We start from the raw sequence: 55709 nt of genomic DNA, 5'->3' as shown, positions 1-55709 counted from the left end.
TCCGACTTAGGTGTGTTTTGAACTGCCTCCTATTTCTCGTGTCCAAGAAATGGGAGGCAGTTCAAAGTTGGCACACGCGATATGCAAAATCTTTTAGACATTGATTCGCACGTATTTTTCGGTGTGCGGTAGAATATTATTCGCAAGCGTTTTGTCTTGCACCTGTATGTAAAGTATTGCCAAAAACTTGGTGTTTACCACGTATGGTGCACAAAGTTTGACGCGTAGAAAGGAAGCCTAATGGCTGAAGATCAGTACATGCACCTTGTTATTGTTCGCCACGGTGAGTCTGAGTGGAACAAGCTCAACCTGTTCACTGGTTGGACTGACGTTGACCTTACCGAGACTGGTCACGAGGAGGCAGCAGCTGGTGGTCGTGCTCTTAAAGAGGCTGGCTATGACTTTGATGTTTGCTACACTTCTCTGCTCAAGCGTGCTATTCACACTCTGAATCATGTTCTTGATGAGCTTGACCGTAACTGGCTTCCTGTTCATAAGACCTGGCGTCTGAACGAGCGCCACTATGGTGCACTTCAGGGCCTCAACAAGGCTGATGCAGCTGCCGAGCACGGCGAGGAGCAGGTAAAGATTTGGCGTCGTTCCTTTGATGTTCAGCCACCAGCTCTTGAGCCAGGCGACGAGCGCGATCCTCACGTTCAGGAAATGTTCCGCGATGTTCCAGCAGAGGATCTTCCTTACACTGAGTGCCTGAAGGACACCATTGCACGCGCATGGCCTTACTTTGAGCAGGAGATCAAGCCACAGCTTGAGGCAGGTAAGCGTGTTCTTATTGCTGCACACGGCAACAGCCTTCGCGCTCTTGTTATGCAGTTTGAGCACCTCACTCCAGAAGAGATTCTTGAGGTTAATATCCCAACTGGCATTCCTTGCGCATACACCTTTGACAAGGACTGGAACATTGTAGACAAGCACTATATTGGCGATCCAGCCGTCATAGAGGCAAAGATTAACGCTGTTGCTAACCAGGGCAAAGCTAAATAAGCTGTTTGCCAACACGCTATATTGTTAAGCAGAACGGGGTGGTTTAATACCACCCCGTTCTTTTTTGCCTACTTATAGAACCATGATGAATACGCCCGCAGTAATAAAACCCACATTGAATAGTGTTACGATGTACCGCCGAGAAAAGAAGGGATTAAATGTTTAAAAGAGAGCTCAACGCAAAACTTGTTCTTTCTGTAATTGCAACAGGAATTATGTCCTTCTCGGGAGTTGTCGTAGAAACTGCCATGAACGTGACGTTTCCAACGTTAATGGAGGAATTCTCCATTGGCACCTCAACAGTGCAATGGATGACTACTTCGTACCTTTTGATTCTTGCCATAATCATGCCTATGTCGTCGTATTTAAACAGACGATTCAAGACAAAAAGTATCTTTACCGTAGCCATGATCTTCTACATCAGTGGCATTCTCTGCGGATTTGCTGCTCCAACGTTTATGTTATTGCTGCTCGGCCGTATTTTAGAAGGTATTGGCACCGGTCTAGCGCTACCACTAATGTTCAACATCATCACCGAACAGGCCCCACTTAAAAACATGGGTGTCATGATGGGCATTGGTATGCTAGTTACCGCCGTTGCACCTGCAGTAGGACCTTCGGCTGGTGGTTGGATCGCAGAGCATCTTGGCTGGCGAATGATCTTTGCCGGTCTTCTCCCCTTCTTGATTGTGGCATTTGTACTGGGAATTAGTTCAATCCAACAGAGCCATGAAACTGAGGTTATCTCTTTTGATGTCTTTGGCTGGCTGCTGCTTACCGTAAGTTTTATTGCGCTCATCTTTGTCATTGACGAATCCAGCGCGTTTGGTCTTCTTAGCATTCCTGTTTTGCTTGCAATGGTGATTTTTGTGGGCTCGCTTGCGCTTTTTGTGCGTCACGAGAACTCCTTTAAATACCAGGAGCAATCGGATAAATCTCCAAAAATTCCTATCATTAATCTTGAGGTATTTAGCGAGAAGGGCTTTGTGCTCTCGCTCTTTGCTATTGTTGCTCTGCAATTTATTATTCTTGGTCAGTCATATCTTCTGCCTAACTTCTCCCAGCTAGTACTGGGTGCAGGTGCTACCGCAGCAGGAGCTCAGATGCTTCCAGGATGTGCTATTGGCGCAATTATGGCACCAATTTCTGGTCAGATTTTAGACAAGCTAGGAGCTAAAAAGCCTATTGTTACAGGCATTCTTTGCTGCCTTACCAGCATGCTCCTTTTGCTGCTCTTTGTTCACGTGCTTACCGTAGAAATGATCACGTATATTTTTGCCATCTTCGCCATTGGTCAGGCGCTTCAGATGGGAAACAACTTTACGGTAGCTTTGGGACACTTACCGGAAGACCGCAAAGCAGATGGAAATGCTGTTATTAACACAATGCAGCAGCTCTTTGGCGCTATGGGCACCAGCGTTATTTCTGGCGTTGTAGCGACTTCTCAGCTTGAAGCTACAGACTTAGCTACAAGCACTCTTGCAGGAGCTCAGAATGCACTCTTTGTACTTGTATGCGTAGCTTGTATTCCTCTTGTTACCATGGGAATCGTGCTCTTTGTACTGCCAAAGATGACAAAATAAAAAACGCGGCAACTACAATCGAAGGAAGCAAATTAAAAAGCTAGGTATCCAAAAGAAGGATATCTAGCTTTTAATTTAGACAATCGAATAATCAAGCTACGACACAACAGCTGATAATTTCAATCCAATAAACACGGCAACCAGGCACGTTATAACATTGATCGCAATATTCACACCTGCGGCAGTCCAATTACCTGCTTGAATAAAGGTCAACGTTTCATTTGAGAAGGTCGAGAAGGTCGAAAGTCCTCCGCAAAGACCCACGGCTAAGAATAGCTTTACCTGTGGCTGAAGTGGACTTGCAAGATCAAGCCCTGTTACAAAACCAATAATCAAACCTGCAACTACATTTGCAGCAAACGTACCAACTGGCAGGTTAGGAATCCACTGCTTAAAGAGGACCCCCAACTGCCAGCGACCTAAACTACCAAGTGCTCCACCAAGGGCAACAGCTAAAGCTTCAATCACAATAAACGCCCCTACTCTAGCTCTCGCGAGCCCGTATACAGCTGATAATACTCTCCATGCTTTGCAATAAGCTCATCGTGAGTACCGCGCTCAATAATGCGGCCATGCTCCAGAACCATGATGGCATCAGAGTTACGAACTGTAGACAACCTGTGAGCAATCACAAAGACAGTACGGCCCGCCATTAGGGCATCCATGCCCTTCTCGATAAGTGCCTCAGTACGCGTATCAATACTGGAAGTTGCCTCGTCCAAGATAAGCACGGGAGGATCGGCAATAGCAGCACGCGCAATTGCCAGAAGCTGCCTCTGACCTTGGGAAAGGTTAGCGCCATCTGAGGTAAGTACGGTGTTGTAGCCACGGGGCATACGGCGGATAAACTTATCTGCGTTTGCGATTTTTGCTGCAGCAATAACCTCGTCATCAGTAGCATTCAACTTACCAAAGCGAATATTGTCCGCAATGGTACCCGTGAACAGATGTGTGTCCTGCAAAACAATGCCCAGGGAGGACCTTAGTGCAGACTTCTTGATGTCATTGATTGGAATGCCGTCGTAGGTGATGGTTCCGCTACGAACATCGTAGAAGCGGTTAATGAGGTTGGTAATAGTTGTTTTACCAGCGCCGGTTGAGCCAACAAATGCAATCTTTTGACCAGGCTTTGCAAACAGGGTGAGGTTTGCAAGGACCGTCTGATCATCGTCGTATCCAAAAGTCACGTCATCAAAGCGAACGTCTCCAGCAAGAGGGGTTTTCTCGCCAGACGGTGTGACCCAAGCCCAGGACTCTTCTCCTAACTCGTAACCACTAACGCGAACCAGGTCAACCTTGCCCTCATCAACCTCGGGAGTCATCTCCATAACCGCAAAGATGCGCTCGGCACCGGCAAGAGCGGTAAGCAGGAAGTTGGAGAGCTGTGTGAACTGGTTGAACGGCATGGCTGCCTGGCGAACAAAGACCAGGTAGGATGCAAGACTTGCAACATCCGCGTGTCCGTTTACCGCAAGCAGTGCGCCAACCACGGTAACCACAGCGTAATTGATATACGTCAACGAAACCGTGATAGGAACCATGGTTGCTGCGTAACCCTGAGCACTTGTTCCAGAGTGCCGTAACTCCTCATTAACCTTTTGAAAATCAGTAAAGTTGGCATCCTCGTGGTTAAAAACTTTAACCACTTTAAGGCCAGAGATAGTTTCTTCTGCAAAACCGTTAAGAACACCAAGGCTCTTTTGCTGCACCGAATAATGCTTGGCAGAGCGCTTACTTGCATAGCGTGCATAAATCACAATCAAAACGTCAAAGAGAATAGTGATGAGCGTCAGCTGCCAGTTAAGGACAATGAGCAACACAAGCGTACCAACCATCTGAATAAACGCCAAAACAAGATTGGCAAAACTGTTATTAAGAGCTTCTGAGATGGTATCCACGTCGTTGGTAAAGAAACTCATGATATCGCCGCGGGTACGGCGGTCAAAGAACCTCAGCGGCAGCGATTCAATGTGCTCAAAGAGGTCTCGTCTGATGTCAAAAACAATCCTCTGAGCAGCACGAACCATAATTTGCGTGTAACCAACACTGGTAAGAGCGCCAATTGCATACACAACCGCAGTAAATACAATGAGGTTGGTAAATGCGTTTACGTCTCCCCTGCCCACTGCAGCAACAACAGGCTTAATCATATAGGTACCAAGGAGCGCTGCTAAACCGCTGATAGAAACAAGAAGTGCCACCAACATAAGACGCTTTTTGGCATGACCCAAATACGAGACAAACACTCTAATGGTATGTCCGATGTTTTGAGGACGTGCTCCTCCTGCGCGATTAGCCATGTGACACCTCCTTGCCAGCAGCGTCAATGTCCGATTGACTACCGCCAATCTGCGACTCATACAGCTCTCTATAGATAGGGCTCTTGGCGAGAAGTTCTGTGTGAGTGCCAGTCATATGAACCCTACCGTTATCAAGAACGACAATCTGATCTGAGTCCATAACGGAGTTCACGCGCTGGGCAATGATGATCTTTGTCATGTCAGCAAGCTCAGCAAGACCAGCACGAATCTTTGCATCGGTTGCTGTATCAACCGCACTGGTAGAGTCATCAAAAATGATAATTTTTGGCTTCTTCAAAAGCGCACGCGCAATGCAAAGGCGCTGCTTCTGGCCACCAGAAACATTGACGCCACCCTGACCAAGGTCTCCGTCCAAGCCGCCAATCCTGTCAAGAAACTCATCAACGCATGCAATAGAACACGCGTGAAGCAGTTCCTCATCAGTAGCGTTGGGATCTCCCCAGAGCAGGTTGTCGCGGACGGTGCCGCTGAACAGCACATTTTTCTGAAGGACAACAGACACCGCATCACGAAGTGAAACAAGATTGTAGGAGCGGACGTCATTCTCGCCAACAAACACGGTGCCTTCAGTAGCATCGTACAAGCGTGCAATCAGCTGGATAAGGGTAGTTTTTCCGGAGCCGGTGCCACCGAGAATGCCAACGGTAGAGCCTGGCGCAAACGAGAGATTAATATCTTCAAGAACGTCCTCTTCAGCGCTCTGGCTGTACTTGAAAGATACATTTTCAAAGCGTACTGCACCGTTCTTAACGTCAGTCAAACCGTGCTCTGGAGACTCAATAGCAGGCTCCTCGGAAAGAATCTCTCCGATTCGACGCACGCTAGTAATGGCGCGAGCAGTAAGCAAGAACACGCCAGAAATCATCATAAGAGAGTTCATGATAAGCAGTACGTAACTCATGAAGCCCGTGAGCTCACCAACGCCCAACCTACCAGCCATAATCATCTGGCCACCAAACCAAAGAATAGCCACGTTAGTGACGTACATTGATGCTTGGAAAATGGGCAGGTTTAAGACGGAAGTGCCAAAGGTCTTTGTAGCAGTCTGCGCGTACTGCGTATTGACTTTTTCAAAGCGATCAGAGACATATCCTTCTCGGACATACGCCTTAATAGCGCGCACGGCTGCAAAGTCTTCCTGCAGCGCCTCGTTAAGCTTATCCATTGCACTTTGCATAACGCGGTACAAAGGACCAACGCGCTTCACAATAAAGAAGAGTGCAATAGCCAAGAAAGGCAGCACGGCAAAATACACTACCGCCAGCTCTGGGCTCATAATAAATGCCATAACTAAGCCCATGACCAGCATAATTGGTCCACGCATAAACGGACGTGTGCCCATTGCAAAAGCATTCTGAATAATGGTAACGTCTGACGTCAGTCGCGTGACCAGAGAGGATGAATCGTACTTATCAAGATTTGCAAAAGCAAACTCTTCCATACGGCGATACTCATCTTGCCTGAGTTGAGCGCCCAGTCCCATGGCTGCTTTTGCTGAGTAGCGTGCATAGCCAATACCAGCAAACATGGCGAGAAGAGCAAAGACAACCATAACGGTACCGTTTACAAAAACAGTTTGAAGATTGCCTTGCAAAATACCCTGGTCAACAATTTGAGCCATGAGTACAGGAATCACTAATTCGAGTAGGGACTCTGCAAACACGCAGAGTCCCGACATAACAAAGTCCTTTTTATACGCGCCAAAATGGTCCAAGATTACCTTTAACTCAGCGCGAGCAGATGGAGCTTTTTCTTTTACAGAAGCGTCATTCATTACTAAAACACCACGTACCTTACTGTCTTGCGTTGCTTGGTTTGCTTATGCCTCTTTTGGAAGCGTTTGAAGCGAAACCTCTTTAAGCTGCTCATTAGAAACAGGCGAAGGAGCGCTCGACATCAAATCAGAGCCAGAAGTAGTCTTTGGGAATGCCATGACATCACGGATGGAATCGGCACCTGCAAGCAACATGCATACGCGGTCAAGACCAAGTGCAAAGCCGCCCATTGGAGGCGCACCAAACGTCAGAGCCTCCATCAAGAAGCCAAACTGAGCCTTTGCGCGCTCTTCAGTAAAGCCGAGTTTCTCCAGAATCTTAAGCTGCAGCTCAGCGTTATGGATACGCATTCCGCCGCCGCCAGCCTCAAAGCCGTCCATAACAAAGTCGTAGGTATACGAGCCCATAGCCAGAGGATTAGTATCCAGAAGGCCAAGCTCATCCTCACGAGGAAGGGTGAAGGGCTGGTGCTCAGAGGCATAAGACTGAGTCTCCTCATCCCAGTGGAACAGTGGGAAGTTAACAACCCAGAGGAAATCATGACCTTCTCGTGGTACATCCAAGACCTTTGCCATATGCAGGCGCATACCACCAAGAATCTCATCTGTCTCCAGACGGCCGCCCACAGCAAAGAGAATCAAGTCCCCTGCCTCAGCAGATATCTCTGCTCGCAGTGCCTCGAGCTCTTCTGACGAGAAGAACTTGGTAATAGGGCCTCCCACGGAGCCGTCCTCTTTGAAGGCGACCCATGCAAGTCCCTTGGCACCAAAGCCGGCAGCTACCTCGGCAAGCTTATCTACCTGAGAGCGCGGCCAGGTGCCTGCACCCTTAACGTTGATTGCCTTAACGTACTGGCCATCAGTTGTTGCGGCAGAGCTAAAGAGCTTAAAGCTGGACTGCTTGAAGACCTCAGAGACATCGTGGAGCTCCATACCAATGCGGGTATCAGGCTTATCGGAGCCGTAGGTATCCATTGCGTCCCAGTACTGAATCTTGCGCAGTGGAGCTGGGAACTCAATACCCATCTTTGCAAATGCATCACCCAGAATATCCTCAAGCTCAGCCATGACATCTTCCTCGCGGACAAATGCCATCTCCATATCAACCTGTGTAAACTCAGGCTGACGATCTGCACGAAGGTCCTCATCGCGGAAGCACTTAGTAATCTGATAGTAGCGCTCAATACCGCCAATCATCAGCAGCTGCTTCAGCAGCTGTGGAGACTGTGGCAGTGCGTAGAAGTTTCCGCCCTGCATTCTGGATGGAACCAGGAAGTCACGAGCGCCCTCAGGAGTAGATTTGAACAGTGCCGGAGTCTCTACCTCGGTAAAATCACGCTTATGGAATGCCTCACGAAGCGCAAATGCAAAATCAGAACGCATACGAAGATTCTGAGCCATCTGAGGACGACGCAGGTCAACATAGCGGTACCTCAAGCGAAGGTCCTCGTTAACGTCAATGTGGTTCTCAATCTGGAATGGTGGAACAGCGCTGGTGTTAAGAACCTCAATCTTTGAAGCAAGCACCTCTACCTCACCGGTAGCAAGAGCCTCATTGGTCTGACCTTCAGAGCGATGCTGAACCGTACCGGAAATCAGAACAGGCCACTCAGGACGAATAGTCTCTGCAGTTGCAAATGTTTCTGCATCAACATCTGGGTCAAACAGAATCTGGGTCAAACCCTCGCGGTCACGGAGGTCAACAAAGATTAGGCCACCAAAGTCACGACGACGCCAAACCCAACCAGTGAGCGTAACGGTCTGACCGATATGCTCTGCACGAAGCTCTCCGCAGGTATGCGTATGCATGCTGTGCAAATCAGCAGCTGCGTGAGCGGAATAATTCTGGGGGTTTTCTGAGGAACAATCCATTTTTATCCTTTCGTCTTTGCTTCCCTGTGCCAAATCGGAAAGCGCCTTCAAGACGGCAAAAACGTGTAGACGGCACGTCCTTGCTCATAGATTAAACATTGTACTCTCCAACGTTTAGTCGAATCCTCTCAATCTAAACTTAGTGGAGATTCACGAGGAATAAATAACTTACCGTCACACTTTTACGCTAGACTGAAATTGATACACATGAGCCCTCTCATAGGGCGAGAAGAACTTGGAGCTTTCATGGCCTATAAAGCCGCTGTATTTGATCTCGACGGAACACTTCTGAACACTATTGTTGATCTTGCTTGGGCAACCAATTACGCCCTTGAGCAGTTCAACATGCCCACCTATACCGTTGATGAAGTACGTCAGATGGTTGGAAATGGCGTTGCAAAGCTTATCCGTGACGCCGTGCCAGAGGGTACCGATGATGCAACATACCAGCGCGTGCTCGCATGCTTTAAGGAGCACTACGCTGACCATAGTTTGGATAACACTGCGCCCTACCCTGGTATCCTTGATGCGGTAGATACGCTCAGAGCAGCGGGTGTTAAGTGCGCTGTTGTTTCCAACAAGCCAGACTTTGCTATTGCCGATTTAATGACTAATTTCTTCCCAGGTAGATTTGACTTTGCTCTGGGTCAGCGAGATGACCTTAAAAGAAAGCCTGATGCCGAGCCTGTCCATTACGCCCTTGCTCAAATTGGCGTTGATCCTCAAGACGCTGTCTATATTGGAGACTCCGAGGTTGATGTTGCAACAGCACACAACAGTGGCATGCCTTGCATTAGCGTTACCTGGGGATTTAGAGATAAAGAAACGCTTCTAGCTGCAGGTGCTACCACGCTTTGCGATACCGCAGAAGCAATGGTGCAAGAAATTCTCAAATAGTAGCACTAATAATTACAACCATTCATCATTGCCGTTGAGCGAGAAAAAACGTCCGCTTGCCTATGCCTCTCAATTCATCTGAATAAGCGTATTCGGAGGGCGGTATAGTCAATAAAAGTGCGTCCATAATTTGCGCGCAAGCGACGTGGAAAGGATTGCATCATGGGCAAGAAAAGTTCTGAGGTTCTCCAGATTTCTTACGAAGACCTGGTAGAGTACCTGCACAGTAATCACTCTGTGTACATGCAAGTCGGACACCAGGTTTATTACCTCACTGATGTCAACTTTGAGGCATGGAGAGCTCAAGACACCAGCATCAGAAACTCAAAGAATCACTTTGTAGATTGTTCTGAATTAGTTCCTACGGTAGACGAATTTCTCGCGCTTCCTTTTATTAATGGAAAAACCATTAAAGACGTTTTTGCACATGCAACGTTCTATGCATCCATGAAAAACGAAAAATCTGAGTAATTCAAAGTAATCAGCATTTTGTTGACTACCTCTCAGCTAAAACTTAAAGGACCTGTTAACGCAGGTCCTTTTTTACCAGGTAAATTATCTTAATAATCTGCATCTCATATAAAAACGCCGATGCAGTGCACCGGCGTTTTACGTTTAATTTGAGAGAACCTGTCTACTCAACAGGCTTCTGAACCTCAAGAACCTCGGCAATCTCAACCTCAGCAGAGACCGTGCCAGCAAGCTCTGGAATAAGATCGTTGTACTTATTAGCAGAAGCCAGCTCGGAAGAAGCGGTCTTTGCGTAACGCTTAACTGCTGCGGCAGCACGGTTAACGGCACTCAGGGTGCCAGCGCCTCCGACACAGCCGCCAGGACAAGCCATGCCCTCAAGAAGGTAGCCTGGATATTTACCCTTAACAGCATCCTTAAGCATAGCTCGGCACTCAGCAAGGCCATCAACAGCCATGATAGGCACTTCTTTATCAGGGTACTTCTGGTGAATAACGTTAACTACGGCACCCGCAACGCCACCCGCAACGGCAAAGGCGCGACCGTCATGGGATGCGTTTTCAAAGTCGGAGTTGTCGTCATCAAGCTTGGTGTAGTCAATGCCCTTAGACTCCATCATTCCTGCAAGCTCCTCAAAAGTCAGAACAAAATCGACCTCGGACTTAACGGAGCGACGCAGAGCCTCGAGCTTCTTTGCAGTGCATGGTCCAATAAAGACAATCTTGGACTCTGGGTTTTGCTTTCTTACCAGACGAGCAGTCAAAACCATGGGGGTTAGGGCCATAGAGATTGCATCAGCGTGCTCTGGATGCTCTTTTTTAGCCATGGCAGACCAGGAAGGACAGCAACTTGTTCCCATAAAGGGAAGCTTTTCTGGGACTTCTTTGACAAAGTCTTCTGCTTCCTGAACAGTACAAAGGTCAGCGCCGGTTGCTACCTCTTCTACCTCGGCAAAGCCCATCTCTTTGAAGGCTTCGCGAAGACGGCCAACGCTACCCTTGCCAAACTGACCAACAAACGAAGGAGCCACAATTGGGACAACGGTGTAACCCTCATTGATGGCCTGAATTACCTGGAAAATCTGACTCTTATCAGCAATTGCACCAAAGGGGCAGTTGACCAGGCATTGACCACAAGATACGCACTTCTCGTAATCAATATCTGCGCGACCATGCTCATCGGAGCCAATAGCGTCCATACCACAAGCAGCAGCGCAAGGACGTACGTGGTGATGAATTGCCTGGTAAGGGCAAACCTTGAAGCACATGCCACACTGAATGCACTTCTCCTGGTCAATGTATGCCTTTTTGTCTACGAAGCTAATTGCCTCTTTAGGACAAATCTCTCGACAAGGGTGCGCAAGACAACCTTGGCACGCGTTGGTAACGCGATACACGTTGTCCTCGCAGGCGTTACACGCAAACTTAACGATGTTAATCAGCGGTGGCTGGTAATAAACCTCAGGTCGAGAGGCCTCTTCCAAGCCGTCAGAAATAAGCTCTGGTTGATCAACGCCCTGCATAGGCATGCCCATAGTCATGCGAATGCGCTCGCCAACAATAGCGCGCTCCAAGAAGACGCTCTCACGATACGTAGCAATATCACCAGGAATAATCTTGTACGGCAGCTCTTCCATCTGGTGAACAATTTCATCAACGCTCTTATCTGCTTTTTCATACGCAAGCGTTGAAACCTCTTTAAATACCTTCCTGCGGATTTCAGTCAGGTTGGTATAGACACCTCGCATTGTGCCAGGCATTTCTCCCCCTCCTCGTTCACTTTATGCACGTCTGGGTAACGTATCCGCACAAAATGAATGTATGTCTCTACCACAAAGTATGTACTATAAGTCCCCCTTGGTGACACTAAAATAAGAAAATCGCTCTGGAATATCCGTTTTAATCACAATTTTTGCGCCCGTGAGCGGATGAATAAATCCAACGCGATATGCATGGAGCATTAACGGCTGCGGCCTATGCTTCTTTTTTGAAGCGCGCTGCAGAGACGACGCACCTCCATACAGCATATCTCCTACCAGGGGAAATCCAAGTGACGAGAGATGCACTCTAATTTGATGCTTTCTTCCTGTCAGCAAATTGACCAGTAGTAAGCTTTGAGTTTGACCTTGTGCTGATGATGAAACCTTAATGAGGCTTACCTCCGTTTGAGAAGGCTTACCTGTGGCTGAGATTCTCATCTTCTGAGCGTCGTGCCGATCTTTTCCAATTGCCTTATCTATCAGCACTTTATTTGGTTCAAACGTTCCCTTAACGGCTGCCAGATACTCTTTGGAAAGCTCCTTAGAGGCAATAAGCTGGTCAAACTGTGGCTGCGTTTCTTTTTTGAGCGAGAAAAGCACAATGCCCGTAGTCTCTCTATCAAGGCGATTCAGAGCTTGGACCTGGGAAAGGTCTATCTGGCTTGGGCTCTCAAGTGCACGGAGTTTCTCGCAAACTAGCTCAGTTAACGAGGGTTCATGGGTACCGTCCGCATGAACGATAATTCCCGCCGGTTTATTCACGGCAAGTAGATAGTCATCCTGATACAAAACCTCAAGGTTGTTGTCAGACTGAAGAGCATCCACGCTACTCACCTCGCTTAACTACATAGCGCTGCTCAGAGAGAACCTGGGCAAATGACTCGATTGTGCTCCACACATGGTCGGTGCGTCGCCAGGCAACACTAACCGAGTACGACATCTCTTTTCCCAGCTCAATAATGTGAAGGCCAGACGTTTCAAAGTCGTAATTAGACGAAGCAACCAGCTCTGATGGCAAGAAGCACGCACCAACGCCTCTCATGGCAAGCGCCAAAAGCGTCTCGGAGTTTCTGGACATGACCTTGATAGTGGGAGAAATGCCCGATGCGGCAAACGCATGGCGAGCAAAACTACCAGCAATGTCTCGTTTACCTACCGTTAAGAAGGGGCAAGCTTCCAAGGCCGTGAGCTTTCCCGTCTTTTTGACTTGCGCGACAACCGAGTCAACCTTATCTGCATACAAAGACTCAAGAAGCGCTTGAGAGACAACCAGAACGATCTTCTCGTCAAACAGCTTTTTAACAACCAAGTCATACGACGACGAATTAACCGTTGCAACAATCAAGTCAAGCTGACCTTCGGACAGCCACTCAACAAGCTCGTCATTCTCGCCTTCATCAAGCTCAATGGAGATATTTGGATGCAATTTTTGGAAAGCAGCGATGGAGCGCGGCATGATGATGTGGCCTCGTGTTGCGGTAACACCAACACGCAGGCGACCTCGCTCGTTGCCCGCAATATCAAGAAACTCTTGATCCATAGCGCGACGCTGAGCCTGAAACCTACGGGCATAACGCAAGAACTCTTCTCCCGCAAACGTGAGCGACAACGGGACGGTGCGTTCCAACAGCTTAGAGCCAAGTTCTTTTTCTGCTGCCGCAATATTTGCCGAGAGCGTTTGCTGCGTTACGCTCAGGCGCTCAGCCGCCTTGGTGAAGCTCTTTTCTTCTGCAACGGCAACAAAATAATCCATAGTTTGAAAGTTCATTTTTGCTCCCACTGTATTACAAAAATTACTTGTAATTATAACCATTGAAAACAGTTGGACTTCAACTTTTTAGTTGCCTACTCTATTTACATAAGAAATTCGTTTGGAGTGGATGCATGGTAGAGCTAATAGTACTAAGTGCCTTTGCGGTGATGCTCATCGTAGGTACAGCCCTATCTTTCCCCCTTACATCTATCTTGACCATTGGTTTCTTCCTCTTTTTTGGTTACGGACTCTCTCGTAAAATCTCTGCAAAAAAGCTTCTTTTGGCAGCCTTTGAATCTGTTTGGGAAGTTAAAACAATTATTGCGCTGTTTGCTGTTGTTGGTGCTATGAGTGCGGCATGGCGTGCAGCTGGAACCATTCCAGAGATTGTCAGTATTTCTGCTTCTCTTATTTCTCCTTCTGTCTTTATTCTGGCTACCTTCTTACTCTGCACCATGATGTCCATGCTTTTGGGCACCGCATTTGGTACCGCTGCAACCATGGGTATCATCTGCATGTCTATTGGTAAGGCAATTGGAGCAAGTGAGTTCTTTATTGGTGGCGCTGTTCTTGCAGGTAGCTACTTTGGTGATCGTTGCTCCCCTATGTCTACCAGCGCAATCCTTGTTTCGCAGCTCACCGATACCAATCTATCCAAGAACATTAACCGCATGCTTCGTACCAGCGTGGTGCCTTTTATTGCTGCATGTGTTATCTACGTGGCCTGGGATTTCTTTATGGCAAACACGGGAACTATCCCCGATGTTACTGGTCTTCTGAGCCGTTCCTTTAGGCTTTCTTTGATTTCACTTACACCAGCACTTCTTGTAATTGTTTTCTCGCTTCTTAAGGTTGATGTCATTGTAACCATGGCATCCAGCCTGGTGCTTGCCTGCATTCTGTGTGTCACCGTCCAGCGAGTTCCTCTTGAGGACCTGCCTGTTATCCTGCTCTTTGGTCTTCGTGCTCCAGGAGCTACCGTTGCAAACATGGTTAATGGCGGCGGTGTCTTCTCCATGATGAACGTCTTGACAATCGTGACCATTTCCTCAAGCTACGCTGGTCTTTTCCAGACAACTGGCTTGCTTCGTCGTATGTGCCAGCTGGTAGCTGACCTCTCCGATAACTCCACGCCTTTCTTTGGCGTTCTGATTACCAGCATGTTTACCTCAATGGTTTCTTGCAATCAGACCTTGGCTATTATGCTGACAAACGATCTGTGCGAGAACGCAGAAAATTCTTCCAGCGCTCTTGCTTTGGATATCGAGAATAGCGCTGTAATTCTTGCTCCACTGGTTCCGTGGTCCATCTCAAACATCTCGGTACTCTCTGCAATTGGCGCACCTTCTATGAGCCTTCTGGCTGCAAGCTTCCTCTATTTGCTGCCTCTTTGGACTCTGGGAATTTCTCTGTGGCTCCATCGCCGCCCAGCTAAGATTGACGGCCATCGTGCTCGTTGGCTTGGTCTTACCTCTGACGATGTCCGTAGCTGCTCATGTCCTCGTGTGCAGGATGATGGGTCTGCAGACTCTACCGCAAGTCTTCCTGCTGTTAAAGTTGCCTAAGACCGCGCTGTTCAGCACTACTAATTCACATTGCTAAGATAGACGTGTTTTACGCCGTTAATACTTCTATTAATGCTTTGGTAATTCAATAATTCGATTGCAACGCTGGGCAATACCCATATCATGTGTAACCATAAGAAGCGTTTTATGGTTTGCATGAACGGAATCTAGCAAACTGTCTATAACAATAGTGGCCATAGCCTTATCAAGTGATCCGGTTGGTTCGTCAGCGAGGATTAAATTGCCTGGCTTTATCATTGCTCGAGCAATTGCTACTCTCTGCTTTTCTCCACCAGAAAGCTCATTTACAACCGCATCGAACTTCTCGCCAATCCCGTAGTTTTCCAAAGCAGCTCTAATAAGACGCTCTTGTTCCTGCTTTGAAAGCTTGGTGTATTGAAGCGCCAATAAGAGATTTTTGCTTACTTTCCAGTCATTAATGAGGGCAAAAGATTGGAATAGATAATTGATTTCAGTACGCCTCATAAGCGTTGCTTTTTTACTATTGATTGAAGGATATGCTCTTCCCTCAAGCTTGATTGTGCCTGAGTCTAGTGTCTCGAGAAGACCGATGATATTAAGAAGCGTTGATTTTCCACATCCAGAAGGGCCCACGAGAGCCACTGACTCTCCGCTTTCTATCTCAAATGAAATGTTATGAAGAACTGTGTTGCTTCCAAATGACTTATTGAGAGCATCTACCTGTAGAAATGTTTTCATAACTACTCCTTAGAGAGATTCTCTAGAACAATTCTCATAGTGCTTCTATGTGCAGAAATACTGATAGTCAAATTGGAAATCAATAACATCAAACAGCCCATTATTATTCCAAGAGTTGAACCTATGACAATCATGCAAAGTGTTCCAACAAGTGCAATGAGATTCACTATGAGGAAAATATTTATGTATTGCTTGTAAATGCCAAATCCCAGCATACATTCAACAGCAATTTTTCTCTCATGTAATCTCTGAACAATTGAAATCATGCTTATTTGAATAACTGTTATAGCTGCAAACATAAGCACAATTACAACACCGAATAAGAGGAAGAGCTCCTGCAGAGATTTTCTGTAGTCCTTTATAAAGCTCTCGATCGAACTAAACTGTGTTCCAAAACCGTCATCAGAGAGCTCTACAACACCACTGGAATCCAACAAATTTGCAGCGGCCTCAGGTGATAACTTTATGTAGCTATTATCAAGCCCCGTAGCAACTAAGCTCTCTGATTCTTTGGGAACCATGTTATTTGAGGTTACCACTTTGATTACAACATTTGTGCTTATAGAAGGGCTGTCTATATTTGTTGACCAGGTAAAAAATCCCTTGCTTGCATCATATTCAATAAATTCAGATGAAGGATTTTGCATATAGGATGTAACGATATCTGACTCAAATATTTTGTCGCTTCTAGCCACAAGTTCTCTCAACAAGGATTTTTGTTCTTCTGAGTACGAGCTTGGAACTAAATAAATCCTTGTTCCACTCTCTGCTTTTTTAACTTGATCATTAGTTAGCGACACCCCAATCTCTTTAAGATAAGAAGGGGAAGCAATCAGAACATCAAATGGCTTCAAAATTGCAGGATTTACTCCATAAGCATTTAGCGTTGGCTCACCTATTTGATTTACATGAGCAATATAGACACCTGTATCGTGCTCGTGGTCTTTATACCAATCGAATAATTCCTTACTTTTATCCATTGGCCTGCCGTTGAAGAAATTACCTTGAGAAACGTGATTTCGGACAATATACCAATCTTTATATACAGACCAATTTTCTTGAGTGGATAGTAGATTTGAGTACATGGTTATAGGAGCATCCATATACGTAGAACCAGCAAAAACTACTACACAACAAAGCGCATAAATTATCGCCGTTAGAACGTACAAACCCTTTTGTGACAGTCTTCCTAAAATTGCATCTACAGGTCGGATTGTTAGAAGCGGAGCCGCAGAAATTAGTACCGAAACCACAACTACAAGTATTGCTGGCATTGCCGTGGCACAGGTAAACAGTAAAAAACTGCCAGTAATATCAAATCCGGAGCAATTAACCATTGTCCACATAAGAGCTAATGGCAGTAAAACAGTCGCTAAAACGCAATAGAAAAAATAATGATGTACGACGTAATCGCTCTTACTCCAGCCAAGCATTACGTGGACACCGAGTTTCTTTAATTCTTGTAATGAGTTGTAATACGTCAGTAAACAAAACGATATGCTCAAGATTATAAAAGTTACCCCTGCAACGTAGTAGAACAGTCCAATTTCAACCGCTGATCCTGAATAATTAGTTATAAATTTTTCTTTATGTAGGCCAGTAGCTTCTGAAATCTGGCCAACTAATTCATCAAATTCTTCAGGAGAAAGGCCTAAAACAGCACAAGAATTTCCCAAATTATAGCCAGGAGTAATTTGATCTAATTTGAAATAAACTGACCCTAATACATACGGTAAGTCACTAACCTTATTGTTGGTATCCATTCCGTAGCCAAGATATGACTCTGGAGAATGTCCTAGAAGCTCATTAATCTTTTGTCTATTAATAACTTGGGTACCAAGAATATCAAAAGAATCAAAGCTGTTAGCTTCACTGCCTGGGGAAGACAGCACACCAACGGTCAATATCCTAGGACCTTCAGTAATAGATTCAGTTTTCTTAGTTATAAGAATCATCTTGTGAGTTTGAGCGTAAGACCTAACAACTGACACAAACGTTTCTTTTGTCTCATTAGACATCTGTGAAGTATAAAATTGCGGCTGATTAGAGAGCCAAGAATCGAATTTACGGGAAATAAAAATTTCCAAAAACCCTTTTCCCACCAAAAAAGAAGAAAGTGCAATTAAGACAACTATGATAGAAACAATGAAGCGGTACGCTCTTTTCATTTCTTCACCTACAATTTCTTGGAATTACAAATAAATGAAGGTGCTTATTAGTTATAAAGCTATAAATATGCTTCTACAGTATTAAGTATGAACTTAAACCGTTTACGTTTAATTGATCTCACTGATAACTATCGTAAACGGCTTCTATTATTCTACAAACGGTATTTACTACCTAAATAAAAACCTCTCATGCCTAGGACATGAACTGCCTCCCATTTCTTGGACATAAGAAATGGGAGGCAGTTCATGTGCGGGTGATTATGATTCTGCAGCTTGTTAGCGTTGGCTTTGAGGCTTGGCGTACAAAATAGCGCAGTTTTGGTAGGTTCTGCCGAATAATCGACATGTTCTTAATCAAGATAGCAGGCAGCTAGGCGGTCGCACTACCTGATATGCATCTCTATGCATAAACTTCATCTAATATGCTAGAAAATGAATAGCGTTATATAAAAGATTTAACTATAGGTAAATTTCGCACCTACGGAACACACCTAAGTCAGATATTCTGCTCAGATGAGGGCATTTTACACACCTAATAAAGATAATCTGCATGTTTGTGGTAATTTCTGCGTCATGTATACGTCTTTTTAACAGATTATCTTACTTAGATGTGTTTTGAACTGCCTCCCATTTCTCGTGTCCAAGAAATAGGAGGCAGTTCAGACATAAGAGGTTTCAGGAATAGAATCCGTTAGCCGTTACTGTCTGGCTTTTACCTCAGCAACAAGCTGGTCAGCAGGCACCTGTACCTGCTCGTGAGATTCCATGTCACGAAGAGTTACCGCGCCAGCTTCAACCTCATCTGGACCAATGACCACGCAAAGCGTTGCGCCCATCTTATCTGCCTGCTTAAACTGAGCCTTCAGCGAACGACCAGTGCGATCAGCCTCGCATCTAATACCAGCTTCACGCAATGACAACACGGTATCAAATACAACAGGAGCCTGCTCAGCACCTGCGCAAGCAACATACACACAGCTTGGAGCCGCTGGCTCAGCTGCAACACCAAGAGCTTCCAGCGCCAGCATAATGCGCTCAAAGCCAACAGCAAATCCAACGCCTGGGGTTGGCTTTCCGCCTTCAAGCTCAACAAGACCGTCATAACGTCCGCCGCCGCCGATAGCGCCAACGCCAGCGTTTGGAATCTCTACCTCAAAAACAGTACGCGTGTAGTAATCCAAACCGCGAACAAGCGTTGGATCCTCAACGTATGAAATACCAGCAGCGTCCAGATATGCCTTGACCTGCTCATAGTGAGCACGGCAGTCATCACACAGGTTGTCAGAAATGAGTGGTGCGTCCTTCATGACCGCGTGACAGCTCTCGTTTTTGCAGTCAAATGCACGAAGTGGATTAATCTCTGCGCGCTCAAGACAGTCCTCACACATCTCATCCTTGTGATCAAGAATGAACTGCTTGACCTTCTCGCGATATGCTGGGCGGCACTCCGCGTCACCCATGGAGTTAATCATGAGCTTCATATCAGCTGGCGAGAAACCCATCTGCTCGTAAAACTTTATCAACATGATGATGGACTCTGCATCAGCAGCTGGATCAGAGGCTCCAAGCCACTCAACACCTACCTGGTGGAACTGGCGCAGACGGCCTTTCTGAGGACGCTCTCCTCTGAACATTGACTCGGCGTACCAAAGCTTTGCAGGAGTTCCTCCCTGTGGCACAAAGTTGTGCTCAACGGCAGCACGGACCACGCCGGCAGTTCCCTCAGGACGCATAGCCATACGCTGACGAGGTTTAAGACCGGACTCATTGCCGGCAGCCAGCAAATCATCAAGTAGCGCGCCAGAAAAAACGCGAAACATCTCTTTGCGTACAACATCTGTTGACTCACCAATGCCGTGAACAAAAGTATCTACCTGCTCAAGTGCAGGAGTCTCAATGCGGTCAAAGCCATAAGTACCAAACAGATGGCGAGCAACATCCTGCATATGCTCCCAAGAGCGCATATAGCCGCCGTAAAGATCTTCGGTACCTTGAATTCTCTGACCCATGAATCCTCCTTGTTACAAACATAGATGTTTCTAGTTTACCCATGAGAGACAGCTCTGGCGCAGAAAAGCTTTTATAACTTTTGAAACCTATGAAAAAATCCGATTATTTTCTAGAAAACGTGAAAAAGTGCGTATGTGAGGGTTGTTTTTTAATTCCTACCATTTAGTATGAATTAGCGGATTTTGGGGTATGACAACAACATCGGTGACATTGGCGTTTGTCTTTGCCACAAAACCGCACTAGCACAAGGTTTTGCTCGCCCTAGAGCTGCCCAAAGAGCTAGTCACAAACGTATCACGTGCTTGCACGTAGAGATATTTGGAGAGAGATTTATGGCAACTGAGCTACTCCGTGTAAACGGAATTTCCGCAGGTACCGAGGAGAAATCCATCCTGCATTCAATTGATCTGAGCATTGGTGATGGCCAGGCTCACGTTCTGATGGGACCTAACGGCGCAGGTAAATCAACACTTGGCCGCGTCATTATGGGTGATCCTACCTATAAGATTACCGATGGTTCCCTTATCTTTAACGGCGAGGATGTAACTGAGCTTGCTGCAGATAAGCGCTCCCTTGCGGGCATCTTCCTCTCCTACCAGGCACCTGTTGAGGTTCCTGGCGTTCCTCTTTATTCATTCCTGCGTACCATTACGCAGATGCGCCCTGAGCTTAAGATGACCGCTCGTCAGTTCCGTCAGCGCGTTGGTCAGATCTCTGATCAGCTTGAGCTTGACCAGGGCTTCTTGATGCGTGAGCTTAACGTTGGCTTCTCTGGTGGCGAGAAGAAAAAGGTTGAGATGCTCCAGCTTTTGCTGCTTCAACCTAAGCTTGCCATTCTCGACGAGACAGACTCTGGCCTGGACGTTGACGCGCTCTCCGTTGTTTCAAAGGGCATTCAGGCCTATCGCGAGACCTGCGATGGCTCGCTGCTCATCATTACTCACAACACCCGCATTCTTGAGCGCCTTGAGATTGACCGCACTCACGTTATGGTTAAGGGTCACCTGGTAGCAGACGGTCCTGCTGACCTTATCAACCAGATTGACCACGAGGGCTTTGAGCGTTTTGAGAGCCAGACTGATGAGGGCGGTGCTAACTAGTGAGCGAGAAGAAGCGATCTGAGGTCGCTGACGTAGACCGCTCGCTCTACGACTTCACCAAGTCCGAAGAGGGTTACGAGCGCTACGATGATGGCCTTACGCCAGAAATTGTGCGTGCTATTTCCGAGAAAAAAGAAGAGCCCGAGTGGATGCTCCAGATGAGGTTGTCGGCCCTGGAAACCTATCACCAGCGCCAGATGGCTACCAACTGGGGACCTTCTATTGCAGGTCTGGATTTGAATCATATCTCCACGTATGTCTCGCCAAAGACTCAGCAGGCAAATAGCTGGGACGATGTACCTGAGGATATTAGGGATACCTTTGATCGTCTGGGCATTCCACAAGCAGAGGCAGAGAGCCTTGCTGGTGTTGGTGCTCAGTACGATTCTGAGATTGTCTATCACAACATGCGTGAAGAAGTTGCTGAGCAGGGTGTTATTTACACCACCATTGAGGATGCTCTGCATGACCCACAGTGGGAGCCTGTTGTTAAAGAGTACTTTGGCAAGCTGATTCCTCCTTCAGACCACAAGTTTGCGGCGCTGCACTATGCCGTATGGTCTGGCGGTTCTTTTGTTTATGTGCCAAAAAACGTCACTCTGGATTACCCACTTCAAAGCTACTTTAGGCTGAATGCTCAGGGTGCCGGCCAATTTGAGCACACACTTATTATTGTCGAGGAAGGCGCTGACCTGCACTTTATTGAGGGTTGCTCTGCACCTAAATACTATGCAGCAAACCTTCACGCAGGAGCTGTTGAGCTCTTTGTTAAGGACGGCGCTCGTCTGCGTTACTCGACCATCGAAAACTGGTCCAAGAACATGTACAACCTCAACACCAAGCGCGCCATTATTGGCAGTAATGCAAAGATGGAGTGGGTCTCGGGTTCTTTTGGTAGCCACGTTTCCTACCTCTACCCATCTACGATTATGAACGGCGATTCTTCTAACTGCGAGTTCACCGGTATTACGTTTGCAGGAGCTACGCAGGACCTGGATACAGGCTGCAAGGTGATTATCAACGGCTCCAATAACTCGGCAAACGTTGACACTAAGTCCATCTCCAAGGATGGCGGCGTCAACACTTTCCGCTCTGCAGTTACCGTTGGACGCAAGGCAGAAAACGCCCGCGTGGCGTTCTCGTGCCAGTCTCTGATGCTGGATAACATCAGCCGCTCCGACACCATCCCAGAGATGGATGTCCGCAATGCAACTGCTCAGATTGGCCACGAGGCAACTATTGGCCGCATTTCTGACGACACCGTTTTGTACCTGATGAGCCGTGGTTGCTCTGAGGCCGAGGCTCGCACCATGGTAGTAAACGGATTTGCAAACCCTGTCTCAAAGGAGCTCCCAATGGAGTACGCCGTTGAGATGAATAACCTGATTAAACTTGAGATGGAAGGAGCGATTGGCTAATGGATAACGTTTTGATTAATCGCGCCAACGTTCCTGCAGCTCAGACATGGAACCGTCTACGCGCTAACTCTTTGTCAGTTTCCGTCCCCAATCACGCTGACGCAGGCACAGTGTACCTGCCTCTGCCTCGCCTTTTTGAGCGCATTGAGTGCGGAATGGGCCAGGAGGTTACTGACTACGTAGAGTCTCAGGCATTCAAGTCTGATTTCTACAACGTTCCCGCTCGTACCAAGCGAGAAGAGCCTATTGTTGTTGCTGTTTCTGCAGCTCAAAACCAGTGCGCTAACACCGGCATCATTGTGCGCGAAGGTGCCGAGGCTACCGTAGTCATCGCAGCGTTTGCAGGCGATGCGAGCGACGGCGACGACGCGCCTGCAGGCAGCGACGCGAGTGCTTCCGGCGACGAGCTCCCAACCAGCGCTGCGCTCACCCGCATTGTGGTTGAGGCTGGTGCTAAGCTGCACCTTATTGAGATGCTTGGCGTCAACGAGGGCCAACAGCACCTTGAAAGCGTTGGCCTTGAGATTCACCAAGACGCGGCTGTTGATGTTAAGCAGTACGCTCTGGGTGGATCAACCATTGGCCTTGGACTCACTGCTAACTTAGTTGGCGCTCGAGCTCGCCTTGACCTTAACAATCGCTATCACGCTACTCACGAAGAGACGCTTGATATCAATCACCTGGTACGCATGCGTGGTACCTCTACGCGCGCGCAACTCACCGAGTCTGGCGTCCTTAACGAGGCAGCTAAGAAGACGCTTCGCGCAACCATCGATCTTGTCCGCGGCGCAAAAGATGCCCAGGGTAACGAGATTGAAACGGTCATGATTCTTGGCGACGACGTTGTCAACAAGACCATGCCTGTTATTCTCTGCGATGAGGACGATGTTGCTGGTAACCACGGAGCTACTATTGGATCCGTCTCCCCTGAACAGCTTGATTACCTTGCGGCTCGAGGACTTTCTCGCCAGGCTGCAGAGCAGCTGTTTGTACGCGCTCTCTTTGAAGACGCCATCATCAACGCACCTGAGGAGATTTCTCACCGCGTGGCCGTTGAGCGTTGCGAGGCTGAGCTGGGCGCAGAAATTGCTCACGACTATGACGAAGCTGCAGGTAGTGACGATGCAGCTGGCAGCGATGGCAGGAATTCCGACGCTAAAGCCGATTCCAGCAAAGGTGGTGTCGCGTAATGACCGACGCAGAAGTTGCTCAGATTACCGATAACCCTTACAAGGCAGATTTTCCGCTGCTGGCAGCAAATCCCGAGGTAGCTTACTTGGATAGTGCTGCTACTTCTCAGCGCCCACGCGCGGTTATTGAGGCGCAGTCTAGCTTCTACGTGACCATGAACGCAAACGCTCTGCGCGGATTGTACCGTTGGAGTGTGGAAGCAACCGCAGCTATCGAGGGAGCTCGTGCTTCAATTGCAAAATTCATTGGAGCTGTCGATAAAAACGGCAAGCCAGAAAGCCAGCAGATTATCTTTACGCGCAACACTTCTGAGGCGCTTAATCTGGTTGCTTCAAGCCTTGGCCGCTATGCACTCAAGCCAGGCGATGACGTGGTCATTTCCATTATGGAGCACCACTCCAATATCATCCCATGGCAGCAGATTTGTAAAGTTACCGGCGCTAACCTGGTGTACCTGCGCATGAATTCGCAGTACCAGATTACGCCTGAAGAGATTGCGTCAAAGATTACCGAGCGCGCAAAGATTGTGTCTGTCACACACGTCTCCAACGTGCTGGGCACCCGCAATGACATCAAGGCCATTGCCAAGCGCGCTCACACTATGGGCGCCTACATGGTTGTCGACGCCGCCCAATCCGCACCTCACATCCCTATTGATGTGCACGATCTTGACTGCGACCTGCTAGCTTTCTCGGCACATAAGATGTGTGGACCTATGGGTATTGGCGTGCTTTGGGGCCGCGCTGAACTGCTTGATGCCATGCCACCGTTCCTTACCGGTGGCGAAATGATTGATTCCGTCACCGAAACCAGCGCTGTTTGGGCTCCTGTTCCCGAGAAGTTTGAGGCAGGCACGCAGGACGCCGCAGGTATCTATGCTACCGGCGCCGCTGTCGAATACCTCAACGGCTTGGATATGGCAAAGATCGAGAAGCGAGAAGAACTTCTCGCCAGGTACTTGGTGCAGCAACTGTGCACGCTGGACTTTGTTGATATCGTTGGCTCTAAGCTGGGACAAAACCACGTGGGCGCTGTGGCGTTTAACGTGCGCGGCGTTCATCCACACGACGTCTCGAGCATCCTAGACATGAACAACGTTTGCATTCGCGCTGGTCATCACTGCGCCGAGCCGCTTCTGATTGAGTTGCACGAGTCCAGCACCTGCCGCGCATCCGTTGCGTTCTACAACGATAAACACGACATTGACCAGCTCATCGAGGGTCTTAACCAGGTATGGAAGATCTTTGGCAGCGCGGTCAGCAACAAATAAAACAAGGAGTTGAAATAAGTGGCAGCAAACGACCTGTATAACGCTGAGTTTATGGACCACGTTTCTCACCCCGATTACAAATACCAGATGGATAATCCAACCGTCTCCCACGAGGGTGTTAACCCTTCTTGTGGCGATGAGCTGACGTTTTCCGTGCGCATTGAGGACGGAAAGATTGCCGAGGCTGCTTTTGTGGGCAGCGGATGTGCAATCTCTCAGGCATCGGCCGACATTATGAGCGACCTGATGATTGACCGCACCCCAGAAGAGGCTATTGAGCTTTGCAAACTCTTTGGACGCATGATTCGCGGAGAAGAGACTGACGAGACTGTGCTTGACCAGCTGGAAGATGCCAACATTCTGCACGACATCGCTCACATGCCTGCGCGCGTTAAATGCGCCGAGCTGGCATGGCATACGCTTGAGGAGATGCTTGAGGCTCACAACAGCGGTTCTGCTGCCGCCGGTGCGTCTACCACCGAGGATGGCGAGGGCGCCGCAAGTGCGAGCAACGGCGGCGCCGCAAGCGCCAAGGACGGCGAGTAGCCGTGGCCGGAATGTTCTCTACAAAGGGAATGTACGCACTCCGCGCAATGGCTGACCTGGCCGTTCACGATGGCTGGGTCTCACTGGGCGACGTTTCCGAGCGCCAGAACATCTCGCGCAAGTACCTTGAGCAGGTCATTGCTTTGATGCACAAGGCTGGATACGTCGAGAGCCTGCGCGGAAAGGGCGGCGGCTATCGCCTCACGCGCAAGCCCGAGGACTACACGCTGGGCGAGATTCTTCGCGCAGCCGAGGGTAATCTTGCGCCCGCTAGCTGCTTGAACTGCACAAATACCACCCTCTGTCCCCAGATGGAGTCCTGCACCACCATCAATGTCTGGCGAGACCTTGGCCGCATGACCTCCAGTTTCCTGGACAGCAAGACGCTCGCGGACATTGCCCGCAACGAAGGCAACATGCACGTCTCTCCCGCCGACAACCCTACCGCTGAGTAAACGTTTAAGCTGCGGTTTTATTGTCGTGTGCGGTGGTGCTTCATGACAAGAGGGCTCTGAAGTGCACCGGGTTTCTCGCGAGAAAGACGTACCAGGAGTGCGGCGAATGCAAGCCGAGTGCGCGCCTGATTTCTGCAAAGAATCTGTAAATTTTGCCTGAAAACACCAAAGAATCTGTGGATTTGCCTGATTTTATTAAAGAATCTGTGTCAGATTTACAGATTCTTTACACTTTTCAGGCAACTTAAAAGGGTCTCAGGCTCGCTTATCCTGAATTTAACGGAGCTTTTCTAGCTCACTCCACAATTTAATTCGTTTAGCTCTTTCCATTTTTCTGCGATCAGATGATGTGTGTCTTCTTGGTATTTCCAGCTGATTTCTAATTGAATTAAACATGTTATCCATAAAAATGATGTCGTCATACTCAGCTTTTCCAATAACAAACTCCAATATTCCAGCTGAAACGAGTTCGTTATTACGCTGATAGTCACGCATTGAAACATCTGCTAATTCATGTACGGCCCCATTGTATTCAATGGCTGCTTGTCTATTTGTGTCTACATCGTAGTTACCCTTCGAAAGCAATAAATCGATAGCCCTTGTTTTCTCTGTAAGTTCTCTGCTCTTTAATTGCTGAATCCTTACTTCCTTATTTAGCTCAACCTTAGGAATTGCATAACCACCTGCGGACACAGGAAGAGAAGCGCGAAGAGCAAGTTTGACTTCCATCGGAGAAGCGGCATTATCAAAAGAATACGATGATGCTAATCTTGCATTACTTATTCCGTTACATCTAGAAACTGAGGATAAATAACGCTCAAAGTCTACCTTTTGAAAAACTGGATCATACCAATTAGATCTCAATTCAGAGGTAGATGGGTCGATAACATACCTACCTTGGAATTCTGAAATTAGCATCACTGTTTCTAGTAATGTTTGTTCTTGGGCCATTTCAATCATGAGTTCAAAAGGTGACGCCACTTTAATTGCTAATTTACCGAGAGTTAGTTCCATACATGATGTCTGGGCAAAATGGGACGAAGTATGAAATTTTATTTCACTCGATCGGTAAGTCCTTTTCTTCTTGTCAACTACCAATTCAATTGGATTAGCCAGCATTATTCCTAGATTGGAAAATACCTCTTTCTTGATTTGATCAATTTCCAAAGTTAAAGACTCTGTATGAATTCCAGCGCTTGGAGAGTCATGATGAATCAATCCGTGCCCCTTAATTCGCATAGCACGGAATAACTGTAAAGCTGTTGTATGTGATAGATAAAATTCCATAAGCCAATAGTATTTTCTTAAGAAAAACTTGCAACTTATATCGCTGATTGTAAATAAGTGACATTTCTTGTAAAACTGCAGGTCAGGCAAACCTGTCAGAAAATCATTGCCACTAAATATCCAGCTAGCAGTGTTAGACCTTCCCTGCGACATATTCTTGGTCAAATTTTGGTCAAATTCAATTTGCGTCAAATTCGCAATTTTCATTTCTGCTGTACGAATGTACTGAGGCGAGAAGATCCAGTTTTCCTTGTACAAAAATTGCCTAAAAAGTTAAAAGAATCTGTAAAATGGCCACAGAATCTTTGACAAAATCAGGCAAATCCACAGATTCTTTGCCAAGTTTAGGCAAAATATACCGAATCTTTTCACTTTTCAGGCACACATTAGGGCGCACCTATCGCACCCGCATCTCGCGAGAGGAACATACCAAGCGCATGTCTTTCGCACATGCCAGCCCAAACAAAAAACGGACCTGGAGAAAATCCAGGTCCGTTGTTTTAACTAGCTGCGAGCGTGCGTCGCTTCGATGCGCGCCTAGCGTATGCTGCAGGTTAGTTCCAAGCCTTACCGTCGGAACCAAACTCGCGGATGAGCTCCTTGGTGCGCTCGATGATTGCCTCACGACCAGGCTTCAGAAGCTTACGAGGATCGTAGCCCTTGCCGTTGTCAACAAGGCCAGCCTCAACGTACTTCTTGGTTGCCTCAGCAAAGACAAGCTGAAGGTCAGTGTTGACGTTGATCTTGGAGATGCCCATAGAGATAGCCTTCTGAACCTGCTCTACAGGAATGCCGGTACCACCGTGGAGAACAAGTGGAAGATCGCCAACGCGCTCCTTGATAGCCTTGAGCTGGTCGAAGGAGAGGCCCTCCCAGTTTGCTGGGTAGATACCGTGAATGTTGCCGATGCCGCATGCAAGGAAGTCAACGCCCAGGTCAGCAATCTTTGCGCACTGCTCAGGATCAGCAAGCTCGCCCTTAGCGGTAACGCCGTCCTCGGTGCCGCCGATGCCACCGACCTCAGCCTCAACAGAAATGCCCTTTGCGTGAGCTGCTTTTACGACCTCTTCGGTGCGCTTAAGGTTGGTCTCAAAATCTGGCTCGTGAGAACCATCGTACATAATGGAAGTAAATCCAGCCTCGATGCACTTGAATGCATCCTCGTATGAACCGTGATCAAGGTGGAGAGCAACTGGAACAGTGATGTTCTTGTCCTCAACAAGACGACGAACCATGTCTGCAACAACGCGGTAGCTTACCTGCCACTTTGCTGCGCCGCTGGTGCACTGAATGATGACAGGAGACTGGAGCTCTTCTGCTGCATCAAGGATTGCTGCGGTCCACTCAAGGTTGTTCTCGTTGAATGCGCCGATGCCATAGTGGCCCTTCTCGGCACTCTGGAGCATGGCTTTTGCGCTTACAAGCATGCTAAACCTCCGTTTGACGGAAAACTGATACATATAAATGATACCTTGTTTCATCACCTTTGATACGGTCGTTTTTAACAAAACATCGCGAGAAATCCGATGTACCTTCCCCGGGAAATCCGACGCGTTCTCGGGCGAGAAACCCGATGCGTATTCAGGCGAGAAAACCACGCTGCAGAAACATTACGGAACCGTCGCATCGGCGACAACTAGACAGGGCTTCTCGGCAGCTGATGTTGCGATTTAGCGACGAAACATTACTTCTTCACAAAAATGAGGTAGGCTATCAGTTCGAAGAAAGGAGCATCTTGTGAGCTATAAGCACTTTGATGCAGACAAAACTCGATTAGCTTCGCCTGCTCAGCCTACAGATGAGGCAACAAACGAGAAGCCCAGCCTTCTTAAGGACGTCTCAATTACCCAAATTTTGGCAACATCGCTTGCCGCAGTGACCGCGTTTGTACTGTCAAATCAGATTGGTATTGCAGGTTCGATTATTGGTGTGGCCGTCGGTGCCGCCGCCTCGGCGCTTGCTTCGCAGATTTACCAGAACGTTATCAGGCGCTCCACGCATAAGTTCCGCGCTAACGACAACGATGAATATAACCAGCAGGCATATCCAAACAACAATCAAAGTACGCTCGAAAGCACGCAGTATATGCCTCAAGCCCAATATGCACCTTCTCGCGATTACTATCCCAACGCTGACTCTGGTACAGGGCAGTCTTCGCAGGTAAATCGCACGCCAATGCTGTCTCGCAAGCGCATAAGAGCGCTGACTATCGTGACCATTATTTCAATTATCTTTACCATTTCTGCCGTCATTCTTTATGCAATGTTCCTCAGCTATATCACCGACGGATCTGGCTTGGGACCAAAGGTCAGCACAACCCCAGTTGTGACGGAAAAAACTACGAATACCAGCAATTCGACGGATAAGAAAGACGATTCCAGCTCTTCTAGCGAGAAGACCGACGAGTCAAGCAAGTCCACTGATTCCAAAGATTCCTCTTCGGAGAGCACTGACTCCAAGAAATCAGAGACCACCAGCTCCGACAGCTCGTCTAGTTCGGAAAAGACCAGCGACTCTAGCAGTTCAAGCAGCTCGTCTGAGAGTAATTCTTCCAGCAGCAACTCCGGAACGGGCAGCTCAAACAGCAATTCTGGTTCCAATCAGAACTCTGGCTCTGGTAATAGTTCTGGCAGCGAATCCAGCGGTTCTGGCTCAAACAGCTCCAACGGAGGCAACTAAGTCGCGGTCTCATCACGGTCGGCGCACCTAACAGCAACAACAAACAGCAGCTCACACAGAGCTTGCTACAGAAAGGATGGGTATGGAAACCATTAATGCATGGAAAAAGTACACCTCGGAGGACCTGGACAAACTCCAGTCGTTTACCGAGGGCTACAGAAAGTTTATCTCCGAGAACAAGACTGAGCGCGAGTGCGCCGCAAGCGCTATCAAGCTTGCCGAAGCAGCAGGTTACGTTAAGCTTTCTGACGCCATCGCTGCAGGTAAAACCCTCAAGGCTGGCGACAAAGTCTATGCAGACATTCGCGGCAAGTCCGTCATCTTTGTCCAGATTGGTACCAAATCCCTGGAAGAGGGTCTAAACATTCTTGGTGCTCACATCGACTCCCCTCGCCTGGACGTCAAGCAGAATCCTCTCGAGGAGCGCAATGAGCTTGCTACCCTTGACACCCACTACTACGGCGGCGTCAAAAAATACCAGTGGGTCACTATTCCTCTGGCAATTCATGGCGTTCTTGCACTTAAAGACGGTAGCGTCGTAAACGTATGCGTTGGCGAGGATCCAACTGACCCTGTTTTCTGCATCTCCGACCTTCTCATCCACTTGAGCGCTGAGCAGCTTGGAAAGACTGCTTCTAAGGTTATTGAGGGCGAGATGCTGGATCTTATTGTTGGCAATCGTCCACTTGTTTGGGGCCAGAATGGCGAGAAACCCGCTGATGCAGAGGGCGACGAGCCAAAGGAAGCCGTTAAGGCTAACGTCATCAACATCCTGAAGGACCTCTACGGCATTGAGGAAGCAGACCTTCTCTCCGCTGAGCTTGAGATTGTTCCTGCAGGTCCTGCTCGTGACATGGGCTTTGATCGCTCCATGATTTTGGGCTATGGTCACGACGACCGCAGCTGCTCCTACCCTTCCCTAATCGCACAGCTTGAGTGCGACACTCCTGCACGTACCTCCGTCACCATCCTGACCGACAAGGAAGAGATTGGCTCCGTTGGCGCTACTGGCATGAACTCCCACTTCTTTGAGAACATCATGGCAGAGGTCCTGGCACTTGCTGGTTTTGAATCTCCACTTTCCCTGCGCCGCTGCATGGCTAACTCCTACATGCTCTCAAGCGACGTTTCTGCTGGTTATGATCCTAGCTTTACGGGTAGCTTTGAAATCAAGAACTCTGCCATCATGGGTCACGGCCTTGCATTCAACAAGTTCACTGGTAGTGGCGGCAAGTTTGGCTCCAATGATGCTGATGCCGAGTATGTTGCGCTGATTCGCCGCATTATGGACAACGCCGGCGTTCAGTTCCAGACCGCAGAGCTCGGTCGCGTTGACGCTGGTGGCGGCGGAACCATCGCATACATGCTTGCTAAATATGGCATGCACGTCATCGACTGCGGCGTTCCTGTTCTCTCCATGCACGCGCCTTGGGAGATTGCAAACAAGGCCGACATCTTTGAGGCATATCGCGGTTACCGTGCATTCCTGGAGTTCAGCGAGTAATTAAGCTGTGCATATTAGCGGCGTACACAAATTCCGCGCGCAAATCGAACTAACAAGAAAGACGTGAGAGGCAAACTCTCACGTCTTTTTATGTATCAAATCAAAGGCGAGAAACCCATCCAGCCCGCAGCAACGCATCCCATTTCTTGGACACGAGAAATAGGAGGCAGTTCAAAACACACCTAAGTCGGATAATCTGTTAAAAAGACGTATACATGACGCAGAAAATACCTCAATCATGCAGATTATCGTCATTAGATGTGTAAAATGCCCTCATCTGAGCAGATTATCCGACTTAGGTGTGTTCCGTAGATACAGAATTTATCGATAGTTAAATTTCTTATATAAGTCTATTCATGTTTAAGCATATTAGATAAAGTTTATGCATAGAGATGCATATCAGGTAGTACGACCGCCTAGCTGCCTAGCTATCTTGATTAGGAACATGTCGATTCTTCGGCAGAACCTACCAAAGCTGCGCTATTTTGTGCGCCAGGCCTAAAAGCCGACGCTAACACGCTGCAGAATCATAATCACCCGCATATGAACTGCCTCCCATTTCTTATGTCCAAGAAATGGGAGGCAGTTCAATCGCGCTCGTAAAGGATAACTATCCCAGCAATGAAAGTACTTCTCGCTTGGCAGCCAAAAACGCTGCGCTCAAGTCAAACGATGTCAGGTCAGCACCTTGGCCAGCGCCTTTGCCAGAGTCTGCCTCCGACACCGTATCAGCGCAGCCCAGCGGCTCAACAACGCCCACAATCTTGGTTACCACACCCTGCGCGGGACTGCCCGCCATTACGTAAATGCGAGAAGCCATGGCAACCGCCTCATCAACGTCGTGCGTGATCACCAGTACCGAGAGGCCAAACTCTTTCACGGAAGACATGAGCCACGCACGCATTTCTCGCCGTGTGAGAGCGTCTAGTGCCGAGAAGGGCTCGTCCAGCAGCATAATATCTGAGCCAATGAGTGCCGTGCGCAGGAATGCAACACGCTGTCTCATGCCGCCTGAGAGCTCGTAAGGCCAGCTTTGTGCCACGCGCTCAAGTCCACCGCGTTCCAGCATCTCCTGGGCCCGTGCGCGCGCCTCAGAGCGCGAGACGCCCTTCAGCTCAAGCGGAAGCGCTACGTTGTCGATGATACGCTTGCTTGGGATGAGCAAATCCTTCTGGAGCATGTAGCCAATATGTCCCGGGTGCCCTGTAACGTCAGCACCATGTAGCAGCACCTTGCCCTCTTGCGGCTGCAGCAGTCCCGCAAGTGCGTGGAGCAGTGTTGTCTTGCCGCAGCCCGAGCGACCAACCAAGCAGGTAATGGTGCCAGGTTGCAGCTCAATCGAGATATCCTGAGCAACTACCTGGCCGTTTCCCCAAACCAGCGTAAGGTGGCGTGCTTCAAGCGCCGGCACACCCCTCTGTGGCTCGCATGCAGGTGCAGCTCCTAGGCTTTTCTCGCCAGAAACGTCCATAGCAGCGCCTTCTGTTATGTCAGTAAGCTTCTTATCCAAGGTACTCACTAGTAAATCCTGCGGATGGGTCAATCTTATTCTCTAGCAGCTGCTGGTTATTGAGCCAGGCGTAGAAACGCTGCCAACGGGCAGAATCAATGACGCCCCATTTCTCAGCGTCGTCAATGTACTTGGCAGCCAAGAACTTCTGAGATGCTTTGACCAGATTAGCATCAAGTTCTGGAACGGCTTTGAGTAGAATCTCTGCCGCCTCGTCTGGGTTAGAGACGCAGAACTCGTAACCCTTTCTGGTAGCGCTTAAGAAGGCCTTAACAGCGTCTGGATTCTCTTTTGCAAAGCCATCATTTACTGCGATAACTGGCGTGTAGTAGTCAAAGTTCTGATCAATTGCTGTAAACGCAAAGTAGTTGCATGCAAAGTTCTGAACACGAGCGTTTTGAACAGCCCACTGCTCGAACGCCCAAACTGCATCAAACATCTTTGCTTTTAGGCCAGATACCTCATCATCTACCTCATAAGGTACCATTTTAAGCGTAGAGGGATCTCCTCCATCAGATTCCATAACAGACCTGATAGTAGCCTGCTCAACAGGGAGATTCCACGTTGCGTAGGTACGATCATTAAGGTCACGTGGACGAACAATATGATCCTCTTCACGGCTCATAATGCCCGAAAGATTGTGCTGAATGATAGCGGCCACCGCGGTATACGGCAACGGATTAGAAGACGAGAGGCTGTTAGCAATATAGTCCTGGTAGGTAACGCCCATCTGTGCGCCACCAGCACCAATCAGCGCATCGGCGCCGTCAGCAGGTGGCTGCTGGATGGTTATCTTGAGGCCAACCTCGTCAAAGTAGCCTTTCTCCTGAGCCACATAGATGCCGGTGTGGTTGGTGTTTGGGGTGTAGTCCAGCGCAAACGTAATCTCTGTGGTACCGCCGGAATTCTGCCCAGCACCCTTGTTTGCGTTAGCTGGAGCGGCAGGCTGTTCAAGCGAGCAACCTGCGCAAAGTCCTGCTGTCGAGAAACCCATTGCAGTTAGAAAGCCTTTTCTTGTTATACCCTTGCGATTAAATACGCTCATGCGTGTACTCACTTCTTTCTTTAAGTTCCGTCAAAGTTACCGTGCGGATTCTTTGGCGTCCTGAGAGGTATCCCAAGGAAGCGCACGCTTTTGGACAAGTTCCACAACCTTCATCAACACTAGCGACAACGCAGAAACCACCACGATTGCTGCAAACATCCTGTCGTATGCAAACGCCTTTCTGACGCGCGTCATATACACGCCCAGTCCAGCGTCGCCTCCCAGCCATTCTGCGATTACTGCACCAATTACGGCGTAGGTCACACTCATTTTGAGTCCCGAGAAAAACTGCGGGGCAGCAGCGGCCAACTTGACATGCCAAAAAATCTGCACACGACTAGCTCCCATGGTAGTCATCAGGTCAATCATATCGGGATCTATTGCTTTAAATGCCGAGTTCAGCGCCACGGTAATAGGGAAAAACGTTGAAATGGCCACAAGAATAATCTTGGGCAAAAGACCATATCCTAGCCAGAGCACCAGAAGCGGCGCGATAGTCACAATAGGGATTGTCTGCGAGATAGTAACAAGTGGAGAGAGCAGTTTGTCCAGCGTTTTGAAGAAGTCCATAAGAACCGCAAGCGCAAAACCAATAAGCACTCCAATAGCCAGACCTACAAGGGATTCTAGAAGCGTAATCTCTGTATGTGTCATAAGAAGCTGAAAGTCCTTAACCAGCGCAAATACAACCTGAACAGGAGTTGGAACAAGGTAATTTGGAATAATTCCTACGACAATAACAAGCTGCCAAAACACAAGAAAAGAAGTAAGGGATATGGCTTGCAATGCAAACTGAGAAAGTTTTTTCATATGCCCTCCTTCTTATAGTGCGTAAGGACGGCATTGGCTCCCTACGCTGGCATTGCCCAGATCAGGTTTATGGGTCGCAGCATAAGGTACTGCCTCTCAGCCGGGCCATTTCCCAGCTCCCCGTATATTTATTATAGCGCGGATGCCTCTAACATCAAATAAATAGTTAAACAATCTCCCTAAAAGGCCTAATCTAGCAGCGTTTTCTTAAACCGCGCGTTTTTTATGCGCTCTGAAACCGAGTACTCTAAAGTCCTATGCCCCGAAGCCACGCGCGCCTAGCCTAACAGAACTAGCCCAAAAGGTCTTTGAGTCCCAGCTTATCTGCCTCGGTAATTTGACGTACGACCTTTGCGGGAGAACCAACAACAAGAGAATTGTCTGGAATATCTTTAGTAACCAGACTATTAGCACCAATTACACAGTTATTTCCGATAGTTACACCGGGAAGCACCGTCACATTTCCACCAAACCAGCAGTTATCTCCTACCGTAATTGGTAGAGCTCGCTCATACCAAGCGTTTCTCTCCTCAGCATCTAGAGGGTGTTGAACGGTGTACGCCTTAAACTGAGGGCCCACAAAACTATGAGCACCAAAAGTGATAGGCGCGCAATCCATCAGGTATGCACCGTGGTTGATAAAGCTATGTGGGCCAATCTTGATATTGAAGCCATAGTCAACATTAAAAGGAGAAACTGCTGCACTTCCCTCTCCTAGTTCACCGAGAAGTTCAGTCAAAATCTGACGGCACTTTTCTTTATCACTTGGACGAGTCTGATTAAACTCCCAGGCAAGATCCTTTGCTCGCCAAAACGCAGCGCTCTGCTCCTCGTCAGAGCCGCCACACCACTCTCCCGCACTCATACGCTCAAGCTTTGATTTCTTATTTTCTGAGTTTACAGTGGTCTGCTTTGGATCAACATCATACATAGCTAACTCCTCACGTTACTTTATTGAGCAGTTAGAAGTGTAATAAAAGAAGAGCCCCTGACGAGGCTCTTCCCGGCTAGTTTAAAGTTCTTGTAACCAACTACATTGCATCAAAAACATTTACCCACTTAAGCAGGAACTCTGTTTCTTTTACACGACCGCGCGCAAGCTCTGCTGCAGCAATAATGCCAAGCCATTCGTTTACATACTGACGAGTGCAGCCCTGCTTGGTGCAATAAAGATTGATGTATTTCTCGGCAAGTTCCTCATCACCATGAAGAAGCAGGTGCAGATAAGTTGTAGCGCAATCTGCAGCGCCATTGCCTTGTGTTGCATGGGCCCAGTCAAGAATTACAGGAGCGCCATCCTCGGCGAGAATAATATTGGACGGGACAAAGTCACCGTGGCAAACCTTAGTATGAGGCTTCATACCATCAAGCTTGAGCAGAAGCTCATACCTTGTAGCCTCATCAAGAATGTCTGGAATGCTGTTAATCATTCGGGTGAGCTTGTCTTTTTGACGAGTAAGAAGCGGTGCTTTATGAGCGTGAATAGCCAGCTCAATATCGATAAACTTATTGAGATACTCGTCCTCTTTTTCTGGATGCTCCTCAATAAGCTGCCTAATTGTTTTACCTTCAACTTTTCTGGTTGAAACAGCCCAGCAATTACCAACTTTACTAATCTCTACAAGAGATGGAACGTTGATGCCGGCCTGCTCAGCACGAGTAAGGTTTAAAGCCTCATTCATAATATCAGCAGAAGGCTTGCTTCCGCTGAACACCTTAACAACTGTGTCTCCGTTGTCATACACAACTTTGTTATTACGCTCGACAATTACCTTTTTATCAGCTTTGAGCTCCATAACAACCTCCAATAAGGTACTCATGCAGATACTCACTATCCACCTAGTAGTATTGTCGTTCTTCTCTAACCTCTCCTGGCGAGAAGAACACTCTTATTGGTTAAACGGTTGGCAAATTCGGCGAACGTAAACATTCCCAGTTAAAACAGGAAATCGTCCTTCTAACAAAGATCCCCCGCTTTTTATAAAAGCGGGGGATCTGCATACTAAGTGTATGAGTGTTACTTACTGCTCTTTACGAGTGCGAGCATATGCTCCAACACCAACAAAGCCAGCACCAACTGTTGCAAAAGCAACCATAGCTACAACACTTGCATCGCCTGTATCAGGTGTGCGGTGCTTACGCTTCTTACCAGGCTTCTCTGGAGTTGGGGTTGGGGTAACTGGAGTCTCGGTGTTTGTAATAGTAAAGCCATTAGCCATATCACCAGTTATCTCAGAAGTGTAACCCTCAATAGCATCCTCAGAAACGGTGTAAGCAATGACGTGATTATCTGCTGCGTAAAGATTTACACCAACAAATGAACCGGTCCAATTGTTTGCCTCAGAAAGGACAAGGGTCTGACCAGTGTCAACACCATCAGCAAGCAGGTGAACGGTTACAGAATCCTTCTTTGTACCATTCCAAACCTTGGTTACTGGAACATCGCGAGTTACAGGAGCATCGGCCTTATTGGTTAAGGTAGTAACGTTACCGTTAACCTCAGGAGTCTGAGCAGTCCAACCAGTTGGAGCAGACTCCTCAAAGGTCAAAGTTACATTGTCAGGAAGTCCGGTAAAGGTGTGCTCCCAGTTATTAGCTGCAGAAAGCTCAACGGAGTCAACACGATAGCCATCAGCAACAAGATAAACAGTGAGCTTCTCTGGAATAACTGCATCTGGATTTGCGGAAGTGTCCCAAATCTTCTTAACAGTTACATCCTGTGTGCCCTCTTCACCAGTAATAACGGTACCGTTAGAACCAATGCCACCACCACGCTGTGCAGTGTTGCCATAAATGAGCAGCTTAGCCTTATTCTGTGCAGCAGCAATTGACTCATGGCGTGGGTTGGATTCAAGCGCAAGCATATCGGTGTTGTTAACGATATTGCTTACTTCTTCAGTAGTATGACGTGCAGCAACTGGATCAGCTTCACCAAGGATTGAAGGAAGGTTGATAGTAACAGCGCCATCCTTGGTCCAGTGTGCAGAAGCGCCACCAAGCATGTAATCAGAAATGGTTGCGCCGGCAGATTCACCTGCACCGCGAACGGTTGCAATCTCATCACCAGCGCCGTTAGCGGTGTTGTTGAAGAATGCTACGCCGTTCTTAGAATGGAACTCAGCATCACCAGTTGGGCAGAACCATGCGCCGCCGCCAATAACTGTTGCAGTGTTGTCTTTAATAAGTGCGTTATTGATATGAAGAACATACGGAACAGATGCAACGTAAACTGCGCCGCCCTGGTCATTTGCGGTGTTATTGATAATTTCGCCAGCATTAAGAGTTGCATTAGCAGATGCAATATAAATACCAGCACCAACACCCTTATCACCAAGCTGGTTGGTGCCATTACTGGTGGCCTTGTTTCCGTCAATAGAGCCGCCGTTCATGGTGAAGCCAGCGCGATAAATGTTTGGCCAGTTATTCCATGGAGCACCAACCCTGGAGTAAGGAACCTTCTGACCACCAACAACGCCAACAAACTGGTCGTAGGTAGCAACGCCACCGCCAGCAATGCCAGCAGTGTTGTTCTTGATGATGCCGTTGTTCATAACAACGTTGCCGTTCCAAGTTACATAGATACCGCCACCGGACTCAGAAGCAACATTATTAGTAATAGAGCCACCGTTGAAGGTAAAGTCTGCCTTTGACTTAGAGTCACCATACTGAGGATTACCTGCGTAAACGTGGACGCCTGCACCATCAACAGCCTTATTGTTAGTGATATATCCACCACCCATAGTGGCTGTTGTTGTCTCACCGTTTGGATCCAAGGCATAAAGCATCAGACCACCAGAAGAATTAATGGTAGAAGAAGCATCGCCACCAGTGATGGTTCCGCCAGTCATAGTAAAATCTGCATTTCTTACCATAACGCTACCAGAGTACTGATTGGTAAGAGTAGTGTTCTGAATGGTACCGTCACGGAGCTCACCTGTTGCACCATTTGCAACAGTAACTGCGCCACCAAGAGCGTTAGCAACCGTGCTGTCCTGAATGGTGCCGCCAGCCATAACAAACTTTGCACCAGCACCAGTGGTGAGAACTACGCCGTTATTTCCTGGATAAGGTTTTGCCTTACCGTTTTTAATAACACCACGAAGCAAGGTAAAGCTACCACGGTTCTCAACGGCAAATGCAGTGTTGTTGCCATTAATGGTGGCACCATCAAGAGTAACTGCGCCGCCAGAAGCAATCTTGAACATATAGAAATGATTAGAGCCAGTCATGGCACTTGTGATAGTTCCAGTACCCATCAACCTAATGTTCTTATTAGCTGGAACCTGGACTGGAGCAGTAATGGTAAAGTCCGCATTTACCTGAACGATAGTCTGCGAACCATCTGCTGGAGCAGCAGCAATAGCAGCCAGCAGCTCAGCCTCTGAGGTAACAGGGGTGGTGTCTGCGAGTGCTTGCTTTGCAAGTCCTCCAACGAGCGAGAGTGCTAACACAAACGTAGCAACAATCGCCATGCTCCAACGTGAAAGCCTTTTCATGGCAAAACTCCTTGCGCTTAGGGAGCTTGTAGTGGCAAAACAATAAAACAATTACTATAAAAGCGTAAAACAGTGCAACTTTAGCGTACTTTACTCTTCTTTGTCTAGCTGTTCAGGCTCTTCTGGACGATGTTTTAGGCGATCGTATTCTTCTTCGGTCAAAACATCTTCAATTCGCAGGTTAACACCAGAAACTTCAAGGCCTGTCATACCGGTGATTTTCTCGACAATTGTATGCTTAACGTCTTCAAAAATCTGAGGTGCATAAGAACCATATTTAATAAGTACAGAAACGGTAACATTTAGCGAGCTATCAGGCAGCACCTCTACAGTGACACCTTTAGCCGTATCAGATGCACCAAGTACATCCTGAACTCTGTTAAGCCAGTTTCCACGAGCACCCACCACGTTGGGGACGTCACGTAAAGCCAACGAGACGATCTTCTCGACAACTCCACCGGAGAAGGTAAGAGAGTCTGTATCCTCAAGATCTGCATCGGAAAGAACATCTGTTGTCTCTTCTGCAGGAACAATTTCTTCAGAGGCGATCTCTTGCGAATTAGTAAGCTCTTCTACCACAGCTCTCTCCTATCTAGTTTCTGTCCGTAAATAAGGAACGAATCTTTGCCAAAATGGTTGCCTTTCCGTCAAAAATCTGACCGATGGCAACTCCTACCAGTACAAACAATGCAACAACTAGCATTTTAAAAAGGCCAAACGTAAACAAAAAAATTGCAAACAAAAGACCCAAAAATCCGCCAATAATGGCACCTGGATGGTCAACGACGTATTTTTTGCACTTCTCCTGCATCTTCTGAAAGAAGCTTTTATCCATTGTCTGTGACCTCCTTTGTATCTGGCTCTGAAATACTCAATCGAATGTCTTTACCAGTCTGCTGAGCAGCGGCTTGAGTGGAAGGTTGCTCGTAAGATTGCTCTTCTACAATCTCTGGTTCTGGCATAACCTCTTTTGACTGAGACAAAGACGCACCTTCTTCATCTTTTGGCGAGAAGGAACTTGGCTTGATAAAAGAAAGATTGATGCTAGAAACGCAAGGTCCGCACACGATAGCAAGACCCGACTGAAGAGCGTTATAGAACTCAGAGCCCTTTGCAGTGACATCAACAGGCTCTTTAGGGAGAATATCGATCTGTACAGCTACAGAATTATTCTTAGAAATCTGCACGTTAACACGGTGTGCAAGGCAAGTTCCATCTTCTTCAATAATATGGGCCGCCTGAGAAGAAATGGCTTCTTTAGTGACGGAGATTGTTCCACCCTCAACAGTAGCCACCGTGAGCTTTACCGTTTTTCTAATAAAGAGAGCTCTGAACAACACCACAACAAGACCAAAGATGCTAATAGCCGCACAAGCGTTAAGAGCAATAAGGTAGGGCTTGGTAAACAAGAGATTAGTTGCCTGATGTGTCCAAGGACCAAACCACGTTAAAGCAAGAGCTAAAAATACAAAAGCACTTGCAAAAACATAGAGTATGTAGCAAAAACGCTTGAAGCCGCTCATGGCACCTCCACTTTCTTTTATATAAACAGTTTAACCCCAATACCGGACAAAAAGAGAATATAAAAACTGCCTCCCGGCGGAAGGCAGTTTTTAGTCTGTATATACCGTTAGCAGAAAAAGAACTTAAGCGTTCTTCATAACAACGGAGCGAACAACTCCCGCCGCGTCATCACAGGAATCAAGAACAGTCTCCATGCGGTCAAAAATACGAAGCCAAGCAACCGTGTGGCGACCAGGCATTTCATCACGGAACAGGCGGGACAGGGCGTTGTGATAAATAAGATCGCCCTCGTCCTCAACGTGACCAACGGCAATGGCCTTCTCCATAACGGTAGAATCTTTTTTGTAATCGCTCAGAACGCTCAGCATCTCCTGGACCGTCTTGCATGCGCGAAGGGTGAGCTCAGCAAGCTGCATAGCCTCTTTACGAGTGTCGTCAACATTAAAGAGGTCAAGACGCTCTGCAACAGAATTCATTCCGTCAACAATGTCATCAAGACGAAGAGCCAAGTCAGAGATGTCCTCACGCTCAAATGGTGTAACAAAGGAAGCGTAAAGCTCCTTCATAATGTGCTGGACCTTCTCGTCACACTCACGCTCGTAAACCTTCATCTGAGGAATACGTGCAGCAGTCTCGGGAAAGCCTTCCATAATGACCACATACTCTTCAGCGGTTTCTACAATTTTGTCGCCAAACTCGCGGAACATAGTGTAGAAGACATCCTCTTTTGGCTTACCTAGCATGAATCCTCCAATAAAGTTGAGTGGTTCAATAGAACTCGTAAAAGACAGTTATACGTACTTAGAAAATCATCAGGAACAGTTTTGCAAAAAGAAAACCAATAAGTCCGCAGCCAGGGAAAGTAAACACCCATGCTGCTACCATTTCTTTTGCAACGCCCCAGTTAACTGAACGAATATTTTTTGCAGCACCCGCACCCATCATGGCCGTCATTTTTGTATGAGTTGTTGAAACAGGAAGACCGGTCAGTGTGGAAAGCAGCAAAGATGCAGATGCCGAGAAGGACGCAGCAAAGCCCTGATAACGCTCAAGCTTTACCATTTCCATTCCGACTTTTTTAATAATCTTTCTTCCGCCAATTGCAGTACCGATAGACATAAGAGCAGCACACAGTACCTGCAACCAGAGCGGGAATACATCTGCACCAGCAGCTCCATGACCCGCGGAAAGTGCAATTGCAAGCATGGCAATGGACATGAACTTCTGACCATCTTGCGCACCATGCATAGCCGCAACAAATGCTGAGCCAACAACTTGCAAATGGCCAAACATCTCATCAGCGCGCTGTCGATCAACGTTAACGCAAAGCTTGTTGATTGCTTTAACAATGATCCAACCAGCGGCAAAACCCAGTGTGGTTGAGAAAAGCAGACCAATTAAAACCTTGCTCCACTCGCCCCAGTTAACTGCACCAAAATCACCATGAATAGCAAGTGCTGCACCGGTGAGACCTGCAATAAGGGCGTGTGACTCAGAAGTTGGAATACCTAAAGCCCAAGCTCCTACTGCCCAAGTAACAATACCAACACAGCCTGCGGCAAGAGCAACAAGAGCCTCATGGTTATTACTACCAAAGTCAACCATACCCAAAATTGTGTCTGCAACTGCAGTTGAAATGAGACACATAGCCACCAAACCAACAAAGTTGCACACAACACTCATGATAATTGCATGGTTAACTTTAATTGAACGAGTTCCAACAGCCTCTGCAATAGCATTAGCCGCGTCGGTTGCACCATTTACAAAGATGCATCCAAAAACAAGGACAATGACGAGGGCCAAAAACGGATTGGCAACCATCATCTCAAAAAAGTGTCCGAGGGTTATCATTCGGTACCTTTCAAACCACTTTCATAACGGGACAATGATAATCGAAATATCGTTCAATTATGTTTAAAAACATTCGAATAGCTAAATCGGCGCAAGTTGTTTCTTACGCCCCGCCTTCCCTCTTATGAAAAATGCAAACTGACCCGGAAGAGCTACCCAGTTAACCCAGAAGAGTTGCCTCAAAAGGACACCTTAGGTTACTAGGCAAGCTTTTTGATAATAGCTGCAGTAATTCTGGCAGAGCGCTCAGAAGCCTCACGCTCAAACGTCAAATAATCAACGCTCGAAGTAGTGCCGGGCTTATCGGACATAAGCCTAATCACCACAAACGGTGTGTGGTTAAGCCAAGCAACCTGAGCAATTGAGGCGCCCTCCATCTCACAACAATCAGCACCAAACGTTGTGTAGATGTGGTCTGCTAACTCTGATGAACTTACAAACTGATCTCCTGAAGCAACGCGGCCAGAAATAACCTGCAGTTGAGGAGCTACTTCTTTGGCCGAAGCAAGAGCACGTTCAATAAGACTCTCATCTGCTGTAAACGAGAAAACCGGAAGACCTGGAATTTGACCAGCGGCAAAATTGAGAGGACCAACGTTCATATCGTGTTGAACTAAATCTGAGGAGATAACAATATCCCCAACCTGTAGCTCAGGGTTTAAAAGCCCTGCAATACCTGTATTAATAACATGTGTTACTGCGAACGTATCAATCAGGATCTGCGTGCATGCTGCTGCATTAACCTTGCCAATTCCCGACTGTACAACAACAACAGGAACTTCTCCCAAAAGGCCTTCAACAAACTGCATACGAGCCTGCTCATACGTGCGCTCAACGGTCATCTGCGCTTTTAGTAGCGCAACCTCTGGCTCCATGGCTCCGATAATTCCAATTTTCATGTTAGGCTCCTACTCCTGCAAGCCAACTGGAACCAGCCAGGGCTCTTACAATTTTGTCTCGTACACTCATTTCGTTTGCATCGTCTTTGATGTGAACATGAATGATTACCTTGATGCCTGTCTCGGCAATGCTTGATGCTTCAACCTCAATAGGAAGTGTTCTATCAAGCTGAGGTGCAACTACCTCTTGAACAATTTCTGTTATTTCTTGCGTTACCGCATTCAGATCAACGGTTGGTTTAAGCACTATATTAATGGGCACCTCTGTCATATCCCACCTGGTACGATGCGCAAGTGCTGTTTTATTAAGTACTGAATTAGGAATGATGTCTACCCTACCTCCACGAGCACGAACTATGGTAGAGCGCCAATTCATGTCAATAACCTCACCGGAGATAGTTCCAATGCTTACCTTATCTCCAGGTTTAACTACACCTCCCAGCATGAGACCCAATCCGCCCACCAGGTTAGAAATGGTGTCTTGTAAACCAAAAGAGAGGGCAATGGACGTAACTCCCAAAGCGGTCACAAAAGCTGTTGGTTGAATACCAAAGACAGGCTGCAAGACAGCAAGAATAGCAAACGTCCAGATAACTCCACGTAGTATGTTGACAAAAATAGATGCTGACGGCAGCTTTGAAGAGTCCAAGGCCCTTTTTGAGAGTTTTATTGCAAAGCGCTCTACAAGAAAAGCTACAAGAAACACAACAACAAAGATAACCAGCTTAAAAATGAAGTCTTGTGGAGTAAGACCCAAAATCAAACCGTCATGCATCAATACCATGGCTATCCCTCAATTTTTACTATTGGAGCAAAGCCCTTCATGAGCTTCTTTGTCTTATTAGTACGCGTAAACTTGACCTCAATAGTATCTCCCTGAACTGCCAAAACAATGCCTGGGCCAAAGGTCTTGTGAGAAACTTGGTCTCCCACAGCAAAACTTGCAGAAGCGCGGGCCGGGTCTTTCTGAATGGGAGCTGTACGTGGAGCTGGAGCACCGCCGGTAGAGCGCGTGCGAGAACCAAAAACGTTTCCACCGTAGACCTCGGAGCCGCGACCAGAACCAAAGGTTCCATGACGGTCTCCTCGCTTTGCCCAGCCAACTCCAGAAAAACCTGCAGAACCAACACCAATAGCTTTTACATGCTCTTGAGGAATCTCTCCCACAAAACGCGATACAGGATTTGCCTGAACAGAGCCGTAAGTCCTTCTAGTAGATGCATACGTCAAATACAGGCGTTTGCGCGCACGCGTAATAGCAACATAAGCAAGTCTGCGCTCTTCTTCTAACTGAGCTGCTTCTGCCTCATAATTTGCATGAGGGAAGATTCCCTCCTCCATACCAGCAACAAAAACTGCAGGAAATTCCAGACCCTTTGCAGCGTGAATGGTCATGAGCGTTACTGCAGAGGTAGAACCATCCAAGCTATCCAGGTCAGAGCGAAGCGCCAGCCATTCCATAAAGGCCGGGAGCTTCTCTGCCACAACCTGTGGATGCAAACTCTCCTCCTGAGGCGCAGGAGCCGTCTCTACAGCAGTAGCACCAGCGAGTGCGCCGGTAGCAGCATCAAAACCAGCCTCACTCAGCGAAGCTGCATCTTGCGCATCAAGCGCTCCAGCTTCTCTGAGCTGCTGCAGACTCTCAAGCGTTTCTTCAACGTCGTCGTGAGACTCATCAAACTCTGCTGCAACACCAAAGAACTCTCGAATGTTCTCGATACGTCCGTCAGCCTCAATGGTATGCTCCGTCTCAAGCGCACGAATAAGACCAGAGCGGTCAATAATTGCCTCTACAACCTCATCAAGCTCACCATCAATATGGCGGCCATGCTCAATAGCTGACGTAAACTCTACCAGCGCATTTCTTACCTTTGCGGTAAAAATGCCTTCTTCCATCACACATGCTTCACATGCCGAGAAGAACGACAAGCCGTTATGCAGTGCATATGTCTGAATCTTCTGAATACTGGTTGCACCAATACCACGACGAGGCGTGTTAATAACACGCAGCGCGGCCATGTCATCATCAGGGTTCACAACAACTTTGAGGTACGCCATGACATCTCTGATTTCTGCGCGATCAAAGAATCGAGTGCCGCCAACAATCTTGTAAGGAACACCAGCTCTGAGCAACATATCTTCGAGAATACGAGACTGAGCGTTGGTGCGATAGAACACGGCTATGTTGTCGTACGACGTGCCCTTATCGTGCAGTTTTTCTATCTCGGAGCCAATCCATGCACCCTCATCACGCTCATCAGATGCCTGATACACCTGGATTTTCTCGCCATCTCCTTCATCCGTGAAGAGACGCTTTGGCTTGCGGTGAGAGTTGTGCGCAACAACTGCATTGGCAGCGGCCAAAATATGACCTGTTGAGCGGTAGTTTTGTTCTAGCTTAACTACAACTGCTTCCTCATAGTCTTTCTCGAACGCCAAGATGTTTTTGATGTCTGCTCCGCGCCATGAATAAATGGACTGGTCATCATCGCCAACAACCATAAGATTGCGATACTTGGATGCCAAAAGCTTGGTAATTGCGTACTGGACGCCGTTGGTATCCTGATACTCGTCAACGTTGATATAACGGAAACGCTCCTGGTACTTAGCAAGCACGTCTGGGTACTTGGAGAGCAGCTCAAACGCCTTGATGAGAAGATCATCAAAGTCCATAGCATTAGCTTTGTCCAGACGCGTCTGGAGCGCACGATACACACGAGCCACCACGTGATCCATAGGACTTGCTGCCTGAGCCTCTACATCATCAGGATATAAAAGCGCGTTCTTAGCAGCGGAAATCTTTGAGCGAATGGAGTTGAGCGGGAACTGACGAACATCAATATCCAAATCAGACAGAATGGTCTTTACCAAACGCTTTGAATCGTCATCATCATAGATAGCAAAGTTAGGCCCATAGCCAAGACGCTCGCCATCTTCTCTAAGCAGGCGAACACACATAGCATGGAACGTACAAACCCACATGCCGCGAATATTGTTAGGAAGCAGCGCCTCAAGGCGCTCACGCATCTCCGCTGCAGCCTTGTTAGTAAACGTAATAGCCAGAATCTGCCAAGGACGAACTCCCTCGTCAGCAATCATGTGCGCAATTCTAAACGTCAAAACACGCGTCTTACCCGAACCAGCTCCTGCAAGAACCAACAGAGGTCCCTGAGTTGTCATAACCGCCTGATGCTGGGCAGGATTTAAACCTTCAAGATCAATCTGCATTGAGCCATCCTTGTGTCAATCATTCTTAGACTAAAAGTGTACCCCGATAACCGGACATTAATTGCGCCACTTTGCCCTCACTCCACAATTAAAAAACCGGCCCTCAAAAGAAGACCGGTTTATCTGCATCAACGCTGCTAGTGAACTTCTGCACCTAAATGGCGAGAAGATCTTCTAGCCCAAACGCTTGCCTTAGTTCATGGAGTTTGTCTGACGGCTCTTTGCGCGAGCAACAACAGCCAGTGCAATCACGCCACCTGCGACACATGCCATAACAATAGCGCTAAGCGAGTGATTCTCATCACCAGTGTATGGAAGCACAGAGCCTCCATAATACGGGATAGCTGCAGGATTTGGAGCTCCTGGGAAGCTTGGCGTCAGAGGACCGCCAGGGTTGCCTGGGATGCTTGGAGTACCAGGATTCTCTGGAGTAGCAGGGTTCTCTGGGGTAACAGGAGCAACTGGCTCTGGCTCCCACTCTGCAACAAGAACAACCTTAGGAGTGGTGGTGGTAAGGGTTACCTGATCTCCTGCCTGGTAGGTAGTACCGTCAAGCTTCCAACCCTTGAAGATGTAGCCATCACGAGTTGGGACGGTCGCAGAAACAGTCTCGTTCTTAGGATCAGTAAGAGAATCAGCGGTGTTGCTATCAATACCAAAGTAACCGCTCTGTGCTGCAGGAGCACCAGTACCGCCGTTTGCATCGTAGCTAAGCTCATACTCCTGGTTCCAAACAGCAGTCAGGGTATAAGGGCTTCTCATGTTAAAGACCGTAGTTTCAGAAACATAGCGCTTATCGCCAGCTGGGTTGTTGTTTGCATCTGCAGGAACAGCAGAAGCACCAACATAGCGGAAGTGGTTATCAACGTAAGAACGCTTCCAGAACTCAAACTTATAGCCATCGCGGACAGGCAGGTCCTCAATGATGTTGTACTCAGCAAAGCCGTAAGTGCGAGGGTTATTTGGAGTCTTGGACTCTGTATAAGTTGCGTTGCCATAGATGGTACCGCCATTTGCGTCATAAATGAGCTGATTAACTGCAGATGGTGTTGGAGAAGGTGTAGGAGTTGGGGTGGTCTCTGCAGGAATAACGTGGATGTGATAGCCAACCCACATGAGGTGAGTGGTGTTACCACCAACGTTAGCAGGGTCCGTTGAATCTCCCTGCATGGTAACAAGGAAAAATGCGGTAACAGGCTGGTTAGCAGGAGTTACCTTACGACCAGTGAACTCAAAATAGAACTGACCACCGTTGTTAGTAACGGTGTTGCTGTTTCCGTAGAAAGCATACGTAAAGTCATAGTCAGTAGCAGGGAGCTCAGGATAAGCGCCTGCGGTGACCAGAGTAGTGGTTACACCAAAAGGAGCAAAACCAGGACGAGTAGTGGTGTAGTGAGAATACGCACCGGTGTCTCTAATGGTCTGACCAACGCGAACGACAATCTCGCCATACTGACCAGGAACAGGGGTCTGGTGGCCAGAATGTTGAGGATTATCTGTAAGAACCCTAGATGTATCGGCATTACCGTCAGCCGAGAAAACAGAAACCTTTACACCTGGTGTAGATGTATCAATACTGTCTGCAAACGCAAGTTTTGGTGCAGAAACTGCAAGAACTGCAACAAGCGCAAGCGCAAGCGTGCACGCAATTCTCTGAAGCGTCTTAATGTGGCGCATAAATCCTCCTGAAACTATTACAAGTAATTACTTACTCTTACGACAAAAAATCAGCCGTAAGAGCATAGAGGACAAGGCAATTCTTAGTAAATGAGCCAAGAGAGATTACATATATCTTTCATAGGTTTTCCACGCTTTTTCCATATGTTTTGCGCAAAAAAGCGCGGCGAGAAACTCACCGCGCGTAAATGCATAGGTAGTAATGCTTGTAGGTCAAAAACTACTTAACCAGCAGGAAGTATGCGATAACAGCAATACCCAAAATAATACGGTACACACCAAAAGGCTTGAAATCATGCTTGCGGACATAACCCATAAGCGCACGAACCATAACCAGCGAAACAATAAAGGCTACCAGGCAACCTACACCCAGAATAACTGCCTCGGGAATGGTAAAGGTATTGCCCTTCATAAAGTAGCGTACAAGTCTCAACGCAGAAGCGCCGGCCATAGTAGGAATAGCCAGGAAGAACGTAAACTCAGCAGCCACTGCCCTCGAGCAACCAAGTGCTAAACCGCCCAGGATGGTTGCACCAGATCTTGAAGTACCTGGAACAATTGCAAGTACCTGGAAAACGCCAATGCCAAGCGCGGTCTTCCAGTCCAGGTTGTCAATGTCTTGTACGCGGGCCAGGTTGTCGGCAGAGGGAGCCTTAAGGGATGCTGCAGCATCTGGGCTCATGTGCTTGCCTCGGGGCACCTCAACCTTTACTGCTGCAGCGACCTTCTCGCGATGGAGCTCAAGCAGGATAAAGATGATGCCGTAGAAAATAAGAGTTGCAGCAATAACAAAGGGGCTTCCAAGATGCTCTTCAATGAAGTCATTGAGCGGCAGGCCAATTGCTGCAGCAGGAACACAGCTGACCACCACTTTTGCCCAGAGTTTCCAGGTAGAGCGCTTCTCGTCCTTGGATTTCTTTGGCGAGAAGGGATTGAGCTTGTGGAAAAATCCCACGCATACTGCAAGAATTGCGCCAAGCTGAATAACTACTAGGAACATATTCCAAAAGTCTTCAGAGACGTTGAGTGGTAAAAACTGATTGAGCAGCAGCATATGGCCTGTTGATGATATAGGTAGCCACTCGGTAATACCCTCAACTACGCCAAATAACGCTGATTTAAGCGCTTCAATCCACAAAATTGCCGACTCCACTAAAACCTCCTTGGGGACTGATTACGAACCTATTGTACGCAATCCGTTCGCCCTTTCTTTTCCTACCGTTCACGGTTTTACCTAACGACTTTACTACTTTAAAAGTGCCTTGTTTTCTGCAAAGTTGGCATTTGAAGCCAAAAACAAGTAGAATTGACACCCTCGCACGAGCGGAGAGAAGCGATTATGCGTATTTTTGAGGTCAAGTGTTATCTGACCTTGCGCTTGAAGCCAGTAATGAGTGGATGGCACTAACTGCGCACTAATCGGAAGCCCCCAATCGCGGAGGTCGATTTGAACAAATATATGCGTCACAGACGCTTACCTTCATGCTCTACCCTTATGACAGCACTCCTTGCAGCAGTGCTTGTTGTTAATACCTTTTTGTTTGGCGTCTCAAGAGCTCAGGCAGAGACTCTTGAAGAGCTCCAGGCCAAGGTAGAGCAGACCAATTCTGATTACGATGCCGCCAATCAGCGTGTGGCTGAACTGCAAAAACAGATTGCAGATAATGAGGCGCGTATTGCAGAGATTGAACAGCAACTCCCAGAGCAGCGCTTAAAAGCTGCAGAGTCTATTAGAGCAATGTATCGCATGCAGCAGGGCTCCATGGGAATTATTGATCTGCTTTTATCGGCAGATAACTTTAATGATTTGATTGCTGTTATTCAGTATCTTGAGATTATCCAGAACAAAAATTCAGATGCTATCAACCACCTGGTTGACCTTAGTAAAGAGCTTTCTGAGACTCAGTCATCATTAAATGCACAGATGGCAGAAGCAGAGGAGCAGAAGAAGGCTGCTGAGGATGCTATGAATGCAGCAATTGCAACAAGAGAGCAATTGCAGGCAGAGCAAGCTCAACAGGCAGCAGCAGAAGCAGCTGCTGCAGAAGAAGCACTAAAAGAGGCTTCTGCTGAGACCACCTTTACCAACGCTTCTGGTAATACCACTGAGGTCACTACCCCATCAACTCCTTCAGCTCAAAATGTTGATTGGTCAAGCGATAAGACCAACTTTGTAAGCAGCTGGGGCGCTCGAATTGACGCCTATCTTGCTGGCTCCCCTCTTGCTGGCTACGGCTCAACCTTTGCCGAGGCTGCATGGGCCTACGGCGTTGATCCGCGTTTATCGCCTGCTATTTCTGCAGTTGAGAGTACAAAGGGTAGGTATAACTTCCTCCCCTACAACGCATGGGGTTGGGGCTCTTCAAGCTGGGGTAGCTGGGAAGAGGCTATCTGGGATCACACAGCTGGTCTTGCTGCTGGTTACGGCGGAAGGCTTTCTGTCTCTGGCGCTGCAAAGTACAACCCAGCAAATCCAAACGGCTGGTACTCGGCAGTTCTCACGCAGATGGAACTCATCTAAGCCCCTGGCCACACAACCTTTAGAGAACGTTAAAACCCCGCAGTTTGCCTGCGGGGTTTTGTTGTTGGGCACGGTTAGGCGGTGAGCACGACCATCGCTAGGATGAGGGCAAAGCCGATGAGGTCGGCAACGCTAAAGGTAGTTCCAAGAACCAGTGCGGTGGTGATGGTTGCCATAACGGGCTCGATAGTACCCAGCAGGACCGCTCTAAGTGAGCCTGCGTCCTTAACGCCCTGCAGGTAGAGACCGTACGCCAAGAAGGTTCCCACCAGCACACCAATAACTACCAGCAAGATACCAAAGGCGTCCAGCTGAGGCATATGGTTCCAGGGCTGATAAAACACGGCAATGAGCGTGCCTGAGAACAGAAAAGCTAGGCCATTAACGGTAAAGCTTCCCCACTTTTCCATCAGAGGCTTTGGCAAAATCGAAAGAGCTGCCTGAGCAAACGCGCACATAACGCCCCAGAAAATACCTGCTGTTGGCAAGCTAAGCGTGCCTGGATTTCCTCCTGTTACCAAGAGATAGGTGCCAATAAGCGCCAAAACAATACCAAGAATCTCTCGACGACGAGGCCAGCGCTTGCCAACCACACAGACAAAGGCTAAAACGCCCAGCATGCCCAACGACTGCATGATTGTTGCGGTTCCAGAATTAGTAGCATTAACTGCATAAATATAAGCAACTTGCGAGAAAAGAATGGCAAACAGACTGACAACAAAAATCTTTGCCAGCTCTTTTGGCATCCTAATGACAGTTGTGAGATTTTTTCTATCAAACGCAAAAGCAGTTCCTAAGAATAACCAGCAGGCACAAAGCTCACGAATATCAATCAACCACATCGGATCAACGTGATAGATATCAAGCAGGTACTTTGCAGCGGTTCCAAATGCGCCCCAGGAAGCTCCACCAATCAAGACAAAGAGCATTCCTCGATAGATTTTCTTCTTGTTATCAGGGGTTATTTCAGCGTCATCGCTTCCAAGTGCTTCCTCTTCTGCAGAAGTCTCTAAAACGTCTGTGGCCTTAGAAGACTCCACATCGCTCTCATAAGAAATGAAATCATTCATCTGGGTATAAATCTTTCATTACAAAATACGGATACAAGTGTCACTTTTTCTCTGACGCGGTAGTATCACAATAACAAAAATCCACCTTACCCTGCTTTATGCGGAGTCTCAAGTCTCCAAACGGTTCAAATGGGCAAGATGGTCCAAAACGGCATTAATGCTCACGTAAGGTTTCGTATAGATTGGCAGCTTATGACATCCAAGTATTCGCAGATGGACAGCGCATTTTCTGTTGGTACGCTTCATGCAGAAGACAAGAGCTTTGAGGTAATCTCAGCTGAGTGGGTTAACGAGATTTCTGGCTATGCCTACATCTTTAAGCATGTTCCTACAGGTGCTCGCCTTATGTGGTTTGCCTGCGACGATGATAATCGCTCATTCGCCATTGCTTTTAAGACACCTCCTGTAGACCACACAGGCGTCTTCCATATCCTTGAGCACTCTGTTCTCTGTGGCTCCGATGCCTATCCTGTCAAGGAGCCTTTTGTTAACCTGCTCAAGACCTCTATGCAGACGTTCTTGAATGCAATGACCTACCCCGACAAGACGGTATACCCTGTGGCCAGCACCAATGTAGCTGACTTGGAAAACTTGATGAGCGTATACCTAGACGCCGTTCTGCATCCTGCAATCTATAAACGCAAGCGCATCTTTGAGCAGGAAGGCTGGCACCTAGAAGCTGACGAGCAGGGCAATCTAAGCTATAACGGCGTTGTCTTCAACGAGATGAAAGGCGCCCTCTCTGACCCTGATCGCGTACTCTACGATTCTGTGAGCGAGGCTCTCTTCCCAGACACCGCATACGGCAAAGAATCCGGTGGTAAGCCTCGTGCAATCCCCGAGCTCACCTACGAGAACTTCCTGGACACCCACGCTCGCCACTACGACCTCTCTAACAGCTACACCTTCCTCTACGGCGACCTTGACTGTGAGCGTGAGCTCTCCTTCATTGCCCAGAGGTTTTCAGCTGTCGAGAAACGCGATGCAGGTGCCCCTAATCCGCTTAACCTGCAGGCGCCCGTGTTGCCCGAGCCTTGCCAGGTCCGCATGAACACTACAGCCGACAACTCCAGCGTCGGCCTGGGCTACGTACTTGGAACGCCTGACCAGCGCAATAAGATGATGGCAGCAGATATCTTGTTTGACACCCTCATGGGCTCCAATGAATCTCCGCTTAAGCGTGCAATTCTTGACGCAGAGCTTGGCGATGACTTTAGCTACTATCTCTCCGACGACCTTGCCCAACCTATGCTCTTCTTGCAGCTCAAAGGCCTTAAAGAAGGTGCAGCTCAAAAGTTCCGTGAGCTGGTAGAGACCACCTGCAAAAAGATTGCTTCCGAAGGCATTGATCCAAAGAAGCTCAATGCTTCCATTGCACTTGCAGAGTTTAACCTGCGCGAAAATGATCAGCCGTATTCAAACGGTATTGAGTACACGCTGCGTTCGCTTTCAAGCTGGCTCTATGACGACGCACGCCCTCTGGATTACATCCGCTACGAGGATGCCATTGCCTACGTCAAAGAACTTGCAGCTCAAAAGGGCTTTGAGAAGCTGCTGCTGGAGCTCATCTGCAACAGCAAGCACGCAGCTCAGGTTGAGCTTGTCCCTACAGACGAGGGAGAGGCTCAGGAAGAAGCCGCTGAACTGGCACAACTTCGCTCCACGCTCACTGATGAGGACGTCGAGAAGATCCGCGCAGAGGTAGAGGCACTGCGTCTGGAGCAAGAAACACCTGACGCTCCAGAAGACTTAGCCAAGCTGCCGTCCCTCTCGCTCAGTGATATCGGTGCAGGTAGAGAGCGTCCTGCTGGCTTTGAGGTTGAAGCTCCCCTATCATGCATTGCGCACGAGCTGGATACTCACGGCATCGACTACGTCTACCATTACTTTGATTTGACCCACGCGGTTACCTTCGAAGAGCTACCTCTTGTGGGCATTCTTGCTGAGGCGCTAGGAAAGCTTGATACGGCTACACATACCGCATCTGAGCTTGACATCCTTATTGAGAGCAACCTTGGTCACCTCTCGTTCTTCACGGATATCTATGACCGCGACACCCTTGACCAGGCACATCCCGCCTTTATTGTTGCTGCAAGCGCCCTTGCCGAGAAAACCCAGGGGCTTGCAAGCATTCCTTCTGAGGTCTGGTCCAGCACGCGTTTTGATGACTTGGGCCGCCTCAAGAACATCTTGATTCAGCGACGCATTGCACAGGAGCAGTACTTTTTAGGCGCGGGCCATACTGCTGCACAGAATAAGGCTTTAACCTCCTATTCTGCTGCTAGCCGCGTAAACGATGCCCTAGCAGGTGTTGGCTTTTACGAGTACCTAAAGAACCTGCTTGCCAACTGGGATGAGCGCGCTCCTCAGCTTGCAAAAGACCTGGATGCGCTTACTTGTAAGATTTTCCGCGCAGACAACGTTACGGTCAGCTTTACCGGCTCCACTCAGAGCCGTGAGGCATTCTGGCAAGTAGCTGGAGATCTTAACCTCAAGAAGGGCAATGAATCGCAGGTAGACAGTGCAACGCAGACACTTGTTGTCCCTGAGGGTAAGCTGCAGCGCGTGGCGTATATCATTCCGTCAAACGTTTCCTACGTTGGTCTCTCTTATCCAAACGTTGCCCATGCAACCAATGAACAGCAGGGTAACTGGCTTGTTGCAACCAGGGTTCTGGGCCTTGACTACCTGTGGAACGAGGTTCGCGTCAAGGGTGGCGCTTATGGCGTTATGTTTAGAAACTCCATTGCTGGCCTGCAGAGCTTTGTCTCCTACCGAGACCCTGCGCTTGATGCGACCCTTGACCGCTATGTTGGTGCAGGTAGCTGGCTCTCTGAGTGGACTCCAGACGCTGACGAGTTTGAGGGCTATGTAGTTGCCTCTGTTGCAGGCGTTGACGCTCCTGTTCCCGCTCGCATGCTTGCTCGCAGGCAAGACATTGAGTACTTCAACCACCGTGACCCAGAGCGTTTGCGTAAACTTCGCGAGAAAATCCTTCACGCCCAGGTAGAAGACATCAAGGCACTGGGAAGCACTATGCCTCAAAGCTATGATGACCTCTCGATTGTTGTCTTTGGCGCAAAGGATGCCATTGAAGCCTCCAAGCTTGGTCTTGAGGTTGTCGACCTCTTTGACGGCCAGGAGAACTAGGCCTGGTAGCTGCAATAAAAACGTAAAAGCCCTGTCATACACGCGTATGACAGGGCTTTTCTTGTGAGGTAAAACGTACCGCTCGACGACCTTCTCGCCAGATGACGCGCTTAGGCAGTAGGCTACTCGCTTCTCAGTGCCTGAACTGGATCGGACTTAGCTGCCCTACCTGCAGGAATAAGACCTGCAAGGAGCGTCAAGACAACGCTAATCAGAATCAAAATGAGCGCACCATTCAGCGGCAAGACCACCAGGTTGTCTACGTTAAACATGGCTTTGACCACAGCATTTGCGGGCAAAATGAGTAGCTGCGTAATGCCAATACCCATAACACCAGAAATAAGACCTTCGATAAACGTCTCTGCATTAAATACGTTGGCAATGTCTCGCCTGGAAGCACCAATGGAGCGCAGGATACCAATCTCCTTTTTGCGCTCAAGTACCGAGATAAACGTAATGATGCCAATCATAATGCTGGAAACAACAAGCGAAATAGATACAAACGCAATCAGCATCGCCGAGATCATATCAACAATCAGCGTGACAGAACTCATCAACGCACCAACAATGTCGGTATACGTAA

46 protein-coding genes (1 of these 46 only partly in view) are annotated in these 55709 nt (G+C 48.0%); 16 read left to right on the top strand and 30 right to left on the bottom strand.

Annotated features, from left to right (window positions below):
• The first annotated feature begins 240 nt into the window (after window positions 1-240).
• A complete protein-coding gene (gene gpmA, locus ACO5GU_RS05380) occupies window positions 241-1002 on the top strand; it encodes a 2,3-diphosphoglycerate-dependent phosphoglycerate mutase (protein WP_035433192.1) in 762 nt (253 codons plus the stop codon).
• A gap of 158 nt (window positions 1003-1160) precedes the next feature.
• Window positions 1161-2585, top strand: coding sequence for a DHA2 family efflux MFS transporter permease subunit (locus tag ACO5GU_RS05375; protein ID WP_484930367.1), 1425 nt, complete (start codon window positions 1161-1163; stop codon window positions 2583-2585).
• A gap of 96 nt (window positions 2586-2681) precedes the next feature.
• Here the strand turns inward: ACO5GU_RS05375 and crcB are convergent, their stop codons facing one another.
• From crcB to aspS, 4 genes are read right to left on the bottom strand one after another with little or no spacing between them, the layout of a single operon-like run.
• Window positions 2682-3053 carry a fluoride efflux transporter CrcB gene (gene crcB / locus ACO5GU_RS05370; protein ID WP_313994412.1) on the bottom strand — a complete coding sequence of 124 codons (372 nt, stop codon included), beginning with the start codon at window positions 3051-3053 and terminating at the stop codon, window positions 2682-2684.
• Window positions 3054-3064: 11 nt separating this feature from the next.
• Entirely contained in the window at window positions 3065-4885 is a 1821-nt protein-coding gene (locus ACO5GU_RS05365; RefSeq protein ID WP_484930366.1) for an ABC transporter ATP-binding protein, read from the bottom strand.
• Window positions 4878-6680: an ABC transporter ATP-binding protein gene (locus ACO5GU_RS05360; protein ID WP_484930365.1), complete on the bottom strand. Its 1803-nt coding sequence runs from the start codon at window positions 6678-6680 to the stop codon at window positions 4878-4880. Before ACO5GU_RS05360 ends, ACO5GU_RS05365 begins: the two co-directional genes overlap by 8 nt.
• 45 nt (window positions 6681-6725) lie before the next feature.
• On the bottom strand, window positions 6726-8552 hold the full coding sequence (aspS, locus tag ACO5GU_RS05355; protein WP_484930364.1) for an aspartate--tRNA ligase: 1827 nt from the start codon (window positions 8550-8552) through the stop codon (window positions 6726-6728).
• Between the two features lie 246 nt (window positions 8553-8798).
• Here aspS and ACO5GU_RS05350 point away from each other — a divergent pair, with 246 nt between their 5' ends.
• Both ACO5GU_RS05350 and ACO5GU_RS05345 read left to right on the top strand, forming a co-directional pair.
• On the top strand, window positions 8799-9449 hold the full coding sequence (locus ACO5GU_RS05350) for an HAD family hydrolase (RefSeq protein WP_484930363.1): 651 nt from the start codon (window positions 8799-8801) through the stop codon (window positions 9447-9449).
• Between the two features lie 162 nt (window positions 9450-9611).
• The gene (locus ACO5GU_RS05345; protein WP_035435265.1) at window positions 9612-9920 is read left to right on the top strand and encodes a hypothetical protein; all 309 of its coding nucleotides are present in this window, start codon (window positions 9612-9614) and stop codon (window positions 9918-9920) included.
• A gap of 163 nt (window positions 9921-10083) precedes the next feature.
• On the opposite strand, the gene ACO5GU_RS05340 is transcribed toward ACO5GU_RS05345, so the two are convergent.
• From ACO5GU_RS05340 to ACO5GU_RS05330, 3 genes are all read right to left on the bottom strand, one after another.
• The gene (locus tag ACO5GU_RS05340) at window positions 10084-11679 is read right to left on the bottom strand and encodes a 4Fe-4S dicluster domain-containing protein (RefSeq protein ID WP_484930362.1); all 1596 of its coding nucleotides are present in this window, start codon (window positions 11677-11679) and stop codon (window positions 10084-10086) included.
• An 84-nt stretch (window positions 11680-11763) separates the two neighbouring features.
• Window positions 11764-12504: an RluA family pseudouridine synthase gene (locus tag ACO5GU_RS05335; protein WP_484930361.1), complete on the bottom strand. Its 741-nt coding sequence runs from the start codon at window positions 12502-12504 to the stop codon at window positions 11764-11766.
• 1 nt (window position 12505) lies between these two features.
• Complete coding sequence (locus ACO5GU_RS05330) at window positions 12506-13447, bottom strand: LysR family transcriptional regulator (RefSeq protein ID WP_314018854.1); 942 nt, start codon at window positions 13445-13447, stop codon at window positions 12506-12508.
• Between the two features lie 44 nt (window positions 13448-13491).
• Here ACO5GU_RS05330 and ACO5GU_RS05325 point away from each other — a divergent pair, with 44 nt between their 5' ends.
• Window positions 13492-14997 carry a Na+/H+ antiporter NhaC family protein gene (locus tag ACO5GU_RS05325; RefSeq protein ID WP_484871084.1) on the top strand — a complete coding sequence of 502 codons (1506 nt, stop codon included), beginning with the start codon at window positions 13492-13494 and terminating at the stop codon, window positions 14995-14997.
• 69 nt (window positions 14998-15066) lie between these two features.
• Here the strand turns inward: ACO5GU_RS05325 and ACO5GU_RS05320 are convergent, their stop codons facing one another.
• The 3 genes from ACO5GU_RS05320 to hisS all read right to left on the bottom strand — a co-directional run bounded on the left by ACO5GU_RS05320 (window position 15067) and on the right by hisS (window position 19894).
• Window positions 15067-15717 carry an ABC transporter ATP-binding protein gene (locus ACO5GU_RS05320; RefSeq protein ID WP_484847723.1) on the bottom strand — a complete coding sequence of 217 codons (651 nt, stop codon included), beginning with the start codon at window positions 15715-15717 and terminating at the stop codon, window positions 15067-15069.
• A gap of 2 nt (window positions 15718-15719) precedes the next feature.
• On the bottom strand, window positions 15720-17885 hold the full coding sequence (locus ACO5GU_RS05315) for a bacteriocin-associated integral membrane family protein (protein ID WP_484930360.1): 2166 nt from the start codon (window positions 17883-17885) through the stop codon (window positions 15720-15722).
• A 698-nt stretch (window positions 17886-18583) separates the two neighbouring features.
• Complete coding sequence (hisS, locus tag ACO5GU_RS05310) at window positions 18584-19894, bottom strand: histidine--tRNA ligase (protein WP_484930359.1); 1311 nt, start codon at window positions 19892-19894, stop codon at window positions 18584-18586.
• Between the two features lie 333 nt (window positions 19895-20227).
• Here hisS and sufC point away from each other — a divergent pair, with 333 nt between their 5' ends.
• The 6 genes from sufC to ACO5GU_RS05280 are packed head-to-tail and all read left to right on the top strand — an operon-like array spanning window position 20228 to window position 25875.
• A complete protein-coding gene (sufC, locus tag ACO5GU_RS05305; RefSeq protein WP_475003114.1) occupies window positions 20228-20995 on the top strand; it encodes a Fe-S cluster assembly ATPase SufC in 768 nt (255 codons plus the stop codon).
• Entirely contained in the window at window positions 20995-22413 is a 1419-nt protein-coding gene (gene sufB, locus ACO5GU_RS05300; protein WP_314018848.1) for a Fe-S cluster assembly protein SufB, read from the top strand. The genes sufC and sufB overlap by 1 nt, the downstream gene beginning before the upstream one ends.
• A complete protein-coding gene (locus tag ACO5GU_RS05295; RefSeq protein WP_484930358.1) occupies window positions 22413-23603 on the top strand; it encodes a SufB/SufD family protein in 1191 nt (396 codons plus the stop codon). The genes sufB and ACO5GU_RS05295 overlap by 1 nt, the downstream gene beginning before the upstream one ends.
• Window positions 23603-24874, top strand: coding sequence for an aminotransferase class V-fold PLP-dependent enzyme (locus tag ACO5GU_RS05290; RefSeq protein ID WP_484814822.1), 1272 nt, complete (start codon window positions 23603-23605; stop codon window positions 24872-24874). Before ACO5GU_RS05295 ends, ACO5GU_RS05290 begins: the two co-directional genes overlap by 1 nt.
• Before the next feature lie 18 nt (window positions 24875-24892).
• On the top strand, window positions 24893-25420 hold the full coding sequence (sufU, locus tag ACO5GU_RS05285) for a Fe-S cluster assembly sulfur transfer protein SufU (protein WP_484814821.1): 528 nt from the start codon (window positions 24893-24895) through the stop codon (window positions 25418-25420).
• 2 nt (window positions 25421-25422) lie between these two features.
• Window positions 25423-25875 (top strand): RrF2 family transcriptional regulator, encoded by a 453-nt coding sequence (locus tag ACO5GU_RS05280; RefSeq protein ID WP_484810752.1) that lies wholly within the window; start codon window positions 25423-25425, stop codon window positions 25873-25875.
• Window positions 25876-26151: 276 nt separating this feature from the next.
• Here ACO5GU_RS05280 and ACO5GU_RS05275 read toward each other — a convergent pair whose 3' ends face one another.
• Entirely contained in the window at window positions 26152-27420 is a 1269-nt protein-coding gene (locus ACO5GU_RS05275; protein WP_484810753.1) for a hypothetical protein, read from the bottom strand.
• Between the two features lie 296 nt (window positions 27421-27716).
• On the bottom strand, window positions 27717-28589 hold the full coding sequence (gene fba, locus ACO5GU_RS05270; RefSeq protein ID WP_484814819.1) for a class II fructose-1,6-bisphosphate aldolase: 873 nt from the start codon (window positions 28587-28589) through the stop codon (window positions 27717-27719).
• Window positions 28590-28626: 37 nt separating this feature from the next.
• Between fba and ACO5GU_RS05265 the strand changes: the two genes are divergently transcribed.
• From ACO5GU_RS05265 to ACO5GU_RS05255, 3 genes are all read left to right on the top strand, one after another.
• On the top strand, window positions 28627-28836 hold the full coding sequence (locus tag ACO5GU_RS05265) for a hypothetical protein (RefSeq protein WP_484930357.1): 210 nt from the start codon (window positions 28627-28629) through the stop codon (window positions 28834-28836).
• Between the two features lie 63 nt (window positions 28837-28899).
• Window positions 28900-29841, top strand: coding sequence for a hypothetical protein (locus tag ACO5GU_RS05260; protein WP_484824518.1), 942 nt, complete (start codon window positions 28900-28902; stop codon window positions 29839-29841).
• Window positions 29842-29923: 82 nt separating this feature from the next.
• On the top strand, window positions 29924-31345 hold the full coding sequence (locus ACO5GU_RS05255; protein ID WP_484859634.1) for an aminopeptidase: 1422 nt from the start codon (window positions 29924-29926) through the stop codon (window positions 31343-31345).
• Between the two features lie 610 nt (window positions 31346-31955).
• Here the strand turns inward: ACO5GU_RS05255 and ACO5GU_RS05250 are convergent.
• The 16 genes from ACO5GU_RS05250 to ACO5GU_RS05175 all read right to left on the bottom strand — a co-directional run bounded on the left by ACO5GU_RS05250 (window position 31956) and on the right by ACO5GU_RS05175 (window position 49538).
• Window positions 31956-32864 carry an ABC transporter ATP-binding protein gene (locus ACO5GU_RS05250; RefSeq protein WP_484863688.1) on the bottom strand — a complete coding sequence of 303 codons (909 nt, stop codon included), beginning with the start codon at window positions 32862-32864 and terminating at the stop codon, window positions 31956-31958.
• Complete coding sequence (locus ACO5GU_RS05245) at window positions 32848-33900, bottom strand: ABC transporter substrate-binding protein (protein WP_484895280.1); 1053 nt, start codon at window positions 33898-33900, stop codon at window positions 32848-32850. The genes ACO5GU_RS05250 and ACO5GU_RS05245 overlap by 17 nt, the downstream gene beginning before the upstream one ends.
• 36 nt (window positions 33901-33936) lie before the next feature.
• The gene (locus tag ACO5GU_RS05240; RefSeq protein WP_484863686.1) at window positions 33937-34710 is read right to left on the bottom strand and encodes an ABC transporter permease; all 774 of its coding nucleotides are present in this window, start codon (window positions 34708-34710) and stop codon (window positions 33937-33939) included.
• 292 nt (window positions 34711-35002) lie between these two features.
• Window positions 35003-35641: a sugar O-acetyltransferase gene (locus ACO5GU_RS05235; RefSeq protein ID WP_313994498.1), complete on the bottom strand. Its 639-nt coding sequence runs from the start codon at window positions 35639-35641 to the stop codon at window positions 35003-35005.
• Between the two features lie 100 nt (window positions 35642-35741).
• A complete protein-coding gene (locus ACO5GU_RS05230) occupies window positions 35742-36530 on the bottom strand; it encodes a phosphotransferase family protein (RefSeq protein WP_484810758.1) in 789 nt (262 codons plus the stop codon).
• 201 nt (window positions 36531-36731) lie between these two features.
• Window positions 36732-39206 carry a Cna B-type domain-containing protein gene (locus ACO5GU_RS05225; RefSeq protein ID WP_484810759.1) on the bottom strand — a complete coding sequence of 825 codons (2475 nt, stop codon included), beginning with the start codon at window positions 39204-39206 and terminating at the stop codon, window positions 36732-36734.
• 90 nt (window positions 39207-39296) lie between these two features.
• Entirely contained in the window at window positions 39297-39785 is a 489-nt protein-coding gene (locus tag ACO5GU_RS05220) for an Asp23/Gls24 family envelope stress response protein (RefSeq protein WP_484930356.1), read from the bottom strand.
• A gap of 13 nt (window positions 39786-39798) precedes the next feature.
• Window positions 39799-40041, bottom strand: a complete 243-nt coding sequence (locus ACO5GU_RS05215; RefSeq protein WP_313995369.1) for a DUF2273 domain-containing protein — start codon at window positions 40039-40041, stop codon at window positions 39799-39801.
• On the bottom strand, window positions 40034-40729 hold the full coding sequence (gene amaP / locus ACO5GU_RS05210) for an alkaline shock response membrane anchor protein AmaP (protein ID WP_484810761.1): 696 nt from the start codon (window positions 40727-40729) through the stop codon (window positions 40034-40036). Before amaP ends, ACO5GU_RS05215 begins: the two co-directional genes overlap by 8 nt.
• A 123-nt stretch (window positions 40730-40852) precedes the next feature.
• Window positions 40853-41473: a DUF47 domain-containing protein gene (locus tag ACO5GU_RS05205; protein ID WP_484847197.1), complete on the bottom strand. Its 621-nt coding sequence runs from the start codon at window positions 41471-41473 to the stop codon at window positions 40853-40855.
• Window positions 41474-41531: 58 nt separating this feature from the next.
• Window positions 41532-42581, bottom strand: a complete 1050-nt coding sequence (locus ACO5GU_RS05200; protein ID WP_035428240.1) for an inorganic phosphate transporter — start codon at window positions 42579-42581, stop codon at window positions 41532-41534.
• Window positions 42582-42781: 200 nt separating this feature from the next.
• Window positions 42782-43480, bottom strand: coding sequence for a 5'-methylthioadenosine/adenosylhomocysteine nucleosidase (locus ACO5GU_RS05195; protein ID WP_484814725.1), 699 nt, complete (start codon window positions 43478-43480; stop codon window positions 42782-42784).
• A 1-nt stretch (window position 43481) separates the two neighbouring features.
• Window positions 43482-44264, bottom strand: a complete 783-nt coding sequence (locus tag ACO5GU_RS05190) for a mechanosensitive ion channel family protein (RefSeq protein ID WP_484810763.1) — start codon at window positions 44262-44264, stop codon at window positions 43482-43484.
• 2 nt (window positions 44265-44266) lie between these two features.
• Window positions 44267-46708, bottom strand: coding sequence for an ATP-dependent helicase (locus ACO5GU_RS05185; RefSeq protein ID WP_484824511.1), 2442 nt, complete (start codon window positions 46706-46708; stop codon window positions 44267-44269).
• Between the two features lie 192 nt (window positions 46709-46900).
• Window positions 46901-48385, bottom strand: a complete 1485-nt coding sequence (locus ACO5GU_RS05180) for an InlB B-repeat-containing protein (protein WP_484847191.1) — start codon at window positions 48383-48385, stop codon at window positions 46901-46903.
• 220 nt (window positions 48386-48605) lie between these two features.
• On the bottom strand, window positions 48606-49538 hold the full coding sequence (locus tag ACO5GU_RS05175) for an undecaprenyl-diphosphate phosphatase (RefSeq protein ID WP_084054998.1): 933 nt from the start codon (window positions 49536-49538) through the stop codon (window positions 48606-48608).
• Between the two features lie 294 nt (window positions 49539-49832).
• Here ACO5GU_RS05175 and ACO5GU_RS05170 point away from each other — a divergent pair, with 294 nt between their 5' ends.
• Entirely contained in the window at window positions 49833-50906 is a 1074-nt protein-coding gene (locus ACO5GU_RS05170) for a coiled-coil domain-containing protein (protein ID WP_484847190.1), read from the top strand.
• Window positions 50907-50980: 74 nt separating this feature from the next.
• Here the strand turns inward: ACO5GU_RS05170 and ACO5GU_RS05165 are convergent, their stop codons facing one another.
• Window positions 50981-51976 carry a DMT family transporter gene (locus ACO5GU_RS05165; RefSeq protein WP_484863684.1) on the bottom strand — a complete coding sequence of 332 codons (996 nt, stop codon included), beginning with the start codon at window positions 51974-51976 and terminating at the stop codon, window positions 50981-50983.
• Window positions 51977-52105: 129 nt separating this feature from the next.
• Here ACO5GU_RS05165 and ACO5GU_RS05160 point away from each other — a divergent pair, with 129 nt between their 5' ends.
• Window positions 52106-55126 (top strand): insulinase family protein, encoded by a 3021-nt coding sequence (locus tag ACO5GU_RS05160; RefSeq protein ID WP_484930355.1) that lies wholly within the window; start codon window positions 52106-52108, stop codon window positions 55124-55126.
• Window positions 55127-55248: 122 nt separating this feature from the next.
• Here ACO5GU_RS05160 and ACO5GU_RS05155 read toward each other — a convergent pair whose 3' ends face one another.
• Window positions 55249-55709: the 3' end of an ABC transporter ATP-binding protein/permease gene (locus tag ACO5GU_RS05155; RefSeq protein WP_484930354.1), read on the bottom strand. It continues 2932 nt past the right edge of the window; 461 of the gene's 3393 nt are visible here — the last part of the coding sequence; the start codon falls outside the window, past its right edge — the gene reads right to left on this strand; it ends in the stop codon at window positions 55249-55251.

Source organism: Lancefieldella sp. (assembly GCF_057237245.1).
Note: the sequence above shows the minus strand (reverse complement) of the source record. Positions and strands in the feature narration are given on the sequence as shown.

Coding starts and splice junctions, on each gene's coding strand:
- ACO5GU_RS05255 (WP_484859634.1), top strand. CDS start 29,924: ATGGAAACCATTAATGCATGGAAAAAGTACACCTCGGAGGACCTGGAC.
- ACO5GU_RS05365 (WP_484930366.1), bottom strand. CDS start 4,885: ATGGCTAATCGCGCAGGAGGAGCACGTCCTCAAAACATCGGACATACC.
- ACO5GU_RS05315 (WP_484930360.1), bottom strand. CDS start 17,885: ATGAAAAGAGCGTACCGCTTCATTGTTTCTATCATAGTTGTCTTAATT.
- ACO5GU_RS05205 (WP_484847197.1), bottom strand. CDS start 41,473: ATGCTAGGTAAGCCAAAAGAGGATGTCTTCTACACTATGTTCCGCGAG.
- ACO5GU_RS05320 (WP_484847723.1), bottom strand. CDS start 15,717: ATGAAAACATTTCTACAGGTAGATGCTCTCAATAAGTCATTTGGAAGC.
- gpmA (WP_035433192.1), top strand. CDS start 241: ATGGCTGAAGATCAGTACATGCACCTTGTTATTGTTCGCCACGGTGAG.
- ACO5GU_RS05165 (WP_484863684.1), bottom strand. CDS start 51,976: ATGAATGATTTCATTTCTTATGAGAGCGATGTGGAGTCTTCTAAGGCC.
- ACO5GU_RS05265 (WP_484930357.1), top strand. CDS start 28,627: ATGATACCTTGTTTCATCACCTTTGATACGGTCGTTTTTAACAAAACA.
- fba (WP_484814819.1), bottom strand. CDS start 28,589: ATGCTTGTAAGCGCAAAAGCCATGCTCCAGAGTGCCGAGAAGGGCCAC.
- ACO5GU_RS05215 (WP_313995369.1), bottom strand. CDS start 40,041: ATGGATAAAAGCTTCTTTCAGAAGATGCAGGAGAAGTGCAAAAAATAC.
- ACO5GU_RS05360 (WP_484930365.1), bottom strand. CDS start 6,680: ATGAATGACGCTTCTGTAAAAGAAAAAGCTCCATCTGCTCGCGCTGAG.
- aspS (WP_484930364.1), bottom strand. CDS start 8,552: ATGGATTGTTCCTCAGAAAACCCCCAGAATTATTCCGCTCACGCAGCT.
- ACO5GU_RS05235 (WP_313994498.1), bottom strand. CDS start 35,641: ATGTATGATGTTGATCCAAAGCAGACCACTGTAAACTCAGAAAATAAG.
- ACO5GU_RS05230 (WP_484810758.1), bottom strand. CDS start 36,530: ATGAGTACCTTATTGGAGGTTGTTATGGAGCTCAAAGCTGATAAAAAG.
- ACO5GU_RS05340 (WP_484930362.1), bottom strand. CDS start 11,679: ATGCCTGGCACAATGCGAGGTGTCTATACCAACCTGACTGAAATCCGC.
- ACO5GU_RS05350 (WP_484930363.1), top strand. CDS start 8,799: ATGGCCTATAAAGCCGCTGTATTTGATCTCGACGGAACACTTCTGAAC.
- ACO5GU_RS05225 (WP_484810759.1), bottom strand. CDS start 39,206: ATGAAAAGGCTTTCACGTTGGAGCATGGCGATTGTTGCTACGTTTGTG.
- ACO5GU_RS05195 (WP_484814725.1), bottom strand. CDS start 43,480: ATGAAAATTGGAATTATCGGAGCCATGGAGCCAGAGGTTGCGCTACTA.
- ACO5GU_RS05375 (WP_484930367.1), top strand. CDS start 1,161: ATGTTTAAAAGAGAGCTCAACGCAAAACTTGTTCTTTCTGTAATTGCA.
- ACO5GU_RS05185 (WP_484824511.1), bottom strand. CDS start 46,708: ATGCAGATTGATCTTGAAGGTTTAAATCCTGCCCAGCATCAGGCGGTT.
- ACO5GU_RS05180 (WP_484847191.1), bottom strand. CDS start 48,385: ATGCGCCACATTAAGACGCTTCAGAGAATTGCGTGCACGCTTGCGCTT.
- ACO5GU_RS05245 (WP_484895280.1), bottom strand. CDS start 33,900: ATGAGCGTATTTAATCGCAAGGGTATAACAAGAAAAGGCTTTCTAACT.
- sufC (WP_475003114.1), top strand. CDS start 20,228: ATGGCAACTGAGCTACTCCGTGTAAACGGAATTTCCGCAGGTACCGAG.
- ACO5GU_RS05345 (WP_035435265.1), top strand. CDS start 9,612: ATGGGCAAGAAAAGTTCTGAGGTTCTCCAGATTTCTTACGAAGACCTG.
- ACO5GU_RS05160 (WP_484930355.1), top strand. CDS start 52,106: ATGGGCAAGATGGTCCAAAACGGCATTAATGCTCACGTAAGGTTTCGT.
- ACO5GU_RS05190 (WP_484810763.1), bottom strand. CDS start 44,264: ATGGTATTGATGCATGACGGTTTGATTTTGGGTCTTACTCCACAAGAC.
- ACO5GU_RS05295 (WP_484930358.1), top strand. CDS start 22,413: ATGGATAACGTTTTGATTAATCGCGCCAACGTTCCTGCAGCTCAGACA.
- ACO5GU_RS05200 (WP_035428240.1), bottom strand. CDS start 42,581: ATGATAACCCTCGGACACTTTTTTGAGATGATGGTTGCCAATCCGTTT.
- amaP (WP_484810761.1), bottom strand. CDS start 40,729: ATGAGCGGCTTCAAGCGTTTTTGCTACATACTCTATGTTTTTGCAAGT.
- ACO5GU_RS05240 (WP_484863686.1), bottom strand. CDS start 34,710: ATGAAAAAACTTTCTCAGTTTGCATTGCAAGCCATATCCCTTACTTCT.
- hisS (WP_484930359.1), bottom strand. CDS start 19,894: ATGGGTCAGAGAATTCAAGGTACCGAAGATCTTTACGGCGGCTATATG.
- ACO5GU_RS05290 (WP_484814822.1), top strand. CDS start 23,603: ATGACCGACGCAGAAGTTGCTCAGATTACCGATAACCCTTACAAGGCA.
- ACO5GU_RS05330 (WP_314018854.1), bottom strand. CDS start 13,447: ATGAACTTTCAAACTATGGATTATTTTGTTGCCGTTGCAGAAGAAAAG.